This is a genomic window from Limnohabitans sp., assembly GCF_044373035.1.
In the GTDB taxonomy this organism is placed as follows: domain Bacteria; phylum Pseudomonadota; class Gammaproteobacteria; order Burkholderiales; family Burkholderiaceae_C; genus Limnohabitans_A.
Map to the genome: position 1 here is coordinate 1 of NZ_JBILQU010000009.1, position 47,277 is coordinate 47,277.

41 protein-coding genes, 1 tRNA gene and 2 pseudogenes are annotated in these 47,277 nt (G+C 60.2%); 19 read left to right on the forward strand and 25 right to left on the reverse strand.

Annotation, left to right across the window (positions count from 1 at the left end):
• Positions 1-70: 70 nt before the first annotated feature.
• Positions 71-253 (reverse strand): hypothetical protein, encoded by a 183-nt coding sequence (locus tag ACIQ47_RS02780; RefSeq protein ID WP_396436738.1) that lies wholly within the window; start codon positions 251-253, stop codon positions 71-73.
• A gap of 246 nt (positions 254-499) precedes the next feature.
• Here ACIQ47_RS02780 and ACIQ47_RS02785 point away from each other — a divergent pair, with 246 nt between their 5' ends.
• The gene (locus ACIQ47_RS02785) at positions 500-1,894 is read left to right on the forward strand and encodes a DUF2130 domain-containing protein (protein WP_396436739.1); all 1,395 of its coding nucleotides are present in this window, start codon (positions 500-502) and stop codon (positions 1,892-1,894) included.
• Here the strand turns inward: ACIQ47_RS02785 and ACIQ47_RS02790 are convergent.
• The 5 genes from ACIQ47_RS02790 to ACIQ47_RS02810 are packed head-to-tail and all read right to left on the reverse strand — an operon-like array spanning position 1,878 to position 6,589.
• Positions 1,878-2,897: a 2Fe-2S iron-sulfur cluster-binding protein gene (locus tag ACIQ47_RS02790; RefSeq protein WP_396436740.1), complete on the reverse strand. Its 1,020-nt coding sequence runs from the start codon at positions 2,895-2,897 to the stop codon at positions 1,878-1,880. The two genes, ACIQ47_RS02785 and ACIQ47_RS02790, sit on opposite strands and share 17 nt — an antisense overlap.
• Positions 2,894-3,889 (reverse strand): PdxA family protein, encoded by a 996-nt coding sequence (locus tag ACIQ47_RS02795; RefSeq protein WP_396436741.1) that lies wholly within the window; start codon positions 3,887-3,889, stop codon positions 2,894-2,896. Before ACIQ47_RS02795 ends, ACIQ47_RS02790 begins: the two co-directional genes overlap by 4 nt.
• Positions 3,889-4,353, reverse strand: a complete 465-nt coding sequence (locus ACIQ47_RS02800) for an aromatic-ring-hydroxylating dioxygenase subunit beta (RefSeq protein ID WP_396436742.1) — start codon at positions 4,351-4,353, stop codon at positions 3,889-3,891. The genes ACIQ47_RS02795 and ACIQ47_RS02800 overlap by 1 nt, the downstream gene beginning before the upstream one ends.
• Positions 4,350-5,585, reverse strand: a complete 1,236-nt coding sequence (locus tag ACIQ47_RS02805) for an aromatic ring-hydroxylating dioxygenase subunit alpha (RefSeq protein ID WP_396436774.1) — start codon at positions 5,583-5,585, stop codon at positions 4,350-4,352. Before ACIQ47_RS02805 ends, ACIQ47_RS02800 begins: the two co-directional genes overlap by 4 nt.
• Before the next feature lie 8 nt (positions 5,586-5,593).
• The gene (locus ACIQ47_RS02810; RefSeq protein WP_396436743.1) at positions 5,594-6,589 is read right to left on the reverse strand and encodes a Bug family tripartite tricarboxylate transporter substrate binding protein; all 996 of its coding nucleotides are present in this window, start codon (positions 6,587-6,589) and stop codon (positions 5,594-5,596) included.
• Between the two features lie 132 nt (positions 6,590-6,721).
• On the opposite strand from ACIQ47_RS02810, the pseudogene ACIQ47_RS02815 reads away from it, so the two are divergent.
• Positions 6,722-6,928, forward strand: a pseudogene (locus ACIQ47_RS02815) (helix-turn-helix domain-containing protein); the annotation flags it as partial.
• Between the two features lie 42 nt (positions 6,929-6,970).
• On the forward strand, positions 6,971-7,516 hold the full coding sequence (locus ACIQ47_RS02820; protein WP_396436775.1) for an IclR family transcriptional regulator C-terminal domain-containing protein: 546 nt from the start codon (positions 6,971-6,973) through the stop codon (positions 7,514-7,516).
• Between the two features lie 26 nt (positions 7,517-7,542).
• On the opposite strand, the gene ACIQ47_RS02825 is transcribed toward ACIQ47_RS02820, so the two are convergent.
• The 7 genes from ACIQ47_RS02825 to ACIQ47_RS02855 all read right to left on the reverse strand — a co-directional run bounded on the left by ACIQ47_RS02825 (position 7,543) and on the right by ACIQ47_RS02855 (position 17,268).
• Positions 7,543-7,614: transfer RNA gene (locus tag ACIQ47_RS02825), tRNA-Arg, on the reverse strand.
• A gap of 46 nt (positions 7,615-7,660) precedes the next feature.
• On the reverse strand, positions 7,661-8,602 hold the full coding sequence (locus ACIQ47_RS02830) for a hypothetical protein (protein ID WP_396436744.1): 942 nt from the start codon (positions 8,600-8,602) through the stop codon (positions 7,661-7,663).
• Positions 8,603-8,764: 162 nt separating this feature from the next.
• Entirely contained in the window at positions 8,765-12,757 is a 3,993-nt protein-coding gene (locus ACIQ47_RS02835) for a translocation/assembly module TamB domain-containing protein (RefSeq protein ID WP_396436745.1), read from the reverse strand.
• Between the two features lie 2 nt (positions 12,758-12,759).
• Positions 12,760-14,559, reverse strand: a complete 1,800-nt coding sequence (locus tag ACIQ47_RS02840; RefSeq protein ID WP_396436746.1) for an autotransporter assembly complex family protein — start codon at positions 14,557-14,559, stop codon at positions 12,760-12,762.
• Between the two features lie 50 nt (positions 14,560-14,609).
• Positions 14,610-15,794: a VWA domain-containing protein gene (locus ACIQ47_RS02845; RefSeq protein WP_396436747.1), complete on the reverse strand. Its 1,185-nt coding sequence runs from the start codon at positions 15,792-15,794 to the stop codon at positions 14,610-14,612.
• A gap of 15 nt (positions 15,795-15,809) precedes the next feature.
• Positions 15,810-16,421, reverse strand: a complete 612-nt coding sequence (locus ACIQ47_RS02850) for a GNAT family N-acetyltransferase (RefSeq protein ID WP_396436748.1) — start codon at positions 16,419-16,421, stop codon at positions 15,810-15,812.
• 4 nt (positions 16,422-16,425) lie between these two features.
• The gene (locus ACIQ47_RS02855; RefSeq protein WP_396436776.1) at positions 16,426-17,268 is read right to left on the reverse strand and encodes an AAA family ATPase; all 843 of its coding nucleotides are present in this window, start codon (positions 17,266-17,268) and stop codon (positions 16,426-16,428) included.
• A 106-nt stretch (positions 17,269-17,374) separates the two neighbouring features.
• On the opposite strand from ACIQ47_RS02855, the gene ACIQ47_RS02860 reads away from it, so the two are divergent.
• The gene (locus ACIQ47_RS02860; protein ID WP_396436749.1) at positions 17,375-18,034 is read left to right on the forward strand and encodes a c-type cytochrome; all 660 of its coding nucleotides are present in this window, start codon (positions 17,375-17,377) and stop codon (positions 18,032-18,034) included.
• A gap of 79 nt (positions 18,035-18,113) precedes the next feature.
• On the opposite strand, the gene ACIQ47_RS02865 is transcribed toward ACIQ47_RS02860, so the two are convergent.
• Positions 18,114-18,548 (reverse strand): DUF1841 family protein, encoded by a 435-nt coding sequence (locus ACIQ47_RS02865; protein WP_396436777.1) that lies wholly within the window; start codon positions 18,546-18,548, stop codon positions 18,114-18,116.
• A 535-nt stretch (positions 18,549-19,083) separates the two neighbouring features.
• On the opposite strand from ACIQ47_RS02865, the gene pcaF reads away from it, so the two are divergent.
• Entirely contained in the window at positions 19,084-20,286 is a 1,203-nt protein-coding gene (pcaF, locus tag ACIQ47_RS02870) for a 3-oxoadipyl-CoA thiolase (RefSeq protein WP_396436750.1), read from the forward strand.
• A 27-nt stretch (positions 20,287-20,313) separates the two neighbouring features.
• Here the strand turns inward: pcaF and ACIQ47_RS02875 are convergent, their stop codons facing one another.
• Together ACIQ47_RS02875 and ACIQ47_RS02880 are read right to left on the reverse strand one after the other, a co-directional pair.
• Positions 20,314-20,703 carry a hypothetical protein gene (locus ACIQ47_RS02875; RefSeq protein ID WP_396436751.1) on the reverse strand — a complete coding sequence of 130 codons (390 nt, stop codon included), beginning with the start codon at positions 20,701-20,703 and terminating at the stop codon, positions 20,314-20,316.
• The gene (locus ACIQ47_RS02880) at positions 20,700-22,091 is read right to left on the reverse strand and encodes an acyclic terpene utilization AtuA family protein (RefSeq protein ID WP_396436752.1); all 1,392 of its coding nucleotides are present in this window, start codon (positions 22,089-22,091) and stop codon (positions 20,700-20,702) included. The genes ACIQ47_RS02875 and ACIQ47_RS02880 overlap by 4 nt, the downstream gene beginning before the upstream one ends.
• A 172-nt stretch (positions 22,092-22,263) precedes the next feature.
• Here ACIQ47_RS02880 and ACIQ47_RS02885 point away from each other — a divergent pair, with 172 nt between their 5' ends.
• The 7 genes from ACIQ47_RS02885 to ACIQ47_RS02915 all read left to right on the forward strand — a co-directional run bounded on the left by ACIQ47_RS02885 (position 22,264) and on the right by ACIQ47_RS02915 (position 30,150).
• Positions 22,264-23,139, forward strand: coding sequence for a branched-chain amino acid ABC transporter permease (locus ACIQ47_RS02885; RefSeq protein ID WP_396436753.1), 876 nt, complete (start codon positions 22,264-22,266; stop codon positions 23,137-23,139).
• A gap of 8 nt (positions 23,140-23,147) precedes the next feature.
• Complete coding sequence (locus ACIQ47_RS02890) at positions 23,148-24,224, forward strand: branched-chain amino acid ABC transporter permease (RefSeq protein WP_396436754.1); 1,077 nt, start codon at positions 23,148-23,150, stop codon at positions 24,222-24,224.
• On the forward strand, positions 24,221-25,054 hold the full coding sequence (locus tag ACIQ47_RS02895) for an ABC transporter ATP-binding protein (RefSeq protein ID WP_396436755.1): 834 nt from the start codon (positions 24,221-24,223) through the stop codon (positions 25,052-25,054). Before ACIQ47_RS02890 ends, ACIQ47_RS02895 begins: the two co-directional genes overlap by 4 nt.
• Positions 25,051-25,869: an ABC transporter ATP-binding protein gene (locus tag ACIQ47_RS02900; protein WP_396436756.1), complete on the forward strand. Its 819-nt coding sequence runs from the start codon at positions 25,051-25,053 to the stop codon at positions 25,867-25,869. The genes ACIQ47_RS02895 and ACIQ47_RS02900 overlap by 4 nt, the downstream gene beginning before the upstream one ends.
• Before the next feature lie 3 nt (positions 25,870-25,872).
• Positions 25,873-27,729, forward strand: coding sequence for an AMP-dependent synthetase/ligase (locus ACIQ47_RS02905; protein ID WP_396436757.1), 1,857 nt, complete (start codon positions 25,873-25,875; stop codon positions 27,727-27,729).
• Between the two features lie 50 nt (positions 27,730-27,779).
• A complete protein-coding gene (locus tag ACIQ47_RS02910; RefSeq protein WP_396436758.1) occupies positions 27,780-28,949 on the forward strand; it encodes an ABC transporter substrate-binding protein in 1,170 nt (389 codons plus the stop codon).
• Between the two features lie 253 nt (positions 28,950-29,202).
• Entirely contained in the window at positions 29,203-30,150 is a 948-nt protein-coding gene (locus tag ACIQ47_RS02915) for a TerC family protein (RefSeq protein WP_396436759.1), read from the forward strand.
• 100 nt (positions 30,151-30,250) lie between these two features.
• Here the strand turns inward: ACIQ47_RS02915 and ACIQ47_RS02920 are convergent, their stop codons facing one another.
• Positions 30,251-31,144, reverse strand: a complete 894-nt coding sequence (locus ACIQ47_RS02920; RefSeq protein WP_396436760.1) for a LysR family transcriptional regulator — start codon at positions 31,142-31,144, stop codon at positions 30,251-30,253.
• Between the two features lie 205 nt (positions 31,145-31,349).
• Here ACIQ47_RS02920 and ACIQ47_RS02925 point away from each other — a divergent pair, with 205 nt between their 5' ends.
• Positions 31,350-32,576 carry an MFS transporter gene (locus tag ACIQ47_RS02925; protein ID WP_396436761.1) on the forward strand — a complete coding sequence of 409 codons (1,227 nt, stop codon included), beginning with the start codon at positions 31,350-31,352 and terminating at the stop codon, positions 32,574-32,576.
• 35 nt (positions 32,577-32,611) lie between these two features.
• On the opposite strand, the gene ACIQ47_RS02930 is transcribed toward ACIQ47_RS02925, so the two are convergent.
• Genes ACIQ47_RS02930 through ACIQ47_RS02965 form a run of 8 tightly spaced genes read right to left on the reverse strand, consistent with a single transcriptional unit; the run spans position 32,612 to position 42,113 of the window.
• Positions 32,612-33,781: an acyl-CoA dehydrogenase family protein gene (locus ACIQ47_RS02930; protein ID WP_396436762.1), complete on the reverse strand. Its 1,170-nt coding sequence runs from the start codon at positions 33,779-33,781 to the stop codon at positions 32,612-32,614.
• Positions 33,778-35,766, reverse strand: coding sequence for an acetyl/propionyl/methylcrotonyl-CoA carboxylase subunit alpha (locus ACIQ47_RS02935; RefSeq protein WP_396436763.1), 1,989 nt, complete (start codon positions 35,764-35,766; stop codon positions 33,778-33,780). The genes ACIQ47_RS02930 and ACIQ47_RS02935 overlap by 4 nt, the downstream gene beginning before the upstream one ends.
• Entirely contained in the window at positions 35,763-36,569 is an 807-nt protein-coding gene (locus ACIQ47_RS02940) for an enoyl-CoA hydratase/isomerase family protein (RefSeq protein ID WP_396436764.1), read from the reverse strand. Before ACIQ47_RS02940 ends, ACIQ47_RS02935 begins: the two co-directional genes overlap by 4 nt.
• Complete coding sequence (locus ACIQ47_RS02945) at positions 36,566-37,738, reverse strand: acyl-CoA dehydrogenase family protein (protein ID WP_396436765.1); 1,173 nt, start codon at positions 37,736-37,738, stop codon at positions 36,566-36,568. Before ACIQ47_RS02945 ends, ACIQ47_RS02940 begins: the two co-directional genes overlap by 4 nt.
• Before the next feature lie 26 nt (positions 37,739-37,764).
• Positions 37,765-39,375: an acyl-CoA carboxylase subunit beta gene (locus ACIQ47_RS02950; RefSeq protein WP_396436766.1), complete on the reverse strand. Its 1,611-nt coding sequence runs from the start codon at positions 39,373-39,375 to the stop codon at positions 37,765-37,767.
• Positions 39,372-40,265, reverse strand: coding sequence for an SDR family oxidoreductase (locus ACIQ47_RS02955; RefSeq protein ID WP_396436767.1), 894 nt, complete (start codon positions 40,263-40,265; stop codon positions 39,372-39,374). Before ACIQ47_RS02955 ends, ACIQ47_RS02950 begins: the two co-directional genes overlap by 4 nt.
• Positions 40,262-40,924 (reverse strand): TetR/AcrR family transcriptional regulator, encoded by a 663-nt coding sequence (locus ACIQ47_RS02960; protein WP_396436768.1) that lies wholly within the window; start codon positions 40,922-40,924, stop codon positions 40,262-40,264. The genes ACIQ47_RS02955 and ACIQ47_RS02960 overlap by 4 nt, the downstream gene beginning before the upstream one ends.
• Positions 40,925-40,928: 4 nt before the next feature.
• Positions 40,929-42,113, reverse strand: a complete 1,185-nt coding sequence (locus ACIQ47_RS02965; RefSeq protein WP_396436769.1) for an acyl-CoA dehydrogenase family protein — start codon at positions 42,111-42,113, stop codon at positions 40,929-40,931.
• Positions 42,114-42,236: 123 nt separating this feature from the next.
• Between ACIQ47_RS02965 and ACIQ47_RS02970 the strand changes: the two genes are divergently transcribed.
• From ACIQ47_RS02970 to ACIQ47_RS02995, 6 genes and pseudogenes are all read left to right on the forward strand, one after another.
• Entirely contained in the window at positions 42,237-43,442 is a 1,206-nt protein-coding gene (locus tag ACIQ47_RS02970; RefSeq protein WP_396436770.1) for an acetyl-CoA C-acetyltransferase, read from the forward strand.
• 31 nt (positions 43,443-43,473) lie between these two features.
• On the forward strand, positions 43,474-45,627 hold the full coding sequence (locus tag ACIQ47_RS02975) for a 3-hydroxyacyl-CoA dehydrogenase NAD-binding domain-containing protein (protein ID WP_396436778.1): 2,154 nt from the start codon (positions 43,474-43,476) through the stop codon (positions 45,625-45,627).
• Positions 45,628-45,894: 267 nt separating this feature from the next.
• Entirely contained in the window at positions 45,895-46,236 is a 342-nt protein-coding gene (locus ACIQ47_RS02980; protein WP_396436771.1) for a helix-turn-helix domain-containing protein, read from the forward strand.
• Positions 46,237-46,240: 4 nt separating this feature from the next.
• Positions 46,241-46,429, forward strand: a pseudogene (locus tag ACIQ47_RS02985) (DUF3418 domain-containing protein); the annotation flags it as partial.
• A 153-nt stretch (positions 46,430-46,582) separates the two neighbouring features.
• Positions 46,583-46,822, forward strand: coding sequence for a ParD-like family protein (locus ACIQ47_RS02990; RefSeq protein WP_396436772.1), 240 nt, complete (start codon positions 46,583-46,585; stop codon positions 46,820-46,822).
• Complete coding sequence (locus tag ACIQ47_RS02995) at positions 46,819-47,100, forward strand: type II toxin-antitoxin system RelE/ParE family toxin (RefSeq protein ID WP_396436773.1); 282 nt, start codon at positions 46,819-46,821, stop codon at positions 47,098-47,100. The genes ACIQ47_RS02990 and ACIQ47_RS02995 overlap by 4 nt, the downstream gene beginning before the upstream one ends.
• The last annotated feature ends 177 nt before the right edge of the window (positions 47,101-47,277 follow it).

A 47,277-nucleotide genomic window follows, 5' to 3' on the forward strand; every position in this document is an offset into this window, starting at 1 on the left:
TCGATTTCGGACATGTCTGTTCTCGGTTCTAATTTTTACCAGTTTAATCGGGTAGCTTTACAGGACCAATTCAATGCCCTACCGTGGCCTTATAAAGTTCCGCCCGACTGCGCTTGTGCAGCTTGAAGGGCTGCCCGTATTCGAACAGCATCATTTTTTGTTTTTCCAGCGCGACGTACTTTTGCACCGGCGTGATGCTGACCATCGTCACGGGGGGGAGGCACCAAAAAAAGAGAAAAAGTGACAAGACCATGTTGCTTTGCTGAATTTGGTTATTTTGTGGGCATGGTGGTGCAACACAAGCTCACCGAGTGAGCCGGGTCTCAGATACAAACCGTTTTTCCGCTTTCTTCAGGGCGAATGCCCAATGGATCGCCTATGAAAAAAAGCGGATCGAGAGCGGTTTATAGTGGGACAGTCTCAGTTTTTGGGCCGCGATCCAATGAAGAGGGATGGCCCAGAGAGCGCAAAGTCGATCCGATTTATGGGAATGATGCAAATGCAAGAAATCAATTGCCCGCACTGCGGGAAAGCCTTCAAGATTGACGAATCCGGCTACGCGGACATCCTCAAACAGGTGCGCGACAGTGAATTCGACCAGGCCCTGCATGATCGACTTGCATTGGCCGAAAAAGACAAGCAATCGGCCGTTGACTTGGCCATGGCCAAAGCGGCCAGTGAATTGCAAAAAAAGGCGGCCGCGAAGGACGCTGAAATCCAAGAATTGCAAGCCAAACTGGATGCTGGTGAGATCACCCGGCAGCTGGCGGTCAATGAGGCATTGAGCCAAGTTCAAAAAGAGCGTGACGCTTTGGCCAACCAGCTTGAGCAAGCCAAGCACAACCAAGAAGCGGCCGTTCAACTGGCCAAGGCCAAGTCGCTCAATGAATTGCAAATGACAGCGGGCACAAAGGATGCCGAGATCCAGGCCCTGAAAGCGCAACTCGATGCGATTGAGACCGCCAAGAAGCTCGCCATCTCGGAAGCTGTCAGCGCCGTGGAAAAAGAGCGTGATCAGTTCAAAGGGGGCCTTGAGCGTGCCGAATTGGAGATGGCGCTGGCCAAAAAAGCACTCCAGGATAAATATGAGACGCAGATCAAGGACCGCGAGGACACGATCGAGCGCCTGCGAGACCTGAAGGCCCGCTTGTCCACCAAGATGATAGGCGAGACCTTGGAGCTGCATTGTGAAACGGAATTCAACCGCGTGCGCGCCATGGCGTTTCCTAGGGCGCACTTTGAGAAAGACAACGACGCACGCTCAGGCAGCAAGGGCGACTATATTTTCAGAGAGTCGGACGCTGCAGGTACGGAAATTGTGTCGATCATGTTCGAGATGAAGAATGAAAGCGACACGACGGCCACCAAGACGAAGAATGAAGACTTCCTGAAAGAGTTGGACAAAGACCGCAACGAAAAGGGGTGCGAGTACGCTGTGCTGGTGACGCTCTTGGAGCCAGAAAGCGAGCTTTACAACGCGGGCATCGTGGACGTCTTCCACCGCTACCCCAAGATGTACGTGGTGCGCCCGCAGTTTTTCTTGCCCATCATTTCATTGCTTCGAAATGCGGCCATGAACTCTTTGCAGTACAAGTCGGAATTGGCCTTGGTCAAGAGCCAGAACATCGACATCACCAATTTCGAAAACGAGCTCGACACCTTCAAGGCGGCCTTCGGCAAGAACTACGAATTGGCTTCCAAGAAGTTTCAGACGGCGATCGATGAAATCGACAAGTCCATTGACCATTTGCAAAAAACCAAGGAAGCCTTGATCGGTACCGACCGGAATTTGCGACTGGCCAATGACAAGGCGCAGGACGTGACCCTCAAGAAATTGACGCGAGGTAACCCGACCATGGCGCAAAAGTTTTCTGAGCTCAAGACGGGTGAGTAGCGCCTGCAGTTTGATTCGTCACAAAAACATCCGCATGGAACTTGTCCGCATGAAGCCCTAAGGCATTCAGGCAAACCTTTTTGACAGCGGAAACCATGTTGGGGCTGCCGCAGCAATAGACCTCTAGGTCCATTGACTCTGAACCCAAGGCGAGCAGGGCACCATCTACACGACCGTGAAATGCACCCAGGGTCAGCGCATCGCTTTCAGTTTCAATGACCGCTTGAAATTTGAAGCCGGGCAAGCTTTTTTGCCATTTCGCAATGTGGTCAAGCAAGTAGAGTCCGGCTGCATCTTTTGAACCCCAAAGGAGGGTGATCCGACGCTGTGACTTTTGTTTGGCCATGTCATCCAGCAATGACTTGACGGGGGCAAAACCAGTTCCACCACAGACGCAGAGCAAGTGGCCTTGGTCATCTTGAGAAAGTTGCACCTGCCCGAAAGGCAACTCCACGTCCAAGACGTCACCCGGATTCAATCGGGGTGCAATTCCGCTGAAAAGCCCCCCATCTACATGCCTGACATGCAGTTGAATGGCATCACTTTCGTGCGGCGGGTTGGCCATGGAATAACTGCGAAGTTGCCCATCTGGCAAGACGATGTTCAGGTACTGCCCCGCACGAAACTTGATCCGCTGACCAGCCGGAAGTCTCAAGTGCAACAAGTTCACATCGGGGGCCGCTGCCACATTCCTGTACACCTTGACCTGAAGCTTTTTGGTCTCTGCTGGGATCGATTGATGCCATTGCGGTGGCTTAATCACGAGGTCGGTTTGTGGACGGCATTGACACAGGAGCTCTTGCCCCGTCAACTTGGCTTCGGGCCAAATGAGCGTGCGGTGGAAATCGCCCTTTTCAATGCGCGCGGCGCAGTTGCCACAAACACCTTTTTTGCAGGAGTAGGGGATCTGGATCCCCGCTTTCAATGCGGCATCCAAAATGGATTCGTCAGACGCACAAGCAAAACTCACCTCAGAGTCAGCGATTTGAATGAGGTGGCTCATGATACAGAGGCCTGACTGGGCAGCAATGGGGCAAGGCCCAGCAGCATATGCAGGCTGCGCAGCAAAGCATCGGGTTTGGCTTGGCCTGTGCCAGCTATGTCCATAGCACTGCCGTGCCCGGTACTCGCCAGCAAGACGTCAGCGCCGATGGAAAAAGCACTGGCGCCTTGCGGTGCGAGCAATTTGATAGGGATGTGACCTTGATCGTGAAACATCGCCACATACAGATCATGAGGATTTGTCGCGTGGTTGGCCAGTAAGACATCGGCGCCCATGGGGCCGCTGACGCTAAGCCCTGATTGATTCAACGCGTGCGCGGCAGGAACCGTGCAATGGGCGTCGTGCGGACCAAAGAGGGTTCCTTCAGAAGCGTGCGGGTTGATGCCAAATAGCGCTACCCGTGGGGCACTGACACCCAGGCGTTGACAGGCCATGACACCCGCTTGGGTGGCAGCGATCACCAGTTCCGTGCGCATTCTTCCCAAGGCAATTTCAACACTTTCATGCAAGGTGACGTGGACGATGCGCATGCCGCCGCCAACCAGCATCAAAAAGACGTTGTCGCTGGTCAGCCCGCACACGCTGGCCACAAGGCTGGGGTATCCGCTGAAAGCAATGCCCGCTTGCGCGATGGCGGTTTCATGGTGCGGGCCCGCGACGACACCGTCGAATTCACCACGGCGGCAAGCTTCGATGGCAGCCGTAGCGCTGTCGATGGCACTGCGCCCAGCGACTGGATCGACTTTGCCTGGAACGTGAAATTCTGAAGGTATCTCACCCGCTGAGACGAGCGTGATGGACGACAGAACATCTTGTAAATGCAAAAGGTGGGCGGTTTTCTGCAAAACCTCAACAGGTCCAAACAGCGTCACGCTGTTGCGCTGCTCAGGTGGCAGAGCAGCCAGAGCCTTGAGTGCGATTTCTGGACCCACCCCATTGGGGTCACCTGCTGTCAAAGCGACACGCGCGTCGTGACCGTTTGGTTCAGCCATCACAGGGGCAAAGCCATCAAGGTGTCGGTCACGGTGCTGTCGCAGACCGCCACTCTTTCAGCCAAGAGCAAACGGTCATTGACTTTGACGAAGCGGTCACGAAAAACACCCGTGGCAAAAAGCTGGGTCTCTCCTGTGGCCATGATTCGCGCAACCATGAAGGGCGTCGTAGCCTGAGCTGTTTCAGCGCTCGCCGACTGAAGCAACGGAATACCGATCAGGTGACGGTATCGCTGGCGCTCATAAATGTTGGCTTCACGCAGTGCCGCCACGCGGTCTTCCAGCATGGCGCGGGAGTCAGCCCAAACGATGCCGGCAGGCAGGTTTTCTTGCTCGTTCTCGATGTGCGTCACACGGTAGACAGTGTCTGGTGTAAAAAAGTCAGGCCAAGATTCCAATTGGTCGCTGTCAATGGTTTGTGCATAGGCCGCATGAAAGGCCATGATGCTCAGTAAATCGATCATTCGGTCACACCCATATGCTGCCGGTAGGCTTTCCAAAAACCGCGAACAGAGGTCTCGGTTGCGCGTCCTTCACCCGTGGCGACCACTTCGCCACCCATCTCCACGATGGCTTGCATGTCTTGAGCGCCGGCAATGCCTCTTTGCACAAAACCGCCAACGGCACCATCCTCCATGGAAATGAACCCTGCAGGCCCCACCAAGTTGCTTTGCTTCAGGCGCACTTTGAGCTGTTCGGGCGTATCGTCCGCAAAGCCCAGATAGACCCAGTTGAGCTCGCTGCGGTCATGCCCCTTCGGCAGCAATTGCCTCACGGCAAGGCAGTTTTGAATTTGCTGCAAAACAAACCCAGGAAAAACCGACAGAATTTGTAGGCTGATGCCATCGTGCCATTCGTCAAAGCCAGCCAACAAGCTGGTGTCTTTAAGGCGATACCGATCATGGTCCGAGCGCAGACCTTGCTCTTTGTAAGAGGCATCCTTGGCGGCTGGGTCAATCATGGAAAAACTCACATGGTTGCCGCCTGATTCATCCACAATGACCCCGCCTTTTTGGGACAAGCGGTTGATCTCGAAGGTGGTGAAGAACATGTGCAACAAGCTGGCGTGATAACTGTCCCTCACGTTTTCGCAGTAAAGCTTCCAGTCATTGGGCAGCGCCTGAGTAAAGCGACCGATGAGCTTCACGGGTTTGTGCAAAACACGCTCGATCCTTTCACAAATTTCAGGGCCGAGATACTCTTCAATCGGCGGCACTTCATCACTGAAACTGCCGAAAACCAGGCCACAAAACACGGCAACACGTAATTTGCGCGGGCCGTGATCGGATTTGCAAAAATGCTCAGGCATCCCGCCCTGGCCCCGAACCCCTTTTTCAAAGGCTATCCCCGTCAAGTCGCCTTGCCGGTTGTAGGTCCAAGCGTGGTAGACGCACTGGAAGTTTTCAACTTGGCCTGATTTTTCCAGGGCAATCAGAGCGCCCCGGTGGGCGCAGCGATTTTCAAAAGCGTAAATCTCACCATCGTTGTCTCGAACTACAACCACGGGCGTCTCACCAATGAATGTGGTTCGGTACTTCCCAGGCGCATCCAGTTCGACATCCAAGCACAGGTAGTTCCACGTATCGCCCTGAAAAATTTGGCGCTCTTCAGATGCCCGTACTTGGGTATCGGCATAAACCGCGTAGGGAACACGGCTTAAGTTGTCTGGCCATCGAATGGGCTTGGTTTCTTGCATGGTGGCGATCAATCCAATGTCACGTTGGCGGTACTGATCACGTTTTTCCATTTGGCCGATTCGGCTTGAATGAATGCGCCGGTCTCCTCAGGGGTCTGGCCGCCAGGCTCTGCGCCTTGGGCTGCAAATTTTTCACGAACGTCGGGCAGTGCCATGGCCGCTGCAAGGTGGCCTTGGATTCTTCTGGCTACGGTGTTGGGAGTGCCGGGTGGTGCGACAACGCTGAAGAAGGTGACCGCCTGCATGGCAGGTAAACGCAATTCACTGAACGTGGAGATGTCGGGCAGGGCGCGCGAGCGCCGGCTATCGGCCACGGCCAGAACTTTGATGCGTTTTGCGGTGTGGAACTGCGCTGATGAGGCAATGTTGTCGAAGAAGACATCAACCTGACCACTGACCAAGTCATTCAAGGCCGGTGCTGTTCCACGATAGGGGATGTGGACCATGCGTGTACCGGTCAACTGCATGAACAAGTTGGCAGTCAGGTGCGAGGTGGACCCGTTGCCTTGGGAGGCGTAGGACACTTTGTCAGGGTTGGCTTTGAGGTAGGCGATGAACTCAGTGAGGTTGTTGACCGGGACTTTGTTCGAGATCGCCAACACGTTCGGTACAGTGGCAATCACTGTGATGGGCACCCACTTGGTGGGATCAAACGACATGGTCTTGTAAAGGTTGTGGTTGATCGCCACGGGACCAGGAGGTGAGGCGAGCAAGGTGTTCCCGTCTGGCTCTGCCCGAGCCACGAATTCACCACCCACATTGCCGCCTGCGCCGGTGCGGTTTTCAATCACGATTCCCGCTGGGAAAGCTTCACGCATTTTGTCTGCCAGGATGCGCGGCAGGACGTCAGCAGTTCCGCCTGCAGGAAATGGAACAACCATACGCAAGGGCTTGGAGGCGCTGTCGGCTTGGGCAAAAGCGTAGGAGGGCAGTAATGCACTCAGGCAAAGCGCCAACGACGCAGCCAATGCGTGACGACGCGGAAAATTCGATTGCTTGTTCATGTCTTCCTCTTATCTTTAGGTTTTAGGGCACAACACGGCGTGAGTCGGTGCTGGACGAGTCTATGCAGCGCTTTAACTTAAATCAATGATTTCGAACATAATGTTCGCTGTGCGAACTTTATGGGGTACGTAATGACCTTAGCCAATGAATCAGGCTCCGAGCCTGCCGACTCGTCCGGCGACAGGGACTACGTCATCGCCTTGGAAAAAGGGCTGGCCATCATTGAAGCCTTTGGCCAATTGAGGGGGCCCGCGACACTGACTCAGATTGCAGAGGTGACGGGCAACACCAAGGCCTCTGTTCGCCGCTCCTTGCACACGCTTTGCAAATTGGGTTATGCCCACCAAGAAGGGCGTCAATTTCAACTGGCTGCTCGCACCTTGCGCCTGGGCTCTGCATTTGTTGTCAGCGATGAGTTGACGCGATTGGCTCAACCCATTTTGGAAATGACGGCTGAGCGAACGAAAGAGTCTGCGTCCATGGCAGTCTTGGATGCGCAAGATGTGGTGTTCGTTGCCAGAGCGACCCACCGCAGAAGCCTCTCAGTGGGCTTGAGTGCAGGCGCCCGTTTGCCAGCCTATGCAAGCGCTACTGGGCGTGTGCTGCTGGCAGGGCACCCCCAAGACTGGGCGCTCTTCATTCTCAATCGAATGCGACGGCCAGCGCTGACGGCAAAAACTTTGACCAAGGTGACGGATGTGATGCGCCAGATCGAACTGGTGCGTCATCAGGGTTACGCCTTGTGCGACCAAGAGTTGGAACTCGGCCTGCGCTCAATTGCTGTCCCCGTCAAGAACCGCCAGGATCAAACGATTGCCGCCATCAGTTTGTCCGTGGCCACCAGTCGGATGGACATTCCCACCATTTTGGAAAAATTATTGCCAGAGTTAGAGGCGGCAAAGCAGAAATTTTCAGCGCTGATATGAAGGGTTGCGGTTGGAAGCTCCAAAAGTGCCCCCGACAGGAATCGAACCTGTATCACTCCCTTAGGAGGGGAGAGTTCTATCCATTGAACTACGGTGGCCAGGATGCGGATTGTAATGGCCGTGCGCGGCAGTTCAGTGGCCGCGTCAAAGAGGCTGGCTGTCCAGCAGCAGATGCTGCACATCGGTCAGGGCGTCCACCACACGACGGCCCTGAAAGAACAACTTGAGGCTTTGCCAGTCTTGGCTGTGAACCAGAAAAGGTGCAGAGCCGTAAACGGTTGTGGCCATGCCCGCTTTGAGTTGCACCGTTGTTTTCTGGTTTTGGCTGTCAAGCACACACAGTTCGGTGTCGGCTTGGGCCTCCAGGTAAACATAGTTGCCTGGTTTGAGTGGCTGTTTGGGCGTGTGGGTTTTGCTGTTGTCGCTGTGTTGCCAATCGCAGGCCGGGGTGGCGGTTGGCATTGAGACTTTGACCGTTGGCCTGGACAGTTCAATCGAGGCAGGGGCCAAGGCGATCACTTCGGTTGGCGCTGCAGCAGGCTTCAGCTCGCGCTGGTCAGGCGCGGAGGGCGCAATATTGGGGGCCGACAAGACCTTGGAGGATGGGGCCAGCGTTGCATGTGGGTCTGAGAGTCGGTCGGTTGCGGACGCATCCCACAAGCTCCAGGGCTTGAGGGCGGTCAGGGCCACCAGACTGAGCACACCCAAGGTCCAAAACAAAGCCGGTTGGACCAGCCCTTGTCGCTTGGAATCGGATGGGGCCTTGGGATGGCTTGCAGGCGCTGGGGTCATCACGGCGGCCATGACAGATGCGGACTCGTTCACGCCGAGATCTGCGGACGCTTGGGCCACGCAGACCACCTCTGGCGTGACCAGGTCATGCCCCATTCTTTTGAGCAATTTGACACCCGTGCTGCGCTTGATGGACGGGGTGTAAAAACTGCTTTCGCCACCGAGTTCAAGCTCTTTGAGTTGCGCCAAAGACACGGTGTTGATCCGTGCGAAAACCAGTTCATCAATGCCTGCCTGCTCCCGCAAACTTCGCAAGAGCTGCCCATCTTCAGAACGCCATGTGGGATTGTTCATAAGTGAAAGCTGACTTCAGAGGATCGGAAGCCCAAAAACATGCCAACCTTGCAATGATAAGTCAATTTGAGGAATTATGTAACTACTAAGAGTTCAGCAAAATGATGTCCAGTCCTTAAAGTAATTGGTATTTACGCCAGTGAAAGCAACAAAAAAAGCGATTCAATCCCGCCGCACCGTGAAAATCAGATCCAGCGCGCTTTGTTCACCGGCTTGCGCCCGCAGGGTGAGGCGGCGCGAGAGGTCGTAAAAAATGTACAAACTGCCGAATGCGCCGCTCAGGCTGGTCTCGTAGACCAGGTAAAAGTCTTTGGACAAGCGTTTGCCCAGGCTCACGGCCGCGCCTGTGGCTGTGGCGTCCGAGCGGCTGCCGCTGGCGAGTGAAATTTCGTCCAGTCCCAAGCTGCTGGCCAACTCGCCGGTCAGGGTTTTGCCATTGCCACTGAGCAGGGCCACCGCCGCTTGTTGCAGCACGGCCGATTCGGCTCCGCCGTTGGCTGCTGAGCGGCCCAGCACCAGCCAGGCGAGTTTGTCGGCGTCGGGCAGGTCCGGGTCGGCGTACAAACGGATGCGCGGCAGCAAAGCGGTGCCGCTGATTTGCACGCCCACTTTTTGCGGCAAGTTGGGCCGCAGGGCAATGATGTCCAGACTGGGGTTGTCGTAAGGGCCACTGAAGCGCAGCACGCCGGTGTCGATGTTCAGCTGCTGGCCGTAGGCTTTGTAACGCCCGCCTTCGGTGCGCACCTGCCCACTCAGGCGTGGCAGGCCCCGTGTGCTGGCATGGCTCAGCAGTTCCACTTGGCCAGTCAGGCGTGTGTTGAGGCCTTGGCCTTGCAGCTGAAAATCTGGCCCCAAGTCGAGCATGACGCGCACATCGGGCACACCCAGCCAAGAGCCGGTGGGCGCGCTGAGGTCGGGTGGGGCGGTCAGAGCGCTCAGGTTCATTGCGCCCATGCGGGGGCGAATCACCACCACATCGTCGCCCAGACCGGGGGTGCTGCCCTCGGACAGGATGAACAGGGCTTGGTCGGCCTTGAGCCCGCCGCGCAGTTGCAATTGGCCTTGCGCCATGCGCGCCGTCACATCGCCTGACACGCTCAGTCGGCGATCGGCCCGGTTGCTCACGCGCAGGTTTTTGGCCTCGATCTGCAAGGCCATGTCGGCCGATCGCAAAGGGTTGGCGCTGGGGCTGGCTTGGGCCTTGGGGTTGGCGTTGGCGTTGAACTCGACCTGGCCACGGGCTAGGAGTTCGCCCCCTTGTGGGCCGGCCCCGCGCAGGCTCAAGTTCTCCAGCACCAGGCTTTGGCCTTGCAGGCGTGCCTGCATTTGCCCTTGGCTGAACTCGATGCCTTGCACGGCAGATCGGGCCGCCAGCTGGTTCGCTTGCAAGCGACCCAGCCACTGGGGTTGGCTGCGTGTGCCGCTCACGGTGAGACTGGCGTCCAGCGTGCCTTGCACGCGCCAGCCCGGTGGGGCCAGCAGCGACCAGACCCCGATCTGGGGCAGGTTGGCCTGCACGCTGCCGATCAGAGGGGCCTGATCGGCCCATTGCCAGCCGTCTGGGGTTCGGTTCAGCTGGCTTTGCAGTTTGGCCTGTGCTTGTCCCATTTGGGCGCTGTCCCATTTCAGATCGGCTTGCATCTGCTCGTTTTGCACGCGCAAGAACAACTGGGCCTGGCGCAAACCAGCGGCCGCGCGTTGCCCGGCCAGGTTGTCGGACTGGATGCGCAAGTCGCCCTGGGTGCGCTCAGCCGACAGGCTCAAGTCCAGATCCTTGTCCATGCGCCACTGCGCCTGGCCTTTGAGCGTGATGTCGTTCAGGATGTCGGTGCCCAGCCAGGCTTGCGCCCAGGAGACAGGCAGGTCTGTCCAGCGCACCGTGCCGTGGGTCTGCTGGGGCTGGCCCGGGCCGGGCGCTGTCCAGCCACCCGCTTCGACTTCAAAGCGGGGGCGGCCTGGGCCAGGGCCTTGCAGCATCCAGGTCGACGGTTCCCAAGCCAAGGCCATCCGGTCAAGCCGGGCTTGCCAGGCGGGTGTGGATTGCAAAGCCAAACGCCAGGGCGCGGCCGACGGGCTTTGCGTGTTGGGGGTGCTGAGGGCCAACTGTTCGATGCGGCCTTGCCAGCTCGGGCTGTGCACATCGGCGCGGCTGCCACGCCAGGTGGTTTGCAGCTGGGCGCTGAGCGGGCCTTGGCCCAGGCGCGCTTGCAACTCGGCCTGCACCGACAGGGGCGTGCCTTGCATCTTCAGCTGACCCGGGGCCAGGAACCAAGGCGCTGGCCGGGTGGTGGATTTGTGGGTGGGTGGGGTGCTGGGGTTGGGGTTGGGGTTGGGGTTGGGGTTGGGGTTGGTTTGGGCCCACTCGATGCGCGGCCATTGCAGGCTCAGGGACAGCGGCGCATCGGCTTGGGCAAAACCACCTTGCCATTGGGCTTGCAGTTGGGCTGGCCCGCTGGCTTTGAAGCCCTTGAGTTGAATTCCCCAGCCTGGCAGGCCCTGCAGCCAGGACTGGCTGAGGGCGGCGTCTTGCATTTGCACATCCAGGTAGCCTTGGCCGTTCAGGGGGGCCAGGTTCCCTTGTGCACTGGCTTGCAGGCCCGGCAGTTGCAGCGTCATGCGGCCTTGCACCGATTCTTGGGCCGGTTGCCATTGGAACTGGGCTTCCAGCACGGCCTTGGCTGCTTGCAGGCGCAGGCTGTCGATGTCCCATCGGTCGGGGTGCCACTGGCCTGTGAGTTGCAGTTGTTCCCATTGCAAAGCGGCTGGGCTGGTGGCGTTGCTGGGGACTGGAGCCTTTTGCGCTTGCAGGTCGGCACTCAGCGCGATGGTGTCTGCGCCGGTGGCCTCGGCCTTCAGGCGGCCTTGCACAGCAGGCCCGGCCCAGGCGCTGTGAAGCAAGCCGGGCTGCAGGTTTTGGATGTCCAGTTGCCCTGTCCAGCCTTGAGGGGTTTGCTGACCCTGGCCTTGCAATTGGCCTGTGACCAGACGGGCCTGGGCTTGCTGCACCTGCCACAAACCTTGCACATGGCGGGCTTTCAGGCTCAGCTGCGCCAGGGGCAGGCGCTGCAGATCCCAGGCTCCGGGCAGCAGGTTCTCTGTTTGCGCATCGAGTTGCCAGGCCGCGCCATCGGGCTGCAGCTGAGCCTGGCCCTGCAAGTTGGTTTGCGGGGCACCGGGCCACAGGGGGGCCAGGTCCAGCGCCTGCCACTGGCCTTGGGCTTGCAGCACCGCTTGTTTTTGCCAGGGTTGGATCTTCGCTTGCAGGGACAGATGGACCTTGTCTTGTGCGCGCCCCAAAGCGCCTTGCCCGGGTGTGGGGGCCAGCTCGGTTTGGACCGAGAGTTGGGCTTGCGATCCAGACAACGGGCCTTGTACCGTGGACTGCATTTGCAGTTGCAGGGCCGGTGTGCGGCCGCTGGCCGGGGTTTGCACCTGGCCTTGAGCCGCGATGTGCAAGGCCATGGGCGCTGCGGCCTGCAAACGCGCTTGCAAGGTGTAACGTCCTTGGGCCAGCGCGAGCGAGTCGACATCGAGGCGGTGTTCCTGTCCGTCATAGGCGTACTGGGCCCGAACATCGGACAGCGTCACGGCCGTGCTGCCTTGCCAGCTCAATTGCTCCACCTGAACGGCCAGTTGCAAGGGCAGGGGCAGGCGCAGCTCGGTCAGGGGTGTGATGGGTTGGGCAGGGCGCTGGTCTTGCACGCGCAGGCTCTTGACATGGACGCTCTTGAGGGGCCAGGCCTGACGCCACAGCTGCGACCAGTCCAGCACCAGCTGTGCATCCTTGGCCTGCACCTGTAAACCACCGCTTTGCCAGCTGATCTGGCCAATGCGCCCGCCGTGCTGAAGGTTGCCTTGCACATCGGCGCTGCGCAGCTGCTGGCCCGAGGGCAAGGCCCAGTGGACCACGTTCAGGGCGGTGACCAAAGACCCGGCGGTGCCCGTCCAGGACCACAGCCCCCACAGCGCGGCGGCCAGCGCCAAGGGCCCCAGCAGGGCCGACAGGCTCATCGCCGAAAGAGCGCCCAAGCCGGCGGCGACGCGCCGCAACAGCGAGCCCGCAGGAGAGGTCGTGTCCGACGTGGTGCGCACCGGCGAGGCTACGGCCTGCGCCGGGAGATCAGTGTCGTTGTGGGTTTCGGTGCGGGTGTTCATCGTCAAAATGTGAAACCCACACTCAAGTGCAGGCGCAGCTTGTGCAGCGCCTGCGCATAGGCCAGGTCGATGCGCACCGGCCCGACCGGGCTGCGCCAACGGGCACCCAGGCCATAGCCGACTTTGGGTTTGAGTTGCCCGGGGTCATCGGCCACCGCACCGGCATCGATAAACACGGCGCTTTCCCAATCGGTGGCTTGCCCTTTGTAGCGGATGGGGCGTTGCCATTCCAGACTGCCTGCGGCCAGGTAGCGGCCAGGTGCGGTGACGCCGAATGCATCGGTCACGCCAATGCTGTTGGGGGCGTAACCGCGCACGCTGTTGTCACCACCTGTCCAAAACAGTTGGGTCGCGGGCAGGTTGGCGGTGTCGCGGCTGACCACGCTGCCGATGTCGGCGCGCACGGCCAGGCGGCCCATGCTGGAGCCTAAAGGCACGAGCCCCAGGCCTTTGACCAGCCAGCGTAAGTAAGGCTCGCTCTGACTGCCGAGCGTCACGCCCGCACCCAACTCGATGCCCACGCCCAGGCCCCGGTTGGGAAAGGGCAGGCTGTCAAAGTGGCGTCGGGTCCAGCCGTAGTTGGCACTGATGGATTCGCGTTGGGCCTCCAGGCCGCCTTGCAGCCGGGCCGAGTCGTATTGGGCGAAGTAAGAGCGGTCAATGTTTTCACCCAGTTTGGTGCGACCCGCGCGCCAGCGTTGGCTTTGCAAGGGAAGGTCAAAGAGTTTTTCACGGTCAAATTTGACCGAGGTGTTCCAGCGCCAGAGGCTGGCGTCTGGTGGGGCCAGCAAGTCCAGGCTCGCGCTTTGCAAGTCCTTGTCCAGGGACAGTTTGCTGACCGAACGCCAATGCAAACCTGGCACGCTGTGGTGCGTGTGCTCGGCGCTCACGCGGGCACCGCTGTCGCTGCGCATGCCCAGGCCCAGCACCCACTTCTGGCGCAGACTTTCCTTCAGTTCTATCTTGACCGGTGGCTGAGCCGGGTCGCCCTGTGCATCCAGGCTGACAAACACCGAATCGTAAAAACCGCTGGTGACCAGGCGCTGTTGTGCTTCGAGCAAATCGGTTTGGCGGTACATCTGACCGAAAGGCAAACGCGCCAGACGCTCAACCTGGGTGACGCCGTATTTTTCGGCCCCGGAAATCTGCAAGGACCCCAGCCGCACGGTCGGGCCCGATTCCAGCGTCAGCCACAGCCGCACCAGGTTGTTGGGTTCGTCCACCAGGGCCAGGCTGTGCAGGATGCGGCCCCAGGGGTAACGCTGGGCCAGCAACTGGCGAAGGGCCTGGTTTTTGGCCCGACTCCAGCCGTTTTGGCTGAAGGTCTCGCCCACGGGCAAAGCCCATTGCTGTTCGATGGCTTGCCGCTGCGCAAGCGCCTCGGGGTCATCGGCCACATCGCCCAGCCACTGCCACTGCACTTCGGAGATGCGCGCGGCAGGGCCAGTGTCCACCTCCACCCGCACCTGGCCCAAGCTGCCGGCGCTGGCGCTTTTGTCTTGCGACCAACGCAGCGCTGGCTTGAAAAAGCCCAGCGTGCCCAGCAGCTCGCGGGCCTGCACGTCGGCCTCGCGCAGCAAACGGGTCAGCTCCATCTCGTCCAGATCGCTCAGGTTGCGGTAGCGCTGCAAGTCCAGGTGTTGTGTCAAAAAGTCGCGGATGCCCTCGTCGCTGCTGCGCACGTCCAGGCCGAAGGCTTGCGGGCTGGCGGGCGTTTGGTTTTGTGCGGCTGGCGTCTCAGCTTGGGCCGTTTGGGCCAGTGCCCAGGAGGGGGTCAGGGCCAGAGCTGCAAGCGCAGCCAAAAGCCAGGTCAGGGCCGTTCGCGGCAACCCAGCAGACCGCGCTGGTTGTCTCATTTGCTCAGCAAACGCATCGCATCTTCCAGCCCTTTGAGGGTCAGCGGGAACATGCGGTTGCTCATCAGCTGCTGGACGATGGAGATGCTCTGGCGGTATTGCCAAACGCCTTGGGGCTCTGGGTTGATCCAGGCGAACTTGGGGAAGGTGTGCGTCAGGCGTTGCAGCCATTCGGCCCCGGCTTCTTCGTTGTTGTATTCGACGCTGCCGCCCTTTTGCAAAATCTCGTAAGGGCTCATGGTCGCGTCGCCAATGAAGATCAGCTTGTAGTCCTTGTTGTACTTGCGCAGGATGTCCCAGGTGGGGAATTTTTCGGCATAGCGGCGCTTGTTGTTTTTCCACATGAAGTCGTACACGCAGTTGTGGAAGTAATAAAAATCCAGGTGCTTGAACTCGGCTTTGACGGCCGAGAACATTTCTTCCACCCGCGCAATGTGCTCGTCCATGGTGCCGCCCACGTCCATGAGCAGCAGCACTTTGACATTGTTGTGGCGCTCCGGGCGCATCTGGATGTCCAGGTAACCGGCGTTGGCTGCGGTCTTGCGGATGGTGCTGTCCAGGTCGAATTCGTCTTGCGAGCCTTCCCGCGCAAAGCGGCGCAGGCGGCGCAGCGCCACCTTGATGTTGCGCGTGCCCAGCTCCTGCTGGTCGTCGTAGTCTTTGTAGGCGCGCTGCTCCCAGACCTTGATGGCGCTTTTGTTGCCACCTTTGCCGCCAATGCGGATGCCCTGCGGGTTGTAGCCGCCGTTGCCAAAGGGCGATGTGCCGCCCGTGCCGATCCACTTGTTGCCGCCCTCGTGGCGTTCTTTTTGTTCTTCGAGGCGCTTCTTGAGCGTCTCCATCAACTCGTCCCAACCCATCTTCTCGATGGCGGATTTTTGCTCGGGGGTGAGTTCTTTTTGCAGAATTTTTTCGAGCCAGTCGAGCGGCACTTCTTTGGTGAAGTCGGTCAGCATCTCCACGCCCTTGAAGTAAGCGCCGAAAGCCTTGTCGAACTTGTCGAAGTGCTTTTCGTCCTTGACCATCACGGTGCGGGCCAGGTGGTAAAAATCGTCGATGCTGCAGGCATCAGACGCCGGGCCGACCACGTTGGCCTGCAAGGCTTCGAGCAGCGTCAGGTACTCGCGCACCGACACCGGCAATTTGGCTGCACGCAGGGTGTAGAAAAAATCGATCAGCATGACGTCTTTCTGTCCTCAGGCCCGCACACGTGCGAGTTGGTAGTCCAAATGTGTTTTGACATTGGGCCATTCACTGGCAATGATGCTGTAAACGCAGGTGTCGCGCAGTGCGCCAGCGCCCAAAGGGTGGGGGTTGATTTGGTGGCTGCGCAGCACGCCGTCGAGCTTGGCGCCCAGGCGCTCGATGGCGCGACGGCTTTGCTGGTTGAAGAAATGCGTTCGGAACTCCACCGCGATGCAATTCAGTTGCTCAAACGCATGGGCCAACAACAAGCGCTTGGCTTCGGTGTTGAGGGGGCTGCGTTGCACGCTTTGGCGGTACCAGGTCGAGCCGATTTCAATCCGGCGGTTGGCCGCGTCGATGTTCATGTAGGTGGTCATGCCAACGGCTTGGTTGGTCGCTGGGTCGATCACAGCGAATGGACACATGCTGCCCTTGGCCTGCAAGTCCAGGCGGCGGGTGATTTCGGCCGCCATGCCTTGTGGCGTGGGGATGGCGGTGTACCAGTGGTTCCACAGTTCGCCATCACGCACGGCCTGCACCAGCGCCTCATGGTGCTCAGCCCGCAAGGGCTCCAGCCGGACGTGTGCGCCGGTCAAGGTCACGGGCGGGGCGAAGGCGGTCATGGTTTCAGCGGTTGCGCTGGTTCATGAACACCAGCTTTTCGAACAAGGTCACGTCTTGCTCGTTTTTCAGCAAAGCGCCTACCAGTGGGGGGACCGACAACTTTTGATCTGCACTTTGCAGGGCTTCGAGCGGGATGTCTTCGGCCACCAAGAGCTTGAGCCAATCGAGCAGCTCGCTGGTGGAGGGCTTTTTCTTCAGGCCCGGCAGGCCGCGCACGTCGTAAAAGGTCTTGAGCGCCAGGGCCAGCAGGTCTTTCTTGAGTGTGGGGAAGTGCACATCCACGATTTGGCGCATGGTGTCCGCTTCGGGGAACTTGATGTAGTGGAAAAAGCAGCGGCGCAAGAAAGCATCAGGCAGTTCTTTTTCGTTGTTGGACGTGATGAACACCAGCGGGCGGGTCTTGGCCTTGATCAGCTGGCGCGTCTCGTAGCAATAAAACTCCATGCGGTCGATCTCGCGCAGCAAGTCGTTGGGGAATTCGATGTCGGCCTTGTCGATCTCGTCGATCAGGATGGCCACGGGCGTCTCGGAGGTGAAGGCTTGCCAGAGCACGCCCTTGATGATGTAGTTTTCGATGTCCTTGACCTTTGCTTCGCCCAGCTGGCTGTCGCGCAGACGGCTCACGGCGTCGTATTCGTACAGGCCTTGTTGGGCTTTGGTGGTCGACTTGATGTGCCACTGCAGCAGGGGCAGGCCCAAAGCCTCGGCCACTTCTTCGGCCAACATGGTTTTGCCGGTGCCGGGCTCGCCTTTGACCAAAAGGGGGCGTGTGAGGGTGATGGCGGCGTTCACGGCCAGCATCAGGTCGGGGGTGGCGACGTAGTTTTCGGTACCTTGAAATTTGATCATGGACAATTCTTTGAAACAGGAATAAAGCTTGTCAGGATTATGAGGGCCAGCCCGATATAATCTTCAGTTGATTTTTATCAATCGTTTGGATTGTGTGAGCAAAATGAATAAGCTGTTGACTTCGATGTTTGCCTTGGCTGTCGCCTCTGTGACCGCCATCTCCGCCCATGCCCAGGAAATCAAGGGCGATGCCAAAGCCGCTGAGCAAAAAATCGCCATGTGCATTGGTTGCCATGGCATCAAGGGCTACCAAGCCAGCTTTCCTGAGGTCTACCGCGTGCCGATGATTTCGGGCCAAAACGCCAAGTACATCGTGGCCTCTCTCAACGCTTACAAAAAAGGCGAGCGCAAACACCCCACCATGCGCGGCATTTCCGCCAGTCTGAGCGAGCAGGACATGGCCGATTTGGGGGCTTTTTACGAGCAACACGCCAAGGTCGAGCCCGTGACCAAGACACCCAAAGTGCCTGACGCCAAAGTGGCTGCCTTGCTGCAAAAAGGCGCATGCATTTCCTGCCACGGTGACAACTTCAGCAAGCCGATCGACCCGAGCTACCCGAAGTTGGCCGGTCAGCACAAAGACTTTTTGTTTGTGGCACTCAAGTCTTACAAAACCGAAAACCTGTCCACTTGGGGCCGCAGCAACGGTGTGATGGGCGGCATCGCCAAGCAGTTTTCCAATGCCGAGTTGAAAGCCATGGCGGCTTACATCGGCTCTTTAGAGGGGGACATGAAGGTCGTGCCCCAGTCCCGCCTGCGTTGAAGCTTTGACTTCTCTCAACAAAAAACCCGCCTCGGCGGGTTTTTTGTTGTCTGATTGCCTTTGTTCCTGTGCTCTGGTCTCAGTCTTGTGTGGCGTTGCGCTGCACGCAGGCGATGTAGGATTCACCGTCGGGCATGCGACCCGAGCGCTGGCTTTCAAAAATCATGCGTCCCAGGCATTCCATGGCGCGGTGGTGCGCGTCGTGCAGCGAGTTGAGCCGGTGCGTGAGCAGTTCCACCGCCTGGCGGATGCCTCGGGGTTGGTCGATGCTGCATTGCTCGCTGATGGACAGGTGCATTGAGAGGTGCAAAAACGGATTGGTCCGGTGGGGGTCGTCGTTGAGCATGCTGGCCAGCGCCGCATCCACATCCGCCAGTTCGGCATGGTATTCGGGGTGCTCGTCGATCCAATGGCTGACAAGCATTTCCATGGGTTCCAGCGTGGCCGCTGTGCGGGCTTTGGCGTAGACGCCGCAAAAAAAGCGCCGGACATCGGCTTGTGAAGGTTGGATCAGCATGGGGTGGATTGTCTCTGAAGTGTGTGCTGGCTTGATTTCCGTATTCGCTATCAGGGGAGCGAGAGCTCGGGGTCCGGGGCCGGGGCTCAGAGGCGCTTCGCTTTGCCACATCGCCCCGGCCCCGGACCCCGACCTCTCACGTGGGCGTTTCGCTACAGCCGACAACACCCGTTTCCTTCTCGATGGGCTGTGTTTGACTCGGGTGTCAAAACCGGCAAGTCGAACCTCCCAACTGCCCGAGCAAGGCGCGACGGCGGCGCTGGTCGGGCGATGTGGCAAAGCGAAGCGCCTCTGAGCCCGGCCAGCGCCGCCGTCGCGCCTTGCGGACAGACACGGGCATTTCTTAACCGTACAGTCGCACTCTGAGGACGGCCAGCGCTGCCGTTACACCTGGCGAGCAGACACCAACATCTCTTCACCTTGCAGTCGCCAAACGCACACGCAAGCCCATCAACCGACCCTAAAATGTCGATGATCACCCTGTCATGCATGCAAAATAATGCATGAATTCCACCTTCGAGAGACCACCTGCATGAACCAAGCCTACATTTGCGACGCGATCCGTACCCCCTTTGGCCGTTACGGCGGCGCCCTGAGCAGTGTGCGCACCGACGACCTGGGCGCGGTCCCCCTGCGCGCGCTGATGGCCCGCAACCCCAATGTCGACTGGGCCTCTGTGTCCGACGTGCTGTACGGTTGTGCCAACCAGGCTGGTGAAGACAACCGCAACGTGGCCCACATGGCCAGTTTGCTGGCCGGTTTGCCCATTGACGTGCCGGGGGCTACCCTCAACCGCCTGTGCGGCTCGGGCCTGGATGCCATCGGCACCGCCGCCCGCGCCATCAAGGCGGGTGAAGCGGGTTTGATGATTGCGGGTGGCGTGGAAAGCATGAGCCGCGCCCCGTTCGTGATGCCCAAGGCCGACACCGCCTTCAGCCGCAACAACGCGGTGTATGACACCACCATTGGCTGGCGCTTCATCAACAAGTTGATGAAAGCCCAGTACGGCGTGGATTCGATGCCCGAGACCGCTGAAAACGTGGCCACCGACTACAAGATCGAGCGCGAGGCGCAAGACCTGATGGCCTACAACAGCCAGATGCGCGCCGTGGCCGCCATCAAAGCGGGTCACCTGGCGCGAGAAATTGTGGGCGTGAGCATCCCGCAGAAAAAGGGCGATCCGATCATGGTGGACACCGACGAGCACCCTCGCGAAACCAGCCTCGAATCGCTGGCCAAGCTCAAAGGCGTGGTGCGCCCCGACGGCACCGTGACCGCAGGCAACGCTTCGGGTGTGAATGACGGCGCTTGTGCCTTACTGCTGGCCGATGAAGCCACCGCTGCCAAAAATGGTTTGACGCCCAAGGCCCGCGTCGTGGGCATGGCCACGGCCGGTGTCGCGCCTCGCGTGATGGGCATTGGCCCGGCGCCTGCGACCCTCAAAGTGTTGGCGCAGACCGGCTTGACGATTGACCACATGGACGTGATCGAGTTGAACGAAGCCTTCGCCGCACAAGGCTTGGCGGTGATGCGCATGCTGGGCCTGAAAGACGACGACGCCCGCGTGAACGCCTGGGGCGGTGCGATTGCCTTGGGTCACCCGCTGGGTGCATCGGGTGCCCGCTTGGCCACCACCGCCATCAACCGTTTGCAGCAAACCGCTGGCCGCTACGCGCTGTGCACCATGTGCATTGGCGTGGGTCAGGGCATTGCGCTGATCATCGAGCGAGTTTGAGGCATGGACCCCGGATCAAGTCCGGGGTCATCCTTCTGGCCACCAGCCCCTTCGGGGGCTTTTTTGTGCCTGCTCGAGTTCTTCGGCACTGACCGAAATTTCCATGCGCAGCAGCGCCGCACCCATGGCTTTGCCCAGGTTGTCCAGGCGCAGGTTGCGTGCGCCGCCGCCTTGCAGTGCGCCGTGCAACACGAACTTCAGGGCCAGGATGTTGGGCAGTGGCCAGGCGTCCACCTGCCCCGGCAGCCAGCGCGCAAAGTGCGCATGCACTTGGGCGGCGGTGACTTCGCGCTCGATGATGCGGTAGCCCGCTTCGTTCCAGGCAAACAAGCCAAAGTCCACCCAGTCGGCCTTGTCGCCGCTGCGGGCGTGGGCGATGCGGGCCAAGGGAATTTTGATCAGGGGTGTGGTGTTCATGCGCTGGGCTCCAGCATCTCCAGGCGGGCTTGCACCCGGTCGCGTGGGATCAGCGTGGGCCAGATGCCCAGCAGTTCGCTGCTGTTGTTCAGGCCCTGAAAGCCGCAGGTGTAGGCCGGGCCGCTCAGCGCCATCCAGGGGAAAAGCCGTCCGAAGCCATCGGCCACCGCTTTCACGGGCGTGCGCAGCACCATGCGCACCCAGATTTCGGCGCGTTCGTTCAGCTCGGCCACAGGCGGCAGTGGAGCCAGTGGGCCGTGTGCCGAGTTCAGGCCGGGGTATTCGACAAACAATTCGTCAAACGGCATCTTTCGCTCTTGCAGTTGGCGGCGGATCATGGCTTCGGCCGTTTGCACTTTGTCCCAGGCGTCGGGCCAGGAAAAGCCCCAAGTGATCTCGGCCTTGAAGCCATCCCGAAAGCCTGCCACCACTTTGAGCTGATCGGTCGGCGCGTGGCCTTGTGCACCGGTCAAGCGCACGCGGTTTTGGCCTTCGTCGGTCAAGTGGATTTGACCCATGTCGAGCACCACATCGGGCGAAAAGTACGCGTGCGGGTTGTGCACCTCGTACAGCAGTTGTTGGCGCACGGTGTCGAAGTTGACCAGGCCGCCCGTGTCGGGGGCCTTGGTGATGAAGGCCGTGCCGTCTTGCCAGACCTCGGCAATGGGGTAGCCGATGTGCGCCAAATCCGGGATGTTTTGCCAATCGCCCTGGCCGCCAAAATTGCCGCCACTGCCCTGGCCTGAGCATTCAAGCAAATGCCCCACTGTCAGGCCTTGGGCCAGACGGTTGAAGTCCTCGGGCGTGACTGCATCGGCCAGCTTCCAGCCCAGGCCATGCACCAGCGGCCCCAGAAACAGCGCCGCGTCCGCCACTCGCCCGGTGATCACGATGTCGGCCCCTTGGTCCAGTGCCTCCACGATGGGTTGCGCGCCCAGGTAGGCGTTGCCAAACACCAGCCGCTCGCGCACGGGGGTCACATCGGCGCCGTTCATCAGGTGTTCAAAGCGGCTTTCGGGTGTTTGCAGTTGCGTCAGCACATCGTCGCCACTGACCACCGCGATGCGCGGGTGCCAGCCCTTGGCCGCCAGCGCCGCTTGCACCGCTTGCGCTGCGCCCATGGGGTTGAGGCCGCCCGCGTTGCAAACGAACCGGACCCCACGTGGCTGCATCAGGGGCCACAGGCGCAGCAGCATGGGCACCACATCGCGTGCATAGCCCAGAGCAGGGTCACGTTGCCGGTCTTTTTGCAAGATGGCCAGTGTGAGTTCGGCCAAGTGGTCGCTGGCGATGTATTGCACCTGGCCGCGCTCGATGCTGGCCACCACGGGTTCCCAGTTGTCGCCATAAAAGCCCAGGCCCGAACCGATGCGAATGGATTGCGTCATGGGGCGATATTGAAGCCTTGTACAACGACGGTAATGGGGGACAACCCCTAGGAAAAGTCTCGTGTAAGACATCCATAATCGCACGGTCGTTCGCAAATGCTTTTCAGGGTGCTCCGACATGACCCTGCCAAGTCCAGCGAACTCGGCTAGACAGAAACAAGAGGAGACAGGCGTGCAATTGCTGCAACTGCTGATCAGCGGTGTGGCCCAGGGCTGTATTTACGGACTCATTGCCCTGGGTTTCGTGCTGATTTACAAGGCCACCGAGACGGTGAGCTTTGCCCAGGGCGACCTGATGATGGTGGGGGCCTTTTCGGGCCTGGCTGCCATGACGCTGCTGGGTTTCCCTTTCTGGATTTCTGTGCCGGCGGCCATCGTGGCCATGGGCATTTTTGGCGTATTGCTTGAACGCCTGGTCATCCGCCCCATCCTGGGTCAGCCGGCTTTTTCCATCGTCATGCTGACCATTGGCGTGGGCTATGTGCTGCGCGGCCTGATCACCATGATTCCTGATGTGGGCACCGACACCCACACCCTGCCCGTGCCCTATGCGGGCGAAGTACTGCGCTTGGGCGGTCTGGTGATCGCGGCCGAGCAAATGGTGGTGATCGGCGCCACCGGCATTTTGTGCCTGGGCCTGTTTGCCATGTTCAAGTACAGCAAGCTGGGCATTGCCATGCAGGCGGCCTCGCAAAATCAGCTGGCTGCCTATTACATGGGCATCCCGGTCAAGCAGATCAATGGTCTGGTTTGGGGTCTGGCTGCAGCGGTGGCGGCGGTGGCGGGCTTGCTCTTGGCCCCCATCACCTTTGTGCACGCCAACATGGGCTTCATTGGCCTGAAGGCCTTTCCCGCAGCGGTGGTGGGCGGCTTTGGCAGCTTGCCCGGTGCAATTGTGGGCGGGTTGGTGATCGGCATCGTTGAGTCGCTCTCGGGCTTTTATCTGCCCGAAGGCTTCAAGGACATTGCGCCCTACATCGTGGTGTTGCTCATGCTGGTGCTCAAGCCCAATGGCTTGTTCGGCGAGCAACTGCGCAAGAAAGTCTGAGGCCCGGCATGCGTTTTATTTTCAAAACCGATTACAACCAGGATGTGAAACTGGCCAAACATGGCGGCCATGTCTTCTGGTACAGCTTGCTGGGCTTGTTGCTGGTGGCCGCCCCTTGGGTGGTGGCCGAGTACTGGCTGGCGCAGCTGACCTTTGTGCTGATCTATGCGGTGGTGGGCCTGGGCCTGATGCTGCTGGCGGGCTTTACCGGCTTGTTCTCTTTGGGCCACGCGGCTTTCTTGGGGGTGGGGGCTTACACGCAGGCCGTCATGGTCAATGCCGGGGTGCCGTTTCCGCTGGCACTGGTGTGCGCGGGCTTGTTTTCGGCCATCGTGGGCATCATCGTGGGTTTGCCCGCTTTGCGCGTCAAAGGCATTTACCTGGGCATGGCCACGCTGGCCTTTGGCTTCATCGTTGAAGAAGGCATGGCCCGCTGGGAAAGCGTCACGGGCGGCAATGCCGGCCTGATGGTCAGCTACCCGAAAATGGGCGGCTGGACACTGGACAGCACCGAAGAGTTTTATTTCCTGTGCTTGCTGGTGACCGTCGGGGCCACGCTGGCCATCGTGAACCTGCTGCGCTCGTCCACCGGGCGTGCCTTTGTGGCCATCCGCGATTCAGAAATCTCGGCGCAAAGCATGGGCATTCATCTGGCCCGCTACAAAACCCTGTCTTTCGCTGTGTCTGCCGCGTTGGCGGGCATTGGGGGTGCTTTGTACGCTCACAAAATCCAGTTCCTCTCGCCCGAGCAGTTCAGCATCATCCAGTCGATTGACTTGCTCTTGATGGTGGTGATTGGCGGCTTGGGTTCGATCCACGGGGCTTTCCTGGGCGCGATTTTCCTGATCGTCATGCCCCAGCTGATTTCGATGGGCAAAGACTTTTTGCCCGCCGCCATTGGCGGTGCCGCCGGCTTGCAGGGCACGGTCTACGGCATGGTGCTGATCGGTTTTGTGCTGTTTGAGCCCATGGGCCTGTATGGCCGCTGGCTCAAGGTGCGGACTTGGTTCCAGCTCTTCCCGTTTTACCGCCGTGGCCTGTTCAAGCGCCAAAAATCGTTCCAGAAGTCGGACCGCCTGAAATGAACGCAGACATCCTTTTATCCGCACAAGACCTGAGCGTGCGCTTTGGCGGCGTGCTGGCCGTCAACAAGGTCAGCTTCGACGTCAAGCGCGGCGAGGTCTTCACCCTGATCGGCCCCAACGGCGCTGGCAAGACCACCGTGTTCAACCTGATCAGCCGCATCTACACCCCCACCACGGGTGTGATCGACTTCGCCGGGCCACAAGGCACGCTTCGCCTGACCGACCAGCCAGCGCATCAAATTGCCGGACTGGGCATTGCCCGAACCTTTCAGAACATCGAGCTGTTCGAGCACGCGACCGTGCTGCAAAACCTCTTAATTGGCCGCCACACGCACCGCAAGACGGGGTTGTGGAGCGAAATGTTCTTCACCCGCAAAACCCGCGCAGGCGAGATTCAAGCGCGTGAAAAAGTCGAGGAAGTGATTGATTTTCTGGACCTGCAACACCACCGCGACTCGATGGTGGCGGGCTTGCCTTATGGCGTGCGCAAAGTGGTCGAGCTGGCGCGCGCCCTGTGCACCGAGCCCAAACTGCTGCTGCTCGATGAGCCATCGTCGGGCCTGAACGTCGAGGAAACCGAAGACATGGCCTTCTGGATCTCGGACATCAAAAACGAGCTGGGCATCACCGTGCTCATGGTGGAGCACGACATGAGTTTGGTCTCCAAAGTGTCGGACCGCGTGCTGGCCATGAGCCAGGGCGAAGAAATCGCCACCGGCACGCCCAGCCAGGTGCAAAGCGACCCCGGCGTCATCGAGGCCTATCTGGGCTCAGTGGACGACGTGTCTGCTTTGCGCCGTGAAAACTATGTGCCCGGAGGTGCCGCATGAGCGCAGCCACCCAAACCCTGAACACGTCGGCAGAGGCGGCCGATGACAACGTGATGCTCAAGCTGCTCAACGTTGAGAGCGCCTACGGCCCGATCAAGGCGATTCGCGGCGTGAGCCTGCAGGTGCGGCGTGGCGAGATCGCCACCGTGCTCGGCTCCAATGGCGCGGGCAAGACCACCATCCTCAAAACCATCAGCGGCATCATCGACCCGCGCAAGGGCTCGATCGAGTTCAAGGGCCAGAGCATCACCGCGCAAGACCCGGCCATCATCGTGCAGCGCGGCCTGATGCATGTGCCCGAAGGCCGAGAGGTGTTCCCGCTGCTGTCGATTCGCGACAACCTGCTCATGGGCGCCTACACCCGCAAGGACCGCGATGGCGTGGCGCGCGACATGGAAGCCGTGTACAACTACTTTCCCATCCTGCGCGAGCGGGCTGCGCAAGACGCGGGCTTGCTCTCGGGCGGGCAACAGCAGATGCTGGCGATCAGTCGGGCGCTCATGGCCGACCCCGACCTGATCTTGCTGGATGAACCCAGTTTGGGCCTTTCTCCGAAGTTGACCAAGGAAATCTTCGAAATCGTGGTGCGCATCAACCGCGAGCGCGGCACCACCATCTTGTTGGTGGAGCAAAACGCCAACATGGCGCTGAACGCCGCGGACTACGGCTATGTGCTGGAAAACGGCCGCATCGTGATGGAAGACACCTGCGCCCGCTTGCGTGAAAAAGAGGACATCAAGGAGTTCTACTTAGGGCTCAAAGAAGAAGGCGTGCGCGCCGACCGCCGTTGGAAAAAGAAGAAAACCTGGAGATAAAACATGAGCCAACTCTGGGACACCTCCGGCATTGCGCCACAAAAAAATATCGTCATGGCGGGCGAGACCATCCCCGCCATCTTCTGGAACGCGGTGACCGCTCGCGGTCCCAATGTCTGGATGCGCCAAAAAGACTTGGGCATCTGGCGCAGTTGGACCTGGAACGAGACCGCCCAAGCCGTGCGCGAGATCGGCCACGGCCTGATGGCGCTGGGTTTTGAGGCGCGGCACACCGCCTCCATCCTGGCCAACACCAACATCGAGTGGGTGCTGTGCGACCTGGCCGTGCTGAGCGCCGGTGGTGTGTCCAACGGCATCTACCCGACCGATGCGGCCGAGCAAGTGCATTACCTGTGCGAAGACTCGGGCACCCGCGTGCTGTTTGTCGAAGACGACGAGCAGCTCGACAAGGCCCTGGCCGTGCGTGACACCTTGCCCCTGTTACAAAAAATCGTGGTGTTCGACATGGAGGGTCTGCGTGACTTCCATGATCCGCAGGTCATCAGCCTTAAACAATTGCAAGCGCTGGGCCGTGAACACGCCCAGCAGCACCCCGACATGCTCGCGCAGCGCAGCGCCGCTTGCAAGCCCGAAGAGCTGGCCATTTTGGTTTACACCTCGGGCACCACCGGCAAGCCCAAAGGCGGCATGCACAGCCACCATGGCCTGGTCTACACCGTGCGGGGCTACAACACGCTGATTGCCCGTGACGAGCGCGACGAGTGCATGTGCTTTTTGCCGCTGTGCCACATTGCCGAGCGCATGGGGGGTGAGTATTTCTCGATGTACACCGGGGCCAAACTCAACTTTGTCGAGAACCCCGAAACGGTGCCCGAAAACGTGCGCGAAATCGCACCCACCGTGTTCACGGCTGTGCCCCGCGTCTGGGAAAAGTTTTATTCGGGCGTGATGATCGCGCTGAAAGAGGCGGGCGGCCTGCAGCAAGCCACTTACGGTTGGTCCATTGGGGTTGGCCACCAGGTGGCCGAACTGGTGCTGGCGCACAAGCCGGTGCCCGGCAGCCTCAAGCTGCGCTTTCATGTGGCCCGCTTGCTGGCGCTCAACAACGTGCGCAAGATGATCGGCATCCACCGCGCGCGTTTTTTGGTCACGGGTGCGGCCCCCATTTCTCCCGATTTGGTGCGTTGGTATTTGGCGCTGGGCTTGCCCATGCTCGAAGTCTGGGGCATGACCGAGACCTGCGGTGCGGCCACCGGCGTGCCTGCCGACCGCATCAAGCCTGGCTCCATTGGCCCGGCCGCCGAGTACAACGAAATGCGTCTGGACCCGGTGACCAGCGAGATTTTGGTGCGCGGCCCCAATGTGTTCATGGGCTACCTGAACCTGCCCGAAAAAACGGCCGAGACCATCGATGCCGATGGCTGGCTGCACACGGGCGACGTGGGCGTGGTGGACGAGGAAGGGTTTTTCCGCATCACGGACCGGATGAAAGACATCATCATCACGGCTGGTGGCAAAAACATCACCCCCAGCGAATTGGAAAACGAATTGAAATTCTCGCCCTACGTCACCGATGCGGTGGTGATTGGCGACAAGCGGCCTTATTTGACAGTGATCATCATGATTGACCAGGAAAACGTGGAGAAATACGCACAGGACAACGACGTGCCTTTCTCCAATTACGCCAGCCTCACGCACAGCACCGAGGTGCAGGAACTGATCCAGGCCGAAGTGGACCGCGTCAACAAGAAATTCGCACGCGTCGAGCAGATCAAGAAATTCTGGCTGCTGGACACCCAGCTGAGCGCCGAAGATGAAGAACTGACCCCCACCATGAAGCTCAAGCGTAAACTGGTTGAGAAAAAATACACGCCACAAATCGAGGCGATGTACCGTTGATTCGATTCCCTTTTCCCTTTTATCCATCACCACAACAGGAGACCTGCACCATGAAAATCAAACTCAGCCTCGTCGCCGCTGCGATGGCCCTGACCGCTGGCGCGGCCATGGCCCAGACGCAGGGCGTGTCCAAAAACGAAATCACGCTGGGCTCGATCCAAGATTTGTCGGGCCCGCTGGCTGGCTTTGGCAAGCAAGTGCGCTTGGGCATGATGCTGCGCGTGGACGAAGCCAACGAGCAAGGCGGCATCAATGGCCGCAAGTTCAAGCTGCTGGTCGAAGACTCGGCCTATGACCCCCGCCGCGCCGTGCTGGCCGCGCAAAAGCTGGTCAACCAGGACAAGATTTTTGCCATGATTGGCCACATCGGAACGGCGCAAAACATGGCCGCCATGCCGGTGCAGTTCCAGAAGAATGTGATCAACTTCTTCCCGGTCACAGCCGCCCGAGAAATGTACGAGCCCTTCCACAAGCTCAAGTACTCGTTTGCCGCCACCTATTACGACCAGATGCGCCTGGGCCTGCCGATTTTGGTGAAAGAAAAGAACGCCAAACAAATCTGCGCCATGCACCAGGACGATGAATTTGGTCTGGAAGTGTTCCGTGGCGCCGAAGAAGGCCTCAAAACCATGGGCATGAAATTTGCCGAAGTCACCACCTACAAACGTGGCGCGACCGACTTTGCATCGCAGATGCAAAAACTGGCCTCGTCCAAGTGCGATTTCGTTGTGATGGGCACCATCATTCGCGAGACCATTGGCGGCATCGCCACCGCGCGTCGTCTGGGCTTTAACCCCACTTTCATGGGTTCAAGCGCGTCTTACACCGACTTGATTCACAAGTTGGGCGGCCCCGCCATGAATGGCTTTTATTCCACCATGTCGACCCAGCACCCCTATCTGGACGAGGCCGCGCAACCCATCCGCTTCTGGGCCAACAAGTACAAGACCAAGTTCAACGAAGACCCGACCGTGTTCTCGGTCTACGGCTACAACGCCATCGACTCGTTCTTGCGCGCGGTTGAGAAATCCGGCAAAAACGTGACCACCGAGAGCATCATCAAGGCCATGGACACCATGGTGATCCCGCCCGATATTTTCGGCACTGGCGAAATGACCTTCACCGCCACCAAGCGTTTGGGCAGCAACGCCTCGCGCATGTCGCAAATCACCGACGGTCGCTGGAAAGTGACCTCGGGTTACTTCAGCGACAATAAGTAAAGCCTGCAGCGCCCGCTGCATGACAAAAACCGCCAGTGCCCGCAAGGGTCTGGCGGTTTTTTCATGGGGGCTTCAAGAAACATTTGAGCAGAATAATTCAGCCAAACACTCCATTTTTTACGAACTATAAAGCCATCTGAATCAGCAAAAAACTGCGCCTTCTGCCCTAGACTTCAAACCTTTGAACAGATGGTTGTTGACATGTGTGTCCAACCGGTGCTTTGAATAAGTCTTGTCGGATTTGAAGGTCTTTATGAATACCGTTGCCCCCCTTTGGTTATGGGCCACTTTTGTGGCCATTGTGTTGGTGTCGCTGTTCGTCGATTTTGTGGTGCTCAAAAAGCAAGGTGCCCATGACATCGGCGTCAAGGAGGCGTTCAACTGGTCGCTGATCTGGATCGCGCTGAGCTTTTTGTTCAACGGCTTGTTTTGGTGGGCCATCAAGGACACCACCGGTTCGGTGGCGTTGGCGAACACCAAGTCGCTGGAATTCCTCACCGGTTACCTGATCGAGAAATCATTGGCGGTGGACAACATCTTTGTCTTCCTGATGATCTTCACCTACTTCGCAGTTCCGAACCAGTTCCAAAAGCGCGTGCTGATGATCGGCATCATCGGGGCCATCGTGTTGCGCACGGTGATGATTCTGGTGGGTGGTTGGTTGCTGGCCCAGTTCCATTGGGTGCTCTATGTCTTCGGTGCCTTCTTGATCCTCACAGGTGTGAAGATGTGGTGGGCTGCAGGCAAGGAACCCGATCTGGACGACAACCCTGCGCTCAAGCTGCTGCGCAAAGTATTGCCGGTCAGTCAAAACTACGATGGTGAAAATTTCTGGACCATCGAAAACGGCAAGAAGATCGCGACGCCCTTGTTCATGGTGATCTGCTTGATCGCCTTGACCGATGTGATCTTTGCGGTGGACTCGATCCCGGCGATTTTTGCGATCACCTCGGACCCCTTCATCGTGCTGACCAGCAACGTGTTTGCGATCCTGGGTTTGCGTGCCATGTATTTCTTGCTGGCTGCAGTCGCTAACAAGTTCCACCTGCTGAACTACGGCCTGGCCGTGATTCTGGTGTTCATCGGCACCAAGATGTGCTTGATCGATGTCTTCAAGATTCCGGTGGGCATCTCGCTGGGCGTGGTGGTCGGCATCCTGGCCGTGACCATGTTGTTGAGTGTGCGCTCAGCCAAAGCCTGACACGCTGCCCTTCAGGGCAATCCTCTGAACAAGCCTCCAGGGCCACAAGCCTTGGGGGCTTTTTCACGTCTGAAGCTGCAGCACCTGAGCCTGTGGCGGTTCAAGCAGCCACGTCGCTGGCCTGCAAGAGCCGCTGCACCAGGGGATGCTGCACTTTCTTTTCGGTGCCGATCGCGAAAAAGTTTTCCTTCACGCCATCGCAGGGCCCTAAGCGCTGCACGTCATAGTGCGCCAGCAACTCGTCGTGCATCCACTCAGCGGCCGGGAAGACACCCATACCGCTTTCACCAAAGGTCTTGAGCAAAGCGCTGTCTTCGAATTCACCCACGATGCGCGGGCGGATGCCGTGCTGTTCAAACCAGTGGTCCAGTCGGGCGCGCACGGCGGTGTGGCCGGTGGGCAGCAGCACCGGCACCTCGGCCAAGCTGGCCGGAAACTTCTTTTTGGCCGACTTGACCAGCGCGGCCGTGCCATACCAAGACACAGGAGACGTGCCCAGTGCATGGTTGTAGAGCTTGATGTTGGCGTTGCCCGGCGCTGGGCGGTCCGACAGGACCACGTCCAAACGGTGCAGGGCCAAGTCACCCAGCAGCTCGTCGAATTCACCCTCGTGGCAGAGCAAACGCAAATGCGGCTCGCCCATCACAGGTTGCATCAAGCGTCGCACCACCAGTTTGGGCAAGCCGTCCGAGATGCCTGCGGCGAGCCGCACGGTGGGTGAGCTCACCGCGTCGCGCACCAGCGCGGGCAGGTTTTCACCCAACTGAAAAATCTGATCGGCTTGCTGCATGGCCGCCAGCCCAGCATCGGTCAGCACCAAGCCACGACCCGCAGGTTTGAGCAAGGCGTAGCCCAAAGACCGCTCCAGTTCCCGCACTTGGGCGCTGACGGTTTGCACGGCCATGTCGAGCTTGTCGGCCGCTCGGGTGATACCGCCTTCTTTGGCCACGACCCAAAAGTAATACAAGTGCTTGTAGTTGAAGGTGGTTCGCATGGACAGAATTTTCAGGAGGATAGATCGGCGATTATCTGCTTTTGCGGGGTGAACCGCGCGTTTGAAGTGAGGCCACATATGAGCTGTTCAGCGGACGGATCAGCCAGCAATGGGCAGAGCAGGGCTGCGTGTGGCCTGTCACGCAAAGGCCAGCGCAACGGGGTGCGTGTGGTTAGAGTGTGCTCAAGCACAAACGAAGCACACCATGAACCTCTTGACCGCACTGCGTCCGGGCTTGCCCATCCTGATCGGCGCTGCGCTGATGTTGTCGGTCAGCATGGGCTTGCGGCAAAGCTTGGGCGTCTTCATGCCCGCCTTGACCCAGGACATCGGGATTTCAGTGTCCGAGTTCACATTGGCGATTGCGGTGCAAAACCTGGCCTGGGGGTTTTTGCAGCCCTTTGCAGGGGCTTTGGCCGTGCGCATCGGTTACCGGCCCCTCATGATGACCGGTGCGGTGCTGTACATCCTGGGCATGACGTTGCTGTGCCTGGCGCAAGGCCTGCTGGGTGTGATCCTGGGCGCTGGGGTGGCCATTGGCGCGGCCATGGCCTGCAACGGATCGGCCATCGCCATGGCGGTGGCTTCGCGTCCGGTGTCGCCTGCCTTGCGAAGCACGGTTTTGGGCATCGTGTCCGCTGCAGGCTCCTTGGGGGCCTTGATGGCAGCGCCCATTGGCCAGCTGCTGTCGCAGGCGCATGGTTGGCGCGTGGGCGTGGGCGGTTTTGTCGTCATGGCCTTGGTCATCTTGCCCGCCGCCTGGTATGCCGGGCGGGTGGATGCCTTGCCGGTGCCGCCTTCACCGCATGGTGAAAAAGACAATGCCCCCGACATGGCCCGGTTTGCCTTGAAACATCCGCCTTTTGCGGTGATGACACTGGCCTATTTTGTGTGTGGCATGCAGTTGGTGTTTTTGACCACGCATTTGCCGTCCTACCTCGATTTGTGCGGCATGGACCCGATGCTGAGTGCCCAAGCGTTGGGCATGATTGGTGGCTTCAACGTTTTGGGCAGCTTGTTTTTCGGATGGGCGGGTGGGCGTTACAACAAGTTGCTGCTCTTGGGCGGCATTTATGTGCTGCGCTCATTCGGTCTGGCTTGGTATTTCCTGTCGGTGCCAACGCCTGAGAACACGCTGGTGTTTGCTGCCATCATGGGCTTTTTGTGGCTGGGTGTGGCCCCTCTGGTCACCGGCTACATCGGCGAAACCTTTGGCCTGCGCTGGCAAGCCATGCTGGGCGGCATCGCTTTCATGAGCCACCAGCTGGGCAGTTTCATGGGGGCCTTGGGGGGCGGTCTGGTGTTCGATGCCATGGGTTCTTACAACCGGGCCGTGCAAGTGGGCGTGTTGGTGGGGCTGTTGGCCGGCATGCTGCAAATGGCTTTTGCGCTGCGCGCCGAGTTGCCACCTGGCCAGCCCAGACCGGCCTGAAGCTCTTAGCCACGGACCGTGGCCCGGCTCGGGTCTCAAATCCCCAGCTGCTTGGCCGCCAGCTCTTTCATGATCTCTTCGGCCCCGCCGCCGATCATCATGACCTTGACTTCGCGGTACACCCGCTCACTCACCGTGCCGCGCATGTAGCCCATGCCGCCCAGCATTTGCACGGCGGCATCGGCGCAAAACTGCATGGTTTGGGTGGCGTGGTTTTTGAGCAGGCACACCTGCGCGACCCACTCGGCACCGGTCTGGCCTGCATCAGCTTGTTGCGTCACGGCATCGACCCAAGCTTGCGTGGACGAGATGCGCATTTGCATGTCCATCAACTTGTGGCGAATCGCCTGCCGCTCAATCAAAGCCGCGCCAAAGGTCTGGCGCTGGCGTGCCCAGGCCAGGGCTTCGTCAAAGCAAGCCTGGGCAAAGCCCAGCGCCATGGCCGACATGGCCAGGCGCTCGCCGTTGAAGTTGCCCATGATCATTTTGAAACCCGCGCCTTCGTCGCCCAGGCGGTAACGCTGGGGCACGCGAACCCCATCAAAGCGCAGCTGCGCCGTGTCCGAGCTGTGCCAGCCCATCTTGTGCAGTCGCGTGCGCGTGATGCCAGGCGTGTCACCCGGCACCACGACCATCGAGATGCCGCTGGCGCCCTTGCTGGCCGGGTGGGTGCGCACGGCCAGCGTGATCCAGTCGGCGCGCAGGCCCGAGGTGATGAAGACTTTTTCACCGTCGATCACATAGTCGGCCCCATCGGCGCGGGCGGTGGTGCGCAGGCTGGCCACGTCCGAGCCGCCACCGGGCTCGGTGATGGCCAGCGCCGCGATGCGCTCGCCGCGCAGCACCGGGGGCACCACTTCGGCTTGCAACTCAGCAGTGCCGTGGGCCATGACGGGGGGCAGGCCAATGTTGTGAGAAAACAGGCTGGCCATCACGCCGCCGCTGCCGCCGAAACGCGCCAGGGTTTGCGACAACATGTTGCGCGCACGCCAGGGCGCGGTGGTGCCGCCCAAGTGTTCGGGGTAGCCCAAGCCCAGCAGGCCCAGCGCAGCGGCTTGGGTGTACAGCGATCGGTCAAATTGGCCGGCTTCTTCCCAAGCGGGCACATGCGGGGCGATGGCTTGTTTGGCAAAGCGTTCTACCGTGGCCTGCAGGCTTTGCAGGTCTTCGGTCGAGAAATCAGTTGTGCCATCAGAGGTGTTCATGTGGCGTCCTTCCATTGCACCAGCACTTGGCCGGGGCCCACTTGCTGGCCCACGCTGGCCGAAATGCTGTGCACCGCCGCATCGCGTGAAGCGCACAAAATGTGTTCGAGCTTCATGGATTCGATGACCAGCACGGCATCGCCTTGCTTGACCTGCTGACCTTCTTGCACATGCAGCGCAATCAGCTTGCCGTTGAAAGGCGCGCGCAGCGACTGCGCCGCTTGGGCGCTGGCACCTGAGCTGGGGGCGCTGTGGCTTTGGTCGGTGAGCCACAACTCCACGCATTCGGGGCCCTGCAGTTGCACATGCCAGCGCTTGAGCGCGCCATGGCAGGCCACTGCACGGGCTTGCCAGTGGCGGCCGTTCAGCGTGATGTGCTGAGCCTCGTCGCTGCGTTGTACGCGTGCCTCGTGCGTGGCATCTCCCGTTTTAATGCGCACTTGTCCCCGACCCAGCTCCTGCAAGCGCAGCGACAAGACCTCATCGCCCAAGCCCATGCGCACGGGGCGCATGAACGGGCTGGGCATCGCGGCGGCGGGCGCTTGGTGTGCGTAGAGCACAGCCAGAACGGCCACGGTGCGAGCGTCGCTTTGGGCTTGCAGGTGTTCACGCACCGAGTCGGCTTGTTCGGCCAAAAACGGAATCAAGGCCTCACCCGCACGGAACACCGTGTGCTGCAAGCAAGCTGCCAAAAACGCCCTGTTGGTGGGCAGGCCCAGCATGGTGGTCTGGTTCAGGGCTGCGGACAGCTGGTCAATCGCTTCGCTGCGTGTGGGCGCGTGCGCAATCAGCTTGCCCAGCATCGAATCGTAGTGCGGCGTGACCACCGCACCCGCGTGCAGCGCATGGTCAAAGCGCAAACCTTCCGGTGCGACAAAGGCTTGCACCGTGCCAGTCTGCGGTGTGAAGTGTTCGTCTTCGGCGCACAGTCGCACTTCAATCGCGTGGCCTTGCAGGCATACATCGGCTTGCGTCAGCGGCAGCGGTTCGCCACGTGCAATGCGCAGTTGCCACTCCACCAAGTCGAGACCTGTGAGCATTTCGGTCACCGGGTGCTCCACTTGCAAACGGGTGTTCATCTCCATCAGATAAAAGGGCTTGTCGGCCTGGGCTTCGTCCAGCAAAAACTCCACTGTGCCCGCGCCCACATAGCCCGCCGATTGCGCGAGTGCAATGGCCGCTTGTCCCAGTTGCTCGCGCAGCGCAGGCGTCACCGCCGGGCTGGGTGATTCTTCGATGAGCTTTTGGTGCCGCCGCTGCACCGAACAATCGCGCTCACCCAGGTGGATGCAGTGGCCGTGCGCGTCGGCCATGATCTGCACCTCGATGTGGCGGGGGCGCAGCAAGGCGCGCTCCATCAACAAGTCACCGTTGCCAAACCCGGCCAGTGCTTCAGATCGGGCGCTGTGCAAAGCGGGCAGCAATTGCGCCATGTCGGTCACAAGGCGCATGCCGCGCCCGCCGCCACCGGCCACGGCTTTCACCATGAGCGGCAAGCCCAGTTGCTCGGCTTTTTCAGTGAAAGTGGCGTCGCTTTGGTCCGTGCCAAAGTAGCCAGGCAGACAAGGCACGCCGTGTTGCACAGCCAATGCTTTGGCGGCCGATTTGCTGCCCAGTGCGCGGATGGCCGCAGGTGGTGGGCCTACCCAGGTGAGGCCTGCGTCGATCACTGCTTGCCCAAACTCGGCGTTTTCACTCAAAAAACCATAACCCGGGTGCACCGCATCGGCCCCGGTGGCCTGCGCGGCCGCCAGCAGTTTGTCGATGCGCAAATAGGAGTCAGCGGACAGCGTGCCGCCCAAAGCGACAGCGGTGTCGGCTTCTTGCACATGCAGCGCGTCGCGATCGGCGTCGGAGTAAACGGCCACCGTCTGGATGCCCATGAGGCGAGCGGTGCGGATCACGCGGCGGGCGATCTCGCCCCGGTTGGCGATCAGCAATCTCGTGATGTCATGGGGCAAAGTGGTAGACAAGCTGGTGGTCATGCTGCGTCCTTGCCTGAGAGAGTCCAAGGCGCAGGCTGTTTGCGTGCAAACGCGGCCAGGCCTTGTGCGGCTTCGGCGCTGCGAAGGCCTTGGGCAAAGGCTTGTGCTGCATCACCGCGCAAATCCGGCACCGGGCTGCGCAGCTGGCGCAGCAGTTGTTTGGTGCTGGCCACCGCGCCGGGTGCAGCACGCATGAGGCGCGTCAGGGTCTTTTTCCAAACTTCAGCGCTGTCCTCTTCGAAGACTTCGTTGACCAAACCCACTTGCAGCGCTTGCGCTGCGGTGTAGCTCAGGCCTTGCAGCAGGCACTGGCGCGCCGCGCTCTCACCCAGGCGTTGCCACACAAAAGGCGCGATCTGCGCCGGTGGCAAGCCCAGGGTGACTTCGGGGGTGCCCAGCACCGAGCGGGCTGTGGCCACCACATGGTCGGCGCAGCACACCAGGCCAAAACCGCCGCCCATGGCCGCGCCATCCACCCGGCACACCAGCAACTGGGGCAGGGCAGAGAGGGCGTGCAACAGGTCGCCAAAGCCACGGTTCATGGCCAGCAGCGGGTCGGTTTGGCCAGCCTGCAAAGGCTGGCCAATCAGGCTGGCAAAGCCGCCCAAGCTGCCACCCGCGCAAAAGGCCCCGCCAGCACCGGTCAGCACCACAATGCGCAGCGTGGCATCTTGCTCGGCACGCGCACAGGCTTGCAGCAAGCCGTCCACCACCGCGTCGCTCAGGGCATTGCGGGTGGCCGGGTCGTTCATCGTCCAGGTCTCGACCGCACCCTGGCGTTCGATCAACAAAGTGCTGCTCATTTTTGGGGCCGCTTGGCAATGCCCATCATCTTGGACAGGATGCCCAGCATGACCTCGTCGGCACCGCCGCCAATCGAGGCCAGTCGGCCGTCGCGGTACATGCGCGAGACCTTGTTCTCCCAAGTGAAACCCATGCCGCCCCAAAACTGCAAGCAGGTGTCGGGCACGGTGCGGTTCAAACGGCCTGCTTTGAGCTTGGCCATGGTGGCCCACTCGGTCACGTCTTCGCCCGCGATGTAGTGTTCGCAAGCCTGGTAGGTCAGGGCGCGCAGGCATTCGATGTCGGCCTTGAGTTCAGCCAGTTTGAACTGCACCCACTGCTGGTCGGCCAGAGTCGATCCAAAAAGTTTGCGCTCTTGCGCCCAGTCCACCGTCCACTGAACGCAGTTGGTCAGCGACTGCAGCGTGCTGGCCGCGCACCACAGTCGCTCTTCCTGGAACTGCTGCATCTGGTACAGGAAGCCCTGGCCCTCGGCCCCGATGCGGTAGCGCTGGGGCACGCGCACTTGGTCGAAATAAATCAGCCCCGTGTCGCTGCTGTTCATGCCGATCTTTTTGATCTTTTTGCCCACCTCGATGCCGGGCAACAGCTTGCCGTTTTCGCGCATGGGCACCATGACCAGGCTTTTGTTCTTGTGGATGGGACCTTCGCCGGTATTGACCAGCATACACATCCAGTCGGCTTGCAAACTGTTGGTGATCCACATCTTTTGCCCGCTGATCAGGTAGTCGTCGCCGTCCTTGCGCGCCACGGTTTTGATGCCTGCCACATCGCTGCCCGCACTGGGCTCGCTCACGCCAATGCAGCCCACCATGTCGCCCGCAATTGCCGGGGCCAAAAACTGCGCTCGCAACTCGTCGCTGCCAAAACGCGCCAAGGCGGGCGTGGCCATGTCGGTCTGAACGCCAATCGCCATGGGAATTCCCCCGCAATCGATGTGGCCCAGCGCCTCGGCCATGGCCATGCTGTACGAATAGTCCAGCCCCGCGCCGCCAAAGGCTTCGGGCTTGGTCAGGCCCAACAGGCCCAGGTTGCCCATCTTCTTGAAAACTTCATGCGCCGGAAAAATCTCAGCCGCCTCCCACTCGTCCACATGCGGGTTGATCTCGGCCTCAATGAAACGCTTGAGCGTGTTCTGGATCTCGCGGTGTTCGTGGGTGTATTGCATGGGGTGTCTCCGTGGGGTTGGGTGGTTTACATGCGGGCCACGCCAAAGCTTGTGGCGCGGGGTTGGCGGGCTGCGCTCTCGGCACAGGTATCCAGGCAAAAGCTCAGCACGCTGCGTGTGTCGCGTGGGTCGATCACGCCGTCGTCGAGCACCAAGCCGCTGGTGTAAAACGCATCGGCTTGTGCTTCGAACAGGGCCACGATCTTGTCGAACTGGGCTTGCATCTTGTCGGGGTCGGGCGTGATGCCTTTGCGGGCCATGCCGGCTTCGGCCACGATCTGCATGGTGCGGGCGGCTTGCTCGCCGCCCATCACCGCCGTCTTGGCGCCTGGCCAGCTGAACAAAAAGCGCGGTGCGTAGCCACGCCCGCACATGCCGTAGTTGCCCGCACCAAACGAGGCCCCGCACTGGATGGTGATTTGCGGCACGGTGGCGCTGGTCACGGCCTGGATCATCTTGGAGCCGTGCTTGATCATGCCACCTTGTTCGCTGTCTTTGCCCACCATGTAGCCGGTGGTGTTTTGCAAATAGACGATGGGGTGACCCAGCTGGCACATCCACTGGATGAAGTGCGTGGCCTTGTTGGCCCCGGCCACATCAATCGGTCCGTTGTTGCTGATGATGCCCACGGCATGGCCGCCGATGCGCGCTTGGGCGCACACCGTGGCCGCACCGAACAGGGGTTTGAATTCCAGGACATCCGAATCATCGACCAAGCGCAACATGATTTCGCGCATGTCGATCGGTTCGCGGTGGTGGGCGGGCATCAGGCCCAGCAGCTCTTCGGCGTCCAGGCGTGGGGGCTTGGCTTGCCGTTCCGAGTTGTGCCCAGCCCAGTCCCAACGCGCCACCACATCGCGTGCTGTGCCCAGCGCGTGGCGGTCGTCTTCGCACAGGTATTCGCCCAGACCCGACACGCTGGTGTGCATCTCGGCACCGCCCAGTTCTTCTTCGGTGGCCACTTCACCGGTGGCGGCTTTGAGCAAAGGCGGCCCGGCCAGAAAGGCCCGCGAGCGACCGCGCACCATGATGACGGCGTCACTCAGCCCCGGCATGTAGGCCCCGCCTGCCGTGCCCGAGCCGTGTTGCACCGTGAGCACCGGCAGGCCCGCCGCCGACAGGCGCGCCAGGTTGCGAAACAGGCTGCCCCCCAGCACAAAGCCCTCGACCTTGTATTGCATCAGGTTGGCCCCGGCGCTTTCGACCAAGTGCACAAAAGGCAATTTGTTTTCAAGGGCGAGTTCTTGCACGCGTAAGATTTTTTCAAGGCCACGCGCCTGAATCGCCCCGGCCTCTATCCCTGAGTCGCTGGCCACCACCATGCAGCGCACACCACTGATGAAGCCAATGCCCGCGATCATGCCGCCGCCGGGCACCGATTTGGTGGGGTCCGGCGTGTCCTGCATGAAGCCCGCCAGCGTGCACAGCGGCAAGAAGGGCGCTCCGGGGTCCAGCAGCAAGGCCACGCGTTCACGCGGCAGCAGTTGCCCGCGTTTGTCAAACACTGGTTTGGATTGGGCCGAGGCAAGCGCTGCGCGGTCTTGAAGGGCCTGCCACTGCGCAAGACGCGTCAGCGCGGCTTCGCGCCGTTGCTGGGCCACAGGGCTGTGCGGGTTCCATGCGGATTCGAAATTCATTGGAATACCTTGGGGGTCACGGCGCGGTGAAAGCCGTCAAAGGGTTTGACGGCATCGCGCGCTTGCACATCGGGCTTGGCCACGGCTTGCTGCCAGCCCATGCGCATTTGCGGGCGGGCACCGTCCACACGCAGCACCGTGCCGCTGACAAAGCTGGCAGCGGGTGAGAGCAAAAACACAATGGCGGCAGACGTTTCGGCCTCGGTGCCAAAGCGGCCTTGCGGCACCGTGTTGCGCATCTCGCGCAGCATTGGGCCTGCTTCGGGTGGGTAGTGGTCCATGCCGCTGCTGGCGATGTAGCCCGGGGCCACCGCGTTCACACGCACGCCTTGCGCCGCCCATTCCAGCGCGGCGGTTTCGGTGAAGCTGACCATGCCGGCCCGCGCCGCGCCGCTGTGGCCCATGCCCGGCATCGAGCCCCACATGTCGGCCACGATGTTGACCACCGCGCCGCCGTGTTGTTGCATGCTTTGGTTGAAGCACTCGCGTGCCACCAAAAAACCACCCGTGAGGTTGGTGTCGATCACGGCTTGCCAGCCTTTGGCGCTGGTCTTGGCCAGCGGCGAGATGTATTGCCCACCCGCGTTGTTGACCAAGCCGTGAATGCGGCCGTGCTGCTGCACCACCTGCGCAACCATGGTTTTCACATCGTCTTCGCGCCGGATGTCACAGCTGTGCCAACTGGCTTGCCCACCGTCACCGGTGATTTCTTGCGTGGTGGCGGTCAGCTTGTCGGGGTTGCGGCCCACCAGCACCACATGCGCGCCCAGGTTGGCCAGCTCGTGTGCGGTGCAGCGGCCAATGCCCGAGCCGCCGCCGGTGACCAGGATCACTTGGCCCGTGAGCAGGCCGGGGGCAAAGACCGAACGGTAAGGCGTGGAGGGGGTCATGTGGGGTCTCTCAAAAACAAGGCCAGTGCGGCATCGGTCAATTCGTCCAGCGATGCGCGTGGGGATCTTTTCTGTGTTGTTGGGGCGGGTGCTTGGTACCACTGCACCGCCCAGTTGAGCGCGCCAAAAATCATCAAACGTGCCAGCTGCACCGGGGCCTGCAACTGGCCACTGGCGTGCAGCGCTTGCAGCACGGGTGTCCAGGCGGCTTCGTAGTCGTCCTTGATTTGCGTGATGGTGTGGCGCTGCTCGGCGTTCAGGGACCGCCATTCGTACAGCATCACCGGAATGAAATCGCTGTCAGGCCCCAGCAGCACATCGAACTGGTTGCGGATCAGGGCGCGCAATTGTTCGCGTGGGGGCAGGTCATCTGGCAGCCCCGCGCAGGCGGCTTCTTGGCGCTGGCTGGCTTGCTTCATGCCTTCCACCATCACCGCCAGCAAAAGGTCTTGTTTGTTGCCGAAGTGATAAAAAGGCGAGCCCGGCTGCATGCCCACCAGCGCCGCGATTTCGCGGGTGCTGGTGGCGTCATAACCCTTGCGGTGAAACAGCTGCGCCGCCGCCGAGATCAGCGCCTGACGCCGGTTGCCGTCGTCGCGCTCGTCCTCGGTTTTGCGAGGCCGACCGCGTGTGCGTTTGGGCTCAGCCAGTTCGCTCATGCCTTCATCGCCCCGTCAAACCCATGCTGCGCGAGATCACTTCTTTCATGATCTCGTTGGTGCCGCCGTAGATGCGTTGCACGCGGGCGTCGGCATAGGCGCGGGTGATGGGGTATTCCCACATGTAGCCGTAGCCGCCGTGCAACTGCACGCATTCGTCCATCACCTTGCATTGCAAATCAGAGCACCAGTACTTGGCCATGCTGGCGGTGGCCGTGTCCAGCTTGTCTTGCAGCAGCAGCTCGCTGCATTTGTCCACAAACACACGCGCCACCTGCACCTCGGTTTGCAGCTCGGCCAAGGTGTAGCGGGTGTTTTGGTAGTTGCCCACGGCCTGGCCAAACACCTGGCGGTCTTTCACGTATTGCACCGTCCAGTCAATCGCCGCCTGCGCTGCGGCAATCCCGCCAATCGCGATTTGCAAGCGCTCCCAAGGCAGTTGCTCCATCAGGCAAATGAAGCCCTTGCCCTGCATGGCCGTGCCGCCCAGCAGCTGGTCGGCGCTGACCTTGACGTTGTCAAAAAACAGCTCAGACGTGTCTTGCGCCTTCAGGCCCAGCTTCTTCAAGCGCTTGCCTTTCTCAAAGCCAGGCGTGCCGCGCTCGATCAAAAACAAGCTGGTGCCTTTGGCGCCAGCGGCCGGGTCGGTCTTGGCCACCAAAATCACCAGATCGGCGTGCCAGCCGTTGGTGATGAAGGTCTTGCTGCCGTTGATCACATAGTGGCCGTCGGCTTCGCTACCGGAGGGGCCTGCGTGCCATATGGCGGTGGTTTTGACGCCTTGCAAGTCCGAGCCCGCAGCCGGTTCGCTCATGGCAATCGCGCCCACCATCTCGCCGCTGGCCAGCTTGGGCAGGTATTTTTGCTTTTGTGCTTCGGTGCCGTAATGCAGCAGGTAAGGGGCCACGATCTCGTTGTGCAGGCCGTAGCCGATGCCGGTAAAGCCAGCGCGTGAGAGTTCTTCCATCTGCACCACCGAATACAGCTTGTCGGCGTCTGACCCGCCATAGGCCTCGGGCATCGTCATGCACAAAAAACCGTTGTCACCGGCCTTGTTCCAAACGGCGCGGTCCACATAGCCTTGCTCTTCCCAGGCTTCGTGATGGGGGGCGATTTCCTTGTCCATGAAGCGGCGAAAGCTGTCGCGAAAGGCTTCGTGGTCGGCAGAAAAAAGTGTGCGTTCGATCATGGGTGTCACCAGTAAGACTTGGGGGTTGGTATTTTTACAAAGCGTTTGCTTGGTAAAAGTCTATACTGTTTGACGCATCCCGCAAATACCGGGCAAACCCCTTGATGACCCCCAGGAGACAGCATGAGCGAAGCATTTGTTTATGACGCCATACGCACACCGCGTGGCAAAGGCAAAAAAGATGGCAGCCTGCACGAAGTCAAGCCCATCAGCTTGTTGTCAGGCGTGTTGCGCGAGCTGCAAAGTCGCAACCAGTTCGACACCGCTGCGGTGGACGACGTGGTCATGGGCGTGGTCTCGCCCATTGGCGAGCAGGGCTCGGTGATCCCCAAAGTGGCGGCGCTGGCAGCGGGTTGGGACTGGCGCTGCTCGGGCGTGCAGCTCAACCGCTTTTGTGCCTCGGGTTTAGAGGCCGTCAACATGGCCGCCATGAAAGTGCGCAGCGGCTGGGAAGACCTGGTCGTGGCCGGTGGCCTGGAAAGCATGAGCCGCGTGCCGATTGGCGCGGACGGTGGCGCTTGGGCGCAAGACCCCGAAACCAACAGCGCCACGCTGTTTGTGCCGCAAGGCATTGGGGCCGATTTGATCGCGACCATGAGCGGTTTTACCCGCCATGATGTGGACGCCTTCGCGGTCGAGTCGCAAAAGCGCGCGACAGCCGCGCGTGCGGCGGGCTACTTCGATGGCTCGGTCGTGCCGGTCAAAGACAAGCTGGGCCAGGTCATCCTGGCGAAAGATGAATTCATCAAGCCCCAGACCACCGTGGAAACACTGGGCGGCCTAAAAGCCTCGTTTGAACAACTTGGCGCGATGGGCTTTGACGCGGTGGCTTTGCAGCGCTACCCGCAGGTCGAGCGCATCCACCATGTGCACCACGCAGGCAACTCCTCGGGCATCGTGGACGGTGCAGCGGCGGTGCTGATCGGCTCGGAAGCTGCGGGTAAAACCCACGGCCTCACGCCGCGTGCGCGCATCGTGTCGGTGGCCTTGTCGGGCGCTGACCCGACCATCATGCTCACAGGCCCCATGCCTGCTGCCCGCAAGGCGCTGGCCAAGGCGGGCCTGACGATTGACCAGATCGATTTGTTCGAGGTGAACGAAGCCTTTGCCGCCGTGCCCATGAAGTTCATGCAAGAGATGGGCGTGCCGCACGACAAGGTCAACGTCAACGGCGGCGCGATTGCCATGGGCCACCCGCTGGGGGCCACGGGTGCGATGATTTTGGGCATCTTGATCGACGAGCTGCACCGCCGCAAGCTGCGTTACGGCTTGGCCACTTTGTGTGTGGGCGGCGGCATGGGCATCGCCACCATCGTTGAACGCGTTTGATCGGGGAAAAAGCATCATGAGCATCATCATTTTGAAAACACTGCGCTACGAACTGGCAGACGGCATCGCCACCATCACCTTTGACGAGCAGGGCTCGCCGGTCAACACCATGTGCCTGCAATGGCAGGCCGACCTGACTCAAGCAGCCGAGCAGGCAGCCAAAGACAAGGCTTCCATAAAAGGAATCATCTTGGCCTCGGCCAAGTCCACCTTCTTTGCAGGGGCCGACCTCAAAGGCGTGATGCGCTCGCAAGCCTCGGACGGCCCGCGTGTCTTTGTGGAGATTGAAGGCATCAAGAAAGCTTTTCGCACCATCGAGACACTGGGCGTGCCGGTGGTCAGCTGCCTCAATGGCACGGCGCTGGGCGGTGGCTGGGAAGTGGCTTTGATCGGCCATTACCGCATCGCCACGGCCAACCCCAAAACACAATTTGGCCTGCCCGAAGTCACGCTGGGCTTGATTCCCGGTGGCGGCGGCATCACCAAGATGACACGCCAGCTGGGCCTGCTGGCCGCGCAACCCTATGTGCTGGAGAGCAAACTCTTTGGCCCCGAAGAAGCGCAAAAGCTGGGCCTGGTGCACGAGATCGTGGCCACTGACGACCAACTGCGCCCCCGCGCTTTGGCGCACATCGCGGCAGCACAAGGCCAGCCCGAAGCGGCCCAGCACCTGTGGGACCGCAAGGACTACAAAATGCCCGGCGGCACGCCGAGCAACCCCAAGATCGCGGGCATGCTGAGCGTGGCCCCGGCCGTGCTCAAGCAAAAAACACGCGGCCTGTACCCCGCACCCGAAGCGGCGCTGGCCGCCATGGTCGAAGGCGCGATGGTGGACTTTGACACCGCCATGCGCATTGAAAGCCGTTACCTCGCTGGCCTCATGACCAGCCAGGTGGCGCGCAACATGATCAACACCTTCTTCTTCAACATGAACAGCATCAAGGGTGGCCAAAGCCGCCCCAAGGCTGCGCCGCGCTACAAGCCGCAAAAGGTGGGCATTCTGGGCGCGGGCATGATGGGCTCGGGCATTGCGTATTCACAAGCCAGCCGGGGCATCGCCTCGGTGCTCAAAGACGTGAGCGTTGAAGCCGCTGAAAAAGGCAAAGCCTACAGCCACAAGCTCACGCAAAAGCGCGTGGACAAAGGCCGCATGGCGGCGGACAAGCAAGCGGCTTTGTTGTCACTGATTCAGCCCACCGCCAGCGCTGCAGACCTGAAAGGCTGCGACCTGATCATCGAAGCCGTGTTTGAAAACCGCGAACTCAAGGCCAAGGTCACGCAAGAGGCCGAGCCCATGCTGCTTGAGGGCGGCTTCTTTGCCAGCAACACCTCCACCTTGCCCATCAGCGGCCTGGCCACGGCCAGCGCCAATGCGAATAAATTTGTCGGCATCCATTTCTTCAGCCCCGTCGACAAGATGCAGCTGGTGGAGATCATTCGCGGGGCACAAACCGACGACGAAACCATCGCCCGCGCATACGACTACGTGCAGGCTTTGGGCAAATTGCCGATTGTGGTGAACGACTCGCGCGGCTTTTACACCAGCCGCACCTTTGGCACCTTTGTGATGGAAGGCGCGGCCATGCTGGGCGAGGGCATCCCCGCCCCCGTGATCGAAAACCTGGCCATGCAAGTGGGCATGCCCGTTGGCCCGCTGGCCGTGCTGGACGAAACGGCGCTGTCGCTCTCGGTGCATGTGTTGGACCAAACCCGTGAAGACTTTGCCAAAGAAGGCAAAACTCACACCGCCACACCCGGCGAGTTGTTCGTTGAGCGCATGGTCAAAGAACTCAAGCGCCCCGGCCGCGCCGCAGGCGGTGGTTTTTACGACTACCCCGCTGGTCAAAAGAAAGTGCTGTGGCCTGAGCTGAAAACCCGCTTTGAAAAAGCCGACGTGGCCTATAGCCTGCAAGACATCAAAGACCGCCTGCTGTACCGCCAAGCCGTGGAGACCGCCCGCTGCCTGCAAGAAGGCGTGCTGACCTCGGTGCACGACGGCAACATCGGCTCGATCTTCGGGATTGGCTTTCCGGCCTGGACGGGTGGGGCGCTGCAATTCATCTACGGCCAAGGGGTGGATGCGTTTGCCAAGCGCTGTGCTGAATTGGCCGCGAAGTATGGCGCGGGGTTTGTGCTGACGGCGGAAGTGATCGCGAGCTTGAAGCAGCACCAGCCGGTGTATTGAGGTACAGGCCCGGAAGGGCTTGAAATTAAAAACGCAGCACCTGGGAGACTGAGTGCTGCGTTTTTACTTTTGCACATTTCAAAGCCGATCTGCATTAAGCGGCTTGAGAAGGCTTGGGGGCAGTTGAACAACTGATGGTTTTACAAAATATGCCACTTAGTGGCATAATTTAAATCATGCGCCGCGTCTTCAAAACCCGCCAATTTGCCAAATGGATGCGTAAAACCGATCTGACGGATGACGGTAAGTTGATAGCAGTGATTTGCCATGAGCACTAAAGCGAAACCCAAGGCCAAACCCCAAACTGCCAGCCGCGTGTTGGAAACGGTTTACGAAACAGCGGCCGATCTGGAGCGTTTGGGATTCATCGACAAGCGCAAGATGCAAAAGCTCGACGCGCTGTGCATGGAGCCGATTGCGCCGTATGACAGCGCCCAAATCCGCGCCCTGCGCGAGCAGCACAACCTGAGCCAGACGGTGATGGCCTCGGTGCTCAACACCAGTGCGTCTACGGTACGCAAATGGGAAATCGGTGAGAAGCACCCCAGCGGTCCGTCGCTCAAGTTGCTGAATTTGCTGGACCGCAAGGGGTTGGATGCGTTGTTGTGATGCGCTGGACAAATACCGCGCCGACCCCGTCCGCGACGCCCAGCGCCTGAACGAGCTGAAACATCAAGAACAACGCCAATGGCCCTAGGTGGCCGAACGCAAAGGTGCCCAAGACGCCTGCATGCTGAAGTTCCGCTGGTTACTGGAAGAGCTGCGCGTGAGCTTCTTCGGGCAAGAGTTGCGCACGTCGTGACCGGCCAGCATCAAGTCGCTAGAGAAGGCCTGGAAACAGTTGACTTATTGACGATAGTTGAATTTATTTACCGGCACACTGCGGTCAGAAATAAATGGCTTGTGGGTGGCGTGTCGGCTGACTACAATTGTGGTAAATCATGAAAGGCACCCCATGTCCACCGTTTCCATGCGCATTGACGAGTCTTTGGTTGGCGCGGCCCGCGTGGCTGCCAAAGCGGAATTTCGCACCGTGCAGGGGCAGGTTGAGTTCTGGGCCAAAGTGGGACGCGCTGCCTTGGACAACCCCGATTTGCCAGCTTCTTTCATCGCTGAAAGCCTGATGAGCCTGGCCGAACCGAGAGAAGACACCGTACCTTTTGTGCCTCGCAGTCAGAGCAGCTTGAAAGCATGAGCTGGAAGGTGGAGCAAACGCGGCGCTTTGTTCGCGTTTACAAAAAATTGACCCAAATCAGCCTGATTGCCGACACCGATGCGGCGGTGGAGACGGTGGCCGAAAACCCCGATGTGGGTGAGCGCAAGAAAGGTGATCTGGGCCAGCTCTGGGTGTACAAGTTTCGCAGCCAAGGCCAGCTTTACCTGCTCGGCTACACCCGAGAAGACACTGTGCGTCTGATTTATTTGGAAGCCCTGGGGCCGCATGAAAATTTCTACAGGGATTTGAAGCGCTGAGGGTTTGTGCACGTCAGGCCTTGAGGGGCAGTTCTTTCGCGGTGCCATGCCAAAAAACAGGACAATCAAGCTCAAAAGTCGGATTGCGCTTTGACTTTTCGCCATTCCTGCACGAATCGAGTCATGAAGCCCCGTGTTTCATCCACCAACAAGGTATTCCCATGAAGCGACGCAACA

Bases quoted from the DNA above. Each gene is read 5' to 3' on its own strand.
- ACIQ47_RS02960 (WP_396436768.1), bottom strand. From the start codon at position 40,924: ATGAGCGAACTGGCTGAGCCCAAACGCACACGCGGTCGGCCTCGCAAA.
- ACIQ47_RS02875 (WP_396436751.1), bottom strand. From the start codon at position 20,703: ATGAACACCACACCCCTGATCAAAATTCCCTTGGCCCGCATCGCCCAC.
- ACIQ47_RS02995 (WP_396436773.1), top strand. From the start codon at position 46,819: ATGAGCTGGAAGGTGGAGCAAACGCGGCGCTTTGTTCGCGTTTACAAA.
- ACIQ47_RS02970 (WP_396436770.1), top strand. From the start codon at position 42,237: ATGAGCGAAGCATTTGTTTATGACGCCATACGCACACCGCGTGGCAAA.
- ACIQ47_RS02930 (WP_396436762.1), bottom strand. From the start codon at position 33,781: ATGAACACCTCTGATGGCACAACTGATTTCTCGACCGAAGACCTGCAA.
- ACIQ47_RS02800 (WP_396436742.1), bottom strand. From the start codon at position 4,353: ATGATCGATTTACTGAGCATCATGGCCTTTCATGCGGCCTATGCACAA.
- ACIQ47_RS02905 (WP_396436757.1), top strand. From the start codon at position 25,873: ATGAGCCAACTCTGGGACACCTCCGGCATTGCGCCACAAAAAAATATC.
- ACIQ47_RS02935 (WP_396436763.1), bottom strand. From the start codon at position 35,766: ATGACCACCAGCTTGTCTACCACTTTGCCCCATGACATCACGAGATTG.
- ACIQ47_RS02795 (WP_396436741.1), bottom strand. From the start codon at position 3,889: ATGGCTGAACCAAACGGTCACGACGCGCGTGTCGCTTTGACAGCAGGT.
- ACIQ47_RS02805 (WP_396436774.1), bottom strand. From the start codon at position 5,585: ATGCAAGAAACCAAGCCCATTCGATGGCCAGACAACTTAAGCCGTGTT.
- ACIQ47_RS02900 (WP_396436756.1), top strand. From the start codon at position 25,051: ATGAGCGCAGCCACCCAAACCCTGAACACGTCGGCAGAGGCGGCCGAT.
- ACIQ47_RS02990 (WP_396436772.1), top strand. From the start codon at position 46,583: ATGTCCACCGTTTCCATGCGCATTGACGAGTCTTTGGTTGGCGCGGCC.
- ACIQ47_RS02920 (WP_396436760.1), bottom strand. From the start codon at position 31,144: ATGCGAACCACCTTCAACTACAAGCACTTGTATTACTTTTGGGTCGTG.
- ACIQ47_RS02850 (WP_396436748.1), bottom strand. From the start codon at position 16,421: ATGACCGCCTTCGCCCCGCCCGTGACCTTGACCGGCGCACACGTCCGG.
- ACIQ47_RS02925 (WP_396436761.1), top strand. From the start codon at position 31,350: ATGAACCTCTTGACCGCACTGCGTCCGGGCTTGCCCATCCTGATCGGC.
- ACIQ47_RS02955 (WP_396436767.1), bottom strand. From the start codon at position 40,265: ATGACCCCCTCCACGCCTTACCGTTCGGTCTTTGCCCCCGGCCTGCTC.
- ACIQ47_RS02915 (WP_396436759.1), top strand. From the start codon at position 29,203: ATGAATACCGTTGCCCCCCTTTGGTTATGGGCCACTTTTGTGGCCATT.
- ACIQ47_RS02950 (WP_396436766.1), bottom strand. From the start codon at position 39,375: ATGAATTTCGAATCCGCATGGAACCCGCACAGCCCTGTGGCCCAGCAA.
- ACIQ47_RS02835 (WP_396436745.1), bottom strand. From the start codon at position 12,757: ATGAACACCCGCACCGAAACCCACAACGACACTGATCTCCCGGCGCAG.
- ACIQ47_RS02890 (WP_396436754.1), top strand. From the start codon at position 23,148: ATGCGTTTTATTTTCAAAACCGATTACAACCAGGATGTGAAACTGGCC.
- ACIQ47_RS02940 (WP_396436764.1), bottom strand. From the start codon at position 36,569: ATGAGCAGCACTTTGTTGATCGAACGCCAGGGTGCGGTCGAGACCTGG.
- ACIQ47_RS02945 (WP_396436765.1), bottom strand. From the start codon at position 37,738: ATGCAATACACCCACGAACACCGCGAGATCCAGAACACGCTCAAGCGT.
- ACIQ47_RS02830 (WP_396436744.1), bottom strand. From the start codon at position 8,602: ATGAACAATCCCACATGGCGTTCTGAAGATGGGCAGCTCTTGCGAAGT.
- pcaF (WP_396436750.1), top strand. From the start codon at position 19,084: ATGAACCAAGCCTACATTTGCGACGCGATCCGTACCCCCTTTGGCCGT.
- ACIQ47_RS02965 (WP_396436769.1), bottom strand. From the start codon at position 42,113: ATGATCGAACGCACACTTTTTTCTGCCGACCACGAAGCCTTTCGCGAC.
- ACIQ47_RS02980 (WP_396436771.1), top strand. From the start codon at position 45,895: ATGAGCACTAAAGCGAAACCCAAGGCCAAACCCCAAACTGCCAGCCGC.
- ACIQ47_RS02880 (WP_396436752.1), bottom strand. From the start codon at position 22,091: ATGACGCAATCCATTCGCATCGGTTCGGGCCTGGGCTTTTATGGCGAC.
- ACIQ47_RS02845 (WP_396436747.1), bottom strand. From the start codon at position 15,794: ATGCTGATCGATTTTTTCTACACCCTGCGTGCAGCCAAATTGCCGGTG.
- ACIQ47_RS02860 (WP_396436749.1), top strand. From the start codon at position 17,375: ATGAATAAGCTGTTGACTTCGATGTTTGCCTTGGCTGTCGCCTCTGTG.
- ACIQ47_RS02810 (WP_396436743.1), bottom strand. From the start codon at position 6,589: ATGAACAAGCAATCGAATTTTCCGCGTCGTCACGCATTGGCTGCGTCG.
- ACIQ47_RS02785 (WP_396436739.1), top strand. From the start codon at position 500: ATGCAAGAAATCAATTGCCCGCACTGCGGGAAAGCCTTCAAGATTGAC.
- ACIQ47_RS02910 (WP_396436758.1), top strand. From the start codon at position 27,780: ATGAAAATCAAACTCAGCCTCGTCGCCGCTGCGATGGCCCTGACCGCT.
- ACIQ47_RS02780 (WP_396436738.1), bottom strand. From the start codon at position 253: ATGGTCTTGTCACTTTTTCTCTTTTTTTGGTGCCTCCCCCCCGTGACG.
- ACIQ47_RS02895 (WP_396436755.1), top strand. From the start codon at position 24,221: ATGAACGCAGACATCCTTTTATCCGCACAAGACCTGAGCGTGCGCTTT.
- ACIQ47_RS02790 (WP_396436740.1), bottom strand. From the start codon at position 2,897: ATGAGCCACCTCATTCAAATCGCTGACTCTGAGGTGAGTTTTGCTTGT.